A 56,700-nucleotide genomic window follows, 5' to 3' on the forward strand; every position below is an offset into this window, starting at 1 on the left:
GGGTTTAAATTCTGTGCTTTTTCAATGAGCTCAAAAACCTGTGACACCCACATCAATACCGTTAACAAAAACAATTACCCCACTGACTGGAATATTCAATACGAACAAAAAAAATGCAGTGCGATCGACCCAATACTTGCCCACTGTAATCACTCCACGCTGCCCATCATCTGGAGCGAAGATCTTTTTTACGAGACGCCGTGGCTATGGCAAGCGCTACAGAACGAAGGATTGCAGTATGGATGGTCGCAATCGATCCATGATGAGGATAACGGCCTGCGCAGCATCTTCAGCCTGGCAAGGAGTCACTGCCCGATCACACCCTATGAACTGTATGAAAACCTGGGGTTCGTCGTCTTCATCAGTCGCCATCTCCACGCGCTGGGCGCACAGACACAATCGAAAGCGCTGCCACGGTCAAGCATTCCCCACCTGTCAGCGCGCGAGCTGGAAATACTGAAACTGTCAGCCAATGGCAAAACCGCCTACGAGGCAGCCAAAATCCTTAACCTGAGCGAGCGCACGGTGAACTTCCATGTACACAGCGCCATCCAGAAGCTCGGCGTGAACAACAAAATAGCGGCGGTAATCGCCGCTGCCAGGGCCGGCGTACTCTGAAATCAATCGATCCGAAAAAAACCTGCAAGTAATCCAAAAGATAAAAACGTACCATTGCCCTTCCTCCCCTGTGGTGACGCCTTAATCGTCACGTCGCATTCCACTTGGCAGGCCCCACCCGCTACAACGCTCCAGAGCTGCGGGACCTCTTTTGATTATCCAGAGCCTCCCCGCCCCATGCCTTTGCTCGAAACGCCCTTCGCCCAACTCGACCTGATCCGCCAACCCGAACAGCAGAACGAACCCCTGCAAGCGTTCGACGCAGCCGACGAGTACCTGCTCAACTATCTGGCCGAACAACAGCCCTCGATCGACACTCGGGTTCTGGTGCTCAATGACAGTTTTGGCGCATTGGCAGCGAGTCTCGCGGGTAAGGTGCAGGTCAGTAGCAGCGGTGATTCGTTCCTGGCACTCAAAGGGCTGGAAAAAAATCTGATCCGCAATGGCATGGCGTTTGATGCGGTGCCCAGCCTACCGGCCAGCCAAGCGTTGGTCGGACCGTTTGACCGGGTACTGATCCGGGTCCCGAAAACCCTGGCACTGCTGGAAGAACAACTGATCCGCTTACACAGCCAACTGGCACCGGGTGCTCAGGTCATTGCCGCCGCCATGGTCAAGCATTTGCCACGCGCTGCGGGTGACCTGCTGGAACGCTACATCGGTCCGGTACACGCCTCGCTGGCGGTAAAAAAGGCCAGGCTGTTGATCGCTTCGCCTGAAGACAAAGCGCCTGCGGTGTCGCCCTACCCGTCCCGTTACCGTCTCGATACGCCGGCGATCGAGTTGCTCAACCACGCCAACGTGTTCTGTCGCGAAGGGCTGGATATCGGTACGCGGGCATTTTTGCCCCATTTGCCAAAGAACCTCGGCACAGCGCAAGTCGCCGATCTAGGTTGCGGTAATGGCGTACTGGCCATCGCCAGTGCCCTGCAAAACCCGCAGGCCCATTACACGCTGGTGGATGAGTCGTTCATGGCCGTGCAGTCGGCCGCCGAAAACTGGCACGCGGCGCTGGGCGAGCGAGATGTGCTCTTGCGTGCCGATGACGGGCTGGCCGACCAGGCACCTCAATCCCTCGACGTGGTGCTGTGCAACCCACCTTTCCATCAACAGCAGGTTGTTGGCGACTTTCTCGCTTGGAGGATGTTCCAGCAAGCCCGGGAAGCGCTGGTAGTTGGGGGCGCGCTGTACATCGTCGGTAACCGTCACTTGGGTTATCACAGCAAACTGGCCCGGCTGTTCCGGGGTGTCGAACAAGTGGCGGCCACGCCCAAGTTCGTGATCCTCAAGGCGCGCAAATAACCGCATGCAAAAAAAAACCCTCCGCTTAGGAGGGTTATAAAACCGTGACGCAAGGCAACGGGATGGGATCAGGTGCAACGTATCAGTGAGTGCTCAGGCCTGCGGCATTCATAAACATGCGCATCAGGCTGGCCACAATAAACAAGGCCCCTACGCTGCCAACCCAAATCAGTGCCAGCCATCCGAGCCGCTGCCACAGCGGTTTTTTCTCGGCAGCTTCGATCTCCTGCAACGTGTGTTTGCCAGCCATCATCACAATCTCCTCTGAAACGGCGCAGCTATCAGCACTGCGCCATCGTCGTGCGCTTTAGTGGTAACCATCTTCGTGGGTGACCTTGCCGCGGAACACGTAGTAGCTCCAGAAGGTGTAACCCAGGATGAACGGGATGATGAACAGCGTACCCACCAGCATGAAGCCCTGGCTTTGCGGCGGCGCGGCGGCGTCCCAGATGGAGATCGACGGCGGTACGATGTTTGGCCACAGGCTGATGCCGAGGCCACTGTAGCCGAGGAAAATCAGCACCAGCGTCAGCAGGAACGGCGTGTAGTGCGCGTTGCGGGCCACGGCGCGAATCAGACCGTACATGGTCACCAATACCAGGATCGGCACCGGCAAGAACCAGAACAGGTTTGGCAGAGTGAACCAGCGTGCCGCGATCTCTTCGTGGGCCAGAGGGGTCCAGAGGCTGACGATACCGATCACCGCCAACACCACGAACGCCAACGGCCGCGCCAGATTATGCATCTGCTCTTGCAACTTGCCTTCAGTCTTCATGATCAGCCACGTGCAGCCGAGTAGCGCATACGCCACCACCAATGCCACACCGCAGAACAGCGTGAAGGGCGTCAGCCAGTCGAGTGAGCCCCCGGCAAACTGGCGGTTGACCACCGGAATGCCGTCGATGAATGCTCCCAGTGCCACGCCCTGGAAGAACGTCGCGGTAAGCGAGCCACCGATAAACGCCTTGTCCCAGAGGTGGCGTTTGTCGTCCTTGGCCTTGAAGCGGAATTCGAACGCCACACCGCGAAAGATGAGTCCGATCAGCATCAGAATCAGCGGCAGGTACAACGCCGACAACACCACAGAATAGGCCAGCGGGAAAGCACCGAACAACGCCGCCCCCCCCAGTACCAGCCAGGTTTCGTTGCCGTCCCAGACCGGCGCCACGGTGTTCATCATCACGTCGCGGTTGCTTTTACCCTTGACGAACGGGAAGAGAATCCCGATTCCCAGGTCGAAACCGTCCATGACCACGTACATCATGATGCCGAAGATGATGATCACGGCCCAGATCAGCGGAAGATCAATACCCATGATTCAATTCCCCTTGTTCAGACTGTCACCGTGGTCGGCATCGCCCGTATCGTCGGCTGCGGACAGCGGACGTGACGGCGTGCGTTTCTGGCCAGGACCACCATCGTTGGTTTCCTTGCCCTCGTCGATCTTCGGCCCTTTACGCACCAGGCGCATCATGTAGCCAAGGCCGGCGCCGAACAGCGCGAAATACACCACCACGAACAGCACCAGGGTGATGCTCATCTGCAAGAAACTGTGGTTAGAAGATGCATCCGCCGTGCGCATCAAGCCGTAGACCACCCACGGTTGACGACCGATTTCAGTGGTGAACCAGCCTGCAAGAATGGCGATCAGGCCGGACGGGCCCATCCATAACGCCAGGTACAGGAATGGCCGCGAGGTATACAGCTTGTCGCGTTTACGCAGCCACAGGCTCCACAAACCGGTGAAAATCATCAAGAAGCCCAAGCCAACCATGACCCGGAACGACCAGAAAACGATCGTCGAATTCGGCCGATCTTCAGGCGGGAAGTCCTTGAGCGCCGGTACTTGCTTATCCAGCGAGTGCGTGAGGATCAGGCTACCCAGGTATGGGATCTCGACCGCAAATTTGGTCTTCTCGGCTTTCATGTCCGGCCAGCCGAACAAAATCAGCGGAGTCGGCTCGTTGCCGTGGTTTTCCCAGTGGCCTTCGATCGCAGCGATTTTCGCTGGCTGATGCTCAAGGGTGTTCAAACCGTGGAAGTCACCGATGACCGCTTGAATCGGCGCCACAATCAGCGCCATCCACATCGCCATCGAAAGCATGGTCCGAATCGCCGGGTTGTCCTTGCCTCGCAGCAAGTGCCAGGCCGCCGAGGAACCGACGAAAAACGCAGTGGCGACAAATGCGGCAGTGGCCATGTGCATCAGGCGATAAGGGAAAGACGGGTTGAAGATCACCGCCAGCCAATCCACCGGAATCAGTCGGCCATCAATCAGTTCATAGCCTTGCGGGGTTTGCATCCAACTGTTGGAGGCAAGAATCCAGAAGGTTGAGATCAGCGTACCGATGGCCACCATCACCGTTGAGAAGAAGTGCAGTTTGCGCCCGACCTTGTTCCAGCCGAACAGCATGACACCAAGGAATCCAGCCTCGAGGAAGAAGGCTGTAAGCACTTCGTAGGTCAGAAGCGGCCCAGTGATGGCGCCGGCGAAGTCAGAGAATCGGCTCCAGTTGGTGCCGAACTGATAGGCCATGACCAGCCCGGAAACCACACCCATACCGAAGTTGACGGCAAATATTTTCGACCAGAAGTGGTACAGATCGCGGTAGGTGTCGTTATGGGTTTTCAGCCACAGGCCTTCGAGCACCGCCAGGTAACTCGCCAGACCAATGGTGATGGCCGGGAACAGGATATGGAATGAAATGGTGAACGCGAACTGCATTCGGGCGAGATCGAGTGCCTCTAAACCGAACATAAGTGTTCCTCTTTCAGGTAATACCGGCTGCGAGGCTTGTGGCCCTGCACCTACTGCCCCCACGGATATGGAGTGCGGCGAATTCCAATTCGTTCTTTTTTAAAAGCATCACAACGTAGGGAGTCTGGCCGTTTGGCCGCCAAATCAATTCCCGGAGGGGCCTTGATCTGGATCAATCAACGTTGAAAGAGTAGTCCGATTTTTACGGTGCAGTGGTGTGGTCTATTGACGCGTGACAGGTTGCCTCAGCGCCACAGTAATAGGCCGCAATACATTGGCTGTCGGCACGCTTGCGGTGGCGTGAGGGCTTGTCCCGTCACCACAGGGATTCAGGAGAAACTCAAGATCAGTGTCTAGCTAACTAAATGTCCAGGCTCGCAACTTTTGGTTACAGCTTGGTGATAGTCTCGACCCTCCCTCGCTCAAGACCCGCCCTCAGATGCCCAGCCAAGCACCCCTGCTGTTACGTCATCATCGTCCGTTCATTGCGTTCTGGTTGGCCCGAGTGTTTACCGCCAGCGGTTTTCAAATGCTTACCGTGGCGATTGGCTGGAACCTTTATCAGCTCACCGGCAACGTACTTGATCTGGGATTGGTGGGGCTGGTGGAGTTCGCGCCGCGAGTGCTGTTCATGCTGCACACCGGGCACGTCGCAGACCGCTATGACCGACGCAAGGTCGCGGCGCTCTGCCAGTCCCTGCAAGCCTTGATCGCCCTGTCGCTGGCCATCGGGAGTGCCACTGACCATATCACCCGGGAAATGATCTTTATCCTGGCATTCCTGCTCGGTGCCGCGCGGTCCTTCGAGTTACCGACGACCCAGGCGCTGCTGCCGACGATTGTCCCCAGCGCACTATTTCCCCGCGCAGTCGCCGCCGCCCAGTCCGCGCAACAATCGGCCACCATCGTCGCACCGGCCCTTGGAGGTTTGCTCTACGCGTTCGGCAGCGTCTGGGTCTATGGGCCGACCGTGGTCCTGTACATCATCGCCTGCTCGCTGATGCTCAACCTGCCGGCTCGGCAAACACCACTGAATAAAGGCAAAGCGACGATGGACTCGTTGCTCGCGGGCATTCGCTTCATTCGCAGCCGCCCAGACATTCTTGGCGCCATTTCCCTGGATCTGTTCGCCGTGCTGTTGGGGGGCGCCACGGCGCTGCTGCCGGTCTTCGCCAAGGACATTTTGCTGACCGGCCCCTGGGGTCTGGGCCTGTTGCGCTCGGCGCCGGCGGTGGGTGCGCTGTTAATGTCGCTGTTTTTGGCGCGATTCGCTGTTGAGCGCAATGTCGGACGCGTGATGTTTACTGCCGTGGGCATCTTCGGCGTGGCGACCATTGCGTTCGGCCTGTCCACCTCGTTCTGGTTTTCCCTCGCCGTACTGGTGGTGCTGGGCGCTGCGGACATGATCAGCATGGTCATTCGCGCCTCATTCGTGCAATTGGAAACACCCGATGAAATGCGCGGCCGGGTCAGCGCCGTGAACGGTCTGTTCATCGGCGCCTCAAACCAACTCGGGGAATTCGAATCAGGCCTGACCGCGCACTGGTTTGGCACGGTACCCGCGGTGGTCATGGGCGGCATCGGCACCTTGGTGGTGACCGGGGCCTGGATCAAACTGTTCCCGACCCTGGCCAATCGCGACCGCATGCATGTGCCTGTGGAAGAAGCCAAGGTCTAGAGCAGTTTGTCCAAGGTGATGGGGAAGTCCCGCACCCGTTTGCCGGTGGCATGATAAATGGCATTTGCCACGGCTGCCGCGACGCCGACGATACCGATTTCGCCGACCCCCTTGGACCCCAGGGCGTTGACGATTTCGTCGTTCTCTTCAACGAATAGCACCTCAATGTCACCAATATCGGCGTTTACCGGCAGGTGATACTCGGCCAGACTGTGGTTCATGTGACGGCCCAGCGCATGGTCGGTTTGTGTCTCCTCGTGCAACGCCATCCCGATGCCCCATACCACGCCACCGAGGATCTGGCTGCGAGCCATCTTCGGGTTGACCACCCGTCCTGCGGCAATCGCACTCACCACGCGATTGACCTTCACTGTGCCCAGGTCCTCATCCACAAAAACCTCGACGAACACCGCCGAGTGCGTGGCGGTGGCATAAGCATCGCGCTTCTTGTCGGGCTCAGCGTCCACCTGAACCTCAAGGGTTGCTTCACCGCTGTTCCGAGCCAGTTCGGCCAACGACACCTGCGCTTCGCCGAAGGACAGTTGCCCTTCTTCGAAGATCGCCTGTTCCAAGGTAACCCCGGCGAACTCCGGACAGGTCTGACGGGCCACCGCGAGCAGTGTCTCCTTCAGCGCTTCACACGCTTGCTGCACGGCGGTGCCGACCGACGACACGGTAAACGAGCCGCCCTGCAACGGCGCGCTGGGTAACGAAGAGTCGCCCAAGACAAACGTGATGTCTTGCAGCGAAACGCCCGACGCTTGCGCGGCAATTTGCGTCATTACCGTGTAGGTGCCGGTGCCGATATCAGTGGTCGCGCTACTGACCGTCAGTTTGCCCCTGTGATCAAGCGATGCCTTGGCGCTAGCCTTCATCTGCATCGCTTCCCATACCCCACCCGCCATGCCCCACCCCACCCGTTGCCGGCCGTTGCGCATGCTGCGCGGCTCGGGATTGCGCTGGGCCCAGCCAAAACGCTTGGCACCCTGGGCGTAGCATTCGCGTAATTCTTTGCTGGAGTAAGGCTTGTCTTCGTTCTGATTGCGCTCGGCGTAGTTGATCAAGCGCAATTGCACCGGATCAATCGCGAGCGCACAGGCCAGTTCATCCATCGCGCACTCCAGACCGATCACCCCCAATGCCGCGCCAGGTGCGCGCATGTCCAAGGGTGTGAAGACATCCAGAGAGAGCACTTTGTAAGTCAGTTGGACGTTGTCGCAGTGATAGAGCATGCCGCTCCACTCCACTACATGCTCGGTGAAGTCCTCGAAACGTGAGGTCTGACCAATGGCAGTGTGGGCCAGCGCCAACAACCGACCATTAGCGGCCGCGCCCAGCTGCAGGCGTTGCAAGGTCCTTGGCCGGTAGCCGAACGTGAACATTTGCTGGCGCGTCAACGTCACCCGCACCGAACGTTTAAGCGAGAGCGCGGCCATCACCGCCAGAGGCAATTGGTACTGCGGACGCAAGCCCGAGCCGAAGGCGCCACCGACATAGGCGGCAAAAACCCTGACCTGCTCTTTCGGCAGGCCAAACACCTTTTGCACGTAGGACTGGCAGTTCTGCGGCCCTTGGGTTTTGTCATGGATGTGCAAACTGCCATCCGCTTGATACAGCACGGTACTGGCATGCGGTTCCATTGGGTTGTGGTGTTCGATGGGGGTGCTGTAATTCACCTCCAGACTGACCGCCGCACCGGCGAATTCGTCTTGAAAATTGCCACGGGGCTTGGGCAGCTCGGCGGGTGCCGGGCGGGCCTCGCCTTGCAGGGTTAGCAGGTCGGTCTGATGAGGCTCGGCGGCGTACTCAATAGCGATCAGTGAGCCGGCATACCGCGCTAACTCAAGGTTGTCGGCCACCACCAGTGCCAGCGGCTGACCGTTGTAGAGAACGCGGTCGTTATACAACGGGCGAAACGGCGAGCCTTTGGCCGAGTCCGCGTCTTCATAACCTTCGTCGTAGCTGGCGATGTTGGGGCGGTTGCGGTGATCAATCACTGCAATCACTCCGGGCAATGCCAACGCTTTGGAGGCATCAATGCTGAGTACACGGCCACAGGCAATACGGCTGGAGACGACGCTGCCGTGAAGCAGTCCATCCTCGGGAAACTCACCGGCATACCGCGCATGCCCAGTGACTTTGAGGCGACCGTCAACCCGATCCAACGGTTGGCCCACGGCTTTGGTAAACGTGTTCATCAGGCTTGCCCTCCACGCGCGGCATCGGTCAGGGCGCGGACAATGGCCCGCCGCGCAAGTTTGACTTTGAAAGCATTGTGCTCAAGGGGTTGGGCGTCCTTCAGCAAGGCGTCGGCGGCGGCGCTAAAGGTGTCATGACTGATCGTTTTGCCGATCAGTGCGTTTTCCGCCGCCGTGTCACGCCAGGGTTTGTGCGCCACACCGCCAAGCACCAGGCGCGCCTGGTGAATCACCGGGCCATCCATTTCCAGTGCTGCCGCTACCGAGATCAGCGCAAAGGCATACGACGCCCGGTCACGAATTTTCAGGTAGTGGCTGTGCGCAGCAAAACCAGCGGCAGGTAATTCAATGGCCGTGATCAGCTCATCGTCGGCCAATTGGTTATCGCGCTCGGGAGCATCCCCCGGCAAACGGTGGAAGTCGGCGAAGTCGATAATTCTTGCACCGCTGCGACCCTGAACATGCACCCGCGCCTCCAAAGCCGCCAGGGCCACACACAGGTCTGACGGATGCGTAGCGACACACTGCGCGCTGGCGCCAAAAATCGCATGAATCCGGTTCAGTCCGTCCCGCGCCGGGCAACCGCTGCCCGGTTCGCGTTTGTTGCACGGCACATTGGCGTCGTAGAAGTAATAACAACGAGTGCGTTGCAGCAGATTACCGCCGGTGCTTGCCATGTTGCGTAACTGCGCCGAGGCGCCAGCCAGAATCGCCTGGGACAAAAGTGGGTAACGCTGCTCAATCAGCGGATGCCAGGCAAGGTCGGCGTTACTCACCAGAGCGCCGATCATCAAGCCGCCCGCGTCGGTCTCGGTGACGTCGCCCAACGGCAGACCGGTAATGTCGATCAAGTGCTCGGGGCGGGTGAGATTTTCCTTCATTAAATCCAGCAGATTTGTACCGCCAGCAATGAAGCGCGACGCCGGACCCGCGAGATGCACGGCGTCCTGTATGGAATCCGGCTTGCTGTACTGAAAAGGATTCATCGGCCATCCCCTTGCGCGACGCGCTGCTGACAAGCCGGCAAGGCGTCCTCGATAGCATCGCGAATATTGCTGTAGGCCCCGCAACGGCACAGGTTACCGCTCATCAACTCCTGCACCTGTTCACGGGTCTGTGCCCGACCTTCATTGGCCAACCCCACCGCCGAGCAGATTTGCCCCGGTGTGCAATAGCCACATTGAAAGGCGTCGTGCTTGATGAAAGCCTGTTGCATCGGATGCAGCTCGTCACCGTTGGCCAGTCCTTCAATGGTGGTCAACTGCGCACCGTCGCACATCACCGCCAGCGTCAGACAGGCGTTGATCCGCTTACCGTTGAGCAACACCGTACAGGCGCCACATTGACCGTGGTCGCAGCCTTTCTTGGTGCCGGTCAGGTCCAGTTGCTCACGCAACAGATCCAGCAGCGTGGTCCACGGCAACACGTCAAGTTGCAGCGCTTGGTCGTTGAGCGTCATCCGCAGCGGATGACGGGTGAATAACGACGGCGCAGCGTCGGGAGTGGTCGCGCTCATATACACCTCACGGTTAGTCGTATGTTCGCGGCGTTTTCGCAAACCGCCGTCATAAGGGGTACGACTTCAGGGTGCTATGAGCGTTCAAGGAAATTGATCGAAGGTGCCAAGGCCGACTCATGGGCTGCTTCGCGGGCCCATGGGCGTCAGCCATCGTACCGGTTGGGAGTCAAATCAACAGCTGCGTTGCCACCCCTGCACGCGTGGATTTACCGCACAGTTGCTCCACCAGCGACAGCACAAACGCCAGTGCAGCGCCCGAACCTTGAGCGGTGATGCAGTTGCCGTCGACCACCACCGGTTGGTCGACGAAGTTGCAACCCGATAACAGATGACTGACCGTCGGCAGGCAGGTCATGCGCCGTTGACGCAAGACACCAAACGCTTGCAGCGCCAGCGCCGGGGCTTCTGCGATGCCAGCGAACAGCCGACCGGACGCTGCTTGATCCTTGATCAATTGTTGCAGGGGTTGATAAGCCGCCAGATGTTGCGCCCCCACCGCGCCACCGGGCAGGACGATCAGGTCGAACGGCTGAGCCAGCACATCCACCAACATGGCATCGGCGGTCAGGCGCGTACCTCGGGCGCAGGTCAGCATGCGGCGTGACTCGATACTGGCTACCACCACTTCAATTTTGGCGCGACGCAGCACATCGATCAGGGTCACGCACTGCAAATCATCGATGCCCTCGGCGAGGGTAATCAGGGCTCTAAAAGTCATGGGCACGGTCCACAAGGTAATCGCTAAAGCGTAGTCAGCTTTCATGAGCCGTGTTCGAGTCCCAACGTTACTTGATGTAAAGCTGCGTCGATAGCGTGTTGCCTGGGGCGTTGATCGAGGTGTTACTGAAGGTGAACGTCCCGCCCTGCCTGCCGCCCAGATCGAAGATGTACAGCGTACCGACGATTGTTCTCGAGGTGCCGGTGCATTCGGTCAGGTTGCCATTATCGTTGGCACACACCTTAGCCTGCGTGCCCTCGACCGTGAAGCCGTCGATCCCGACCGTCGGCACGCGGCCATAGCCTACTTCCAACACGTAGACCTTGATGCTCGCACCACCGTGATCGCATTTCGTCTGTTCTTGCCCCTCGGCGATATTTTCAATGCCGCAGGGCGCCGACTGAACCTTGAGGACCTGCACATGCGTCAGTGGCGGTGCGGAAGCGGCGCTGGCGACAGGCGCACCGATCAGCAACACCCCCCACAGACTCAATGACCGAACGATGTTGCGCTTGATGCATTCCATGACGACTCCCCCAAAACCAGCGCGCAGTATGGCCCACTTCGGTTTACCGCAAAACATCGACGACGATCGCAGCCATAAGCAGCCATAGCCGCACGCTGCTGGTATGATGCGCGGCTTTTTCCGACCGATAGAAAATTCCAGGGCGCCTTGTGCGGTCTGTGCTTTGCTGTTGAGGTCGATACATTCACGGCGCACTGCGCGCCACGGGGAGCAGACATGCTGGAAAGGCTGTTTCAACTCAAGGCACACAACACCAACGTGCGGACCGAGATTCTGGCGGGCGTTACGACCTTTTTGGCCATGGCCTACATCCTGTTCGTCAACCCGAGCATCCTCGGCGAGACCGGCATGGACAAGGGCGCGGTGTTTGTCGCGACCTGCCTGGCCGCCGCCATCGGCTCCACGGTAATGGGCCTGATTGCCAACTACCCCATCGCGCTGGCGCCGGGCATGGGCCTGAACGCTTTCTTTACCTACACCGTGGTCCTGCACATGGGCCATACCTGGCAAGTAGCGCTGGGGGCGGTGTTCATTTCGGCGGTGCTGTTTTTCCTGTTGTCGATCTTCCGCATTCGCGAATGGATCATCAACAGCATCCCGTTGCCGCTGCGATCAGCCATTGCGGCGGGTATCGGTCTGTTCCTGGCCCTCATCGCCTTGAATAAAGCCGGCATTGTGGTCAGCAACCAAGCAACCATGCTCGGCCTCGGCGACTTGAGCAAACCGGCCCCGATTCTCGCGACCCTGGGCTTCGCCCTGATCGTTGCACTCGAAGCCTTGAAGGTTCGCGGTGCGGTGCTGATCGGCATCCTGGTGGTGACCATCGCGTCCATCGCGCTGAAGGTCACCCCGTTCGGCGGCGTGATGTCGATGCCGCCTTCGCTGGTCCCGACCTTCCTGCAACTGGACATCAAAGGCGCTCTGGACATTGGCCTGGTCAGCGTGATTTTCGCCTTCCTGTTCGTTGATCTGTTTGACAACTCAGGCACTCTGATTGGCGTCGCCAAGCGCGCTGGCCTGATGGGCAAGGACGGCCACATGCCCAAGATGGGGCGAGCGCTGATCGCCGACAGCACCGCGGCCATGGCCGGCTCATTGTTGGGCACTTCGACCACCACCAGTTACATCGAATCCGCGGCCGGCGTAAGTGCCGGGGGCCGCACCGGCCTGACGGCTGTCGTGGTCGCGATTCTGTTCCTGTTGGCGCTGTTCTTTTCACCATTGGCCGCCAGCATTCCGGCGTTCGCCACCGCGCCTGCACTGTTGTTCGTCGCCGTACTGATGACTTCCGGCCTGGCCGAAATCGACTGGGACGACATCACCGTCGCCGCTCCGGTGGTGGTCACGGCCCTGGCCATGCCATTCACCTACTCCATCGCCAACGGCATTGCCTTCGGTTTCATTTCCTGGACCATGATCAAGCTACTGTCTGGCCGCGCCCGTGAACTGAACCCGGCGCTGGTCATTCTCTCGGTTCTGTTTGTGATCAAGTTGGGTTGGTTCAACGCATGATATTTGATACCCAGGCCTACGCCGTTCAACTCGAAGAAAAGGTCAAGCGCCTGCGTGACCTGCTGGCCCCGTTCGATGCGCCAGAGCCGGCCGTGTTCGACTCGCCGCTGAAAAATTTCCGTCTGCGGGCAGAGTTCCGCCTGTGGCGCGAAGCCGGCGAGCGTCACTACGCGATGTTTTCCCAGGAAGACAAACGCACGCCGATCCTGATCGAAGAGTTCCCCATTGCCAGCCTGCGCATCAATCAGTTGATGCCGCAGCTCAAGGCTGCGTGGAAAGCCAGCGCCGCGCTCAGCCATAAGCTGTTTCAGGTGGAGTTCCTGACCACCCTGGCCGGCGATGCAATGATCACGTTGTGCTATCACCGCCCGCTGGACGAGCACTGGCACACGGCAGCTTCAAAGCTGGCGGCCGAGCTGAACGTCAGCGTGATCGGCCGCTCAAAAGGCAAGCGCGAGGTGATTGGTCACGACTACGTGGTTGAACAACTGGACGTCGGCGCACGCACCTTCAGTTACCGTCAGCCAGAAGGCGCCTTCACTCAGCCCAACGGCACAGTGAACCAGAAGATGCTCAACTGGGCTTACGACGCAGTCGGCGACCGTACTGACGATTTGCTGGAGCTGTACTGCGGCAACGGCAACTTCACCCTGCCACTCGCCACCCGAGTGCGCAAAGTGCTGGCCACCGAAATCAGCAAGACCTCGGTCAACGCAGCGTTGAGCAACCTCAGTGAAAATGCGCTGGATAACGTAACGTTGGTGCGTCTGTCTGCCGAAGAACTGACCGAAGCCCTGAACGAAGTGCGACCGTTCCGACGCCTGCACGGTATCGACCTCAAGAGCTACGAGTTCGGCAGTGTATTCGTCGATCCTCCGCGTGCTGGCATGGACCCGGACACCTGCGAGCTGACCCGGCGCTTTGACAACATCCTGTACATTTCCTGCAACCCTGAAACCCTGGCCGCCAACATCGCCCAGTTGCACGACACTCACCGCATTAGCCAATGCGCGATGTTCGACCAGTTTCCGTGGACCCACCACATGGAATCCGGGGTACTGCTGACCCGGCGTTGAGTGCAACCTCGCCCGACAACATCAGCCGTCTCCAAGACGGCTTTTTTGTAAGTGCTTACAGGGTCATATCAACCTTTCGCCACCCCCTTCCTGCCGCATCGACCTTGGCGACACGGGCCTGGCGTCACTGTTTGAACAGTCGCACAGACGCGTTGCGATCTGTTGCGCTTGTTCGATCACCGCACACAAAAACCCAAGACCACACCTCTTCATTTGACCAAAGTAACCAGCTGGTACAATTTATCGGCACAGGCTGAAACCTCGAACCCAGCCATGCCAAAAATAAAAAGTGGAGAGACCCCATGCGTCCCATCGTTCTGGTGCTTAACGGCCCGAACCTGAACCTGCTCGGCACCCGTGAACCAGCGACCTACGGTCACGAGACGCTGGCGGACATTTCTGCGCTGTGCGGTCGTGCGGCTGTGGAGCTCGGCCTGAGGGTAGAGTTTCGCCAAACCAACCATGAGGGCGAGTTGCTCGACTGGATTCACGCCGCCCGTGGCCGCTGCGCCGGGATCGTCATCAATCCGGCGGCCTGGACGCACACCTCGGTCGCGATCCGCGATGCCCTGGTCGCCAGCGAGGCGCCGGTGATCGAAGTCCACTTGTCCAACGTCTACGCCCGCGAACCCTTCCGTCATCACTCCTTCGTGTCGGCCATCGCCCTGGCGGTGATGTGCGGTTTCGGCAGCCACGGGTATCGCCTGGCACTGGAGCATTTCAGCCAACGCCTCAAGGGATAAACACCATGACTCAGAACAAAACGGTACTGGCCGGGCTGATTGGCGCCGGTATTCAGGCCTCGCGCACTCCGGCGTTGCACGAACACGAAGGCGATGCCCAAGGGATGCGTTACTTGTATCGTTTGATTGACCTCGACGCCTTAAAACTCGACAGCAGCGCGCTGCCCGATCTGTTGATAGCCGCCGAGCGCATGAACTTCACTGGCCTGAACATCACCTTTCCGTGCAAGCAGGCAATCATCCCCCTGCTCGACGAATTGTCGCCAGAAGCGTTCAGCATTGGTGCGGTGAACACCGTGGTGTTCAAGGATGGAAAGCGCATCGGTCACAACACCGATTGCCTGGGATTTGCTGAAGGTTTTCGCCGAGGCTTGAAGGATATCGCCCGTGAACGTGTCGTCCAAATGGGCGCCGGTGGCGCTGGCGCGGCGGTAGCCCATGCACTGCTGAGCGAAGGCGTACAACAGCTGAACATTTTCGACGTGGACGACAGTCGGGCACAGGCGTTAGCCAACAACCTCAATCAGCATTTTGGCGCCGCACGCGCGGTGGCCGGTCATGACTTGCCAAGCACGCTGGCTAACGCCGACGGGCTGGTGAACACCACCCCGATGGGCATGAAAAAATTACCGGGCTCGCCGGTGCCGGTGACGCTGCTTCGCGCACAACTGTGGGTGGCAGAGATTGTTTACTTCCCACTGGAAACCGAGCTGCTACGCAACGCCCGCGCCTTGGGCTGCCGCACGCTGGATGGCGGCAACATGGCGGTGTTTCAGGCGGTGAAGGCGTTTGAATTGTTCAGTGGCGTAACGCCGGATGCGCCGCGAATGCTCGCGCACTTTCAGAGCATGAAAGGTTAAGGCTTCGAGCTTAAGGGCTGCTTCGCAGCCCAATGAAGACCCGCCCCTTCGCCACGGGTCAGGCCTGCAAGTAGCGCAAAACCGACTCGCAAATCATCTCTCGATGACGCTGTTTGATCGCTTCTTCTGGCAGGTCGATCTGAAAAATCTCACCAAAGGTATGGCGATTCGACACGCGGTAGAAGCAAAAAGAACTAATCAGCAAATGCACGTCAAGCGGTTCAAGGCCCGCACGAAACAGTCCCTCCAGGGCACCGCGACGCAGAATCTCGCCCAGTGAGTCAAGGATGGTGTTATTCATCGCCTTGATCGCATCGGAGCGCTTCACATACTCAGCGTTATGGATGTTCTCGATGCTGACAATGCGCACAAAATCGACGTTGCGATCATGGTGGTCAAAGGTGAACTCGACCAGCCGACGAATCGCTTCAACCGGTGCCAGTGCAGTCAGATGCAAGCGGCTTTCAGTGTTGCGAATATCGCCGTAGAGCTTCTCCAGGACCTCAATGTAGAGCTGTTCCTTACTGCCGAAGTAGTAATAGATCATGCGTTTCGAGGTATGGATGCGCTCAGCAATCGCATCAACCCGCGCACCGGAAAGCCCCTGCTGGACGAACTCGACAATGGCTTCTTGAAGGATGTTTTCGCGGGTCTTTTCCGGGTTGTTCTTGCGACTCTTGCGAGGCTCGACAATCGGTTCGTCGGGGGCTACGGAGAGTTCTGAAGTCATTGTCATTGGGGCTCACGGCCATCACTGCAGAGGCGGGCGATTATGAGGCGCGCCGCACAGTGAAGGAAGCTGCGCGACGGCGGTTTCGTACCCGTGCTTACGAATTTCCTACAACTTCGCCTGACGTACCGCACCACTTCGCGATTTAGCCATTGCCGCCAGACGCACTGCAACATTGGCCGCGCCATAACCGGCGTACCCACTCTTGCGCTGGATGATCTCGAAGAAAAACCGCCCCTCAAAGGGCTCGGTGTACACATGGAATAGCTCGCCGCCCTGTGCATCACGGTCGTAGAGCACGTTGAAGTAAGCCAGCTCGCTGAGAAACTCATCATCGAAATCGAAACGTGCGGCCAGATCATCGTAATAGTTGAGCGGAATATCCAGCAACGGCACCCCCGCCTCCTTGGCGCGGCTGACCTCGGCAAAGATGTCATCGCAGTCGAAGGCGATGTGATGGACCCCGGAGCCGCGATAACTCGACAGTGCGTGTGAGATTGCAGTGTTGCGGTTCTCGGAAATATTCAACGGCAAGCGAATTGAGCTGTCGCGGCTGCGCAACGCCCGGCTCTTCACAAGACCGTAAGGGTCAGGCAACACCACTTCGTCATCCGCCACGAAATCCAGCAGGCTTTTATAGAACAGCACCCAACTGTCGAGGCTGTCCGCCGGCAGCGCCATGGCCATGTGGTCGATGCGCTTGAGGCCGCCCCGAGTCGCCGCCGGTAGCAGGTTGAAATCGGTGCCGTAGACGTCGGCATGTTGATCCACCAGGTAAATCAGACTGCCGTCCGGCGCACGCACCGCTGCCAGCTCCAACTCATTGGGACCGACCAGTCCGCGATACGGCTGGCCTTTGTAGGCCACGGCCCGAGCCAGAGCACTGGCGCTGTCTTTGACTCGAACGGCGGTGGCGCATAACGATGGGCCGTGGGCTTCGAAAAAACTGTGGGCGAAGGAGTACGGTTCGGAGTTGAGGATCAGGTTGATGTCACCTTGGCGCATCAGGCTGACGCTCTTTGAACGATGCTGCCCGGCCTTGACGAATCCCAGTCGCTCCAGCCAGAGGGAGAGCTTGGCGCCGAGGCTTTCATCCACTGCGAACTCGAGAAACTCGATGCCGTTGTATTCACTGGCCTCAGGCGTCTCGAACAGGATGTCGAGCGTGGCAGGCGGTTGCGCCTCCTGCTCCAGACGCTGACGGGTTTTCTCTTCCAGGTACAGCAGCGAACGCAAGCCATCAGCAGCGTTGGCCCGAGGCGGTGCCGCACGAAAGCCGTCGTTGAAGATTTCCAGGGACAGTGGCCCGGTGTAACCGCTCTTGATAATCGGCGCCAAAAACCCCGCCAGATCGAATTCACCCTGGCCAGGGAAGCAACGAAAATGCCGGCTCCACTCCAGCACGTCCATGGCCAAAATCGGCGCATCGGCCATTTGCACAAAGAAGATCTTGTCCCCAGGAATCTGCGCGATTGCGCTGGGGTCGCCCTTGAGCGACAGCGTGTGAAAGCTGTCGAGCAACACCCCCAGACTGGGGTGATCGGCCTGACGAACGATGTTCCACACCTGTTGATAAGTGTTCACATGCCGGCCCCAGGCCAGCGCTTCATAGCCGATACGCAGTCCACGAGCACCGGCCCGTTGCGCCAGCAAGCGCAAATCGTCGATAAGGACCGGCTCATCACCGATAGCGTCCGGCGAGGCGTTGCTGCACACCAGCACCAAGTCAGTGCCTAGCTCCTGCATCAAGTCGAACTTGCGCTCGGCCCGATCCAGATTGCGCGGCAGGCGATCCCGGCGGCAACCTTCAAAGTCGCGGAAGGGTTGGAACAGCGTGATCGCGATCCCGAGGTCGGCGCACATCTGTTTAATTTCCCGAGGACTGCCGTCGTAGTAGAGAAGGTCATTCTCGAAAATCTCAACCCCGTCAAATCCGGCAGCAGCAATGGCTTCAAGTTTTTCCGGCAGGGTGCCGCTCAAGGAAACGGTGGCGATGGAACGCTGCATAATTCGACTCCCGGTGGAGGCTTCGGCTACAGGGAATTTGCGCCGCTTTTAATAGAATGAGCGAATTATTGAGCCCGTCCGTGCATTGAGCAATTCAAAGTGTACTAGGCAGTTAGTTTTATGGGCGATTATCGAACACAATGGCAGTTGGCGAATTGACGATTTTTCGTCCACTGCCCAACATCGACGGCACATTGAGTCCGGTCATGAGTGATCGGCTTCGGTTACCAAAGACCCAGAACACCACATAAAAATAATCGGTGGCCTATACATGACTCCTTCTCAAAGCTCTCCCATGGGGCGTTCCTCCATGACGCCTGCCAGCAGCGGCATCGGCGACAAAATCCGCGGCGCCATGGCCGTCGGTAAAACCCGCTGGGGCATGCTGGCGCTCGTATTTTTCGCCACCACCCTGAACTACATCGACCGCGCCGCACTGGGGGTCATGCAACCGATCCTGGCCAAGGAGATGAGCTGGACGGCGATGGACTACGCCAACATCAACTTCTGGTTTCAGGTGGGTTACGCCATCGGTTTCGTGCTGCAAGGCCGGTTGATCGACCGGATCGGCGTCAAGCGGGTGTTCTTCTGCGCGGTCCTGCTCTGGAGCCTGGCCACCGGCGCCCATGGCCTGGCCACTTCGGCCGTTGGCTTTATGGTTTGCCGGTTCATCCTCGGCCTGACCGAAGCCGCCAACTACCCGGCTTGCGTGAAAACCACACGTCTTTGGTTCCCCGCCGGCGAGCGCGCTGTGGCCACCGGCATCTTCAACGCCGGCACCAACGTCGGCGCGATGTTCACACCGATGCTGCTGCCGCTAATCCTCCAAGTGTGGGGCTGGCAAGCCGCGTTCCTGTGCATGTCGGCACTGGGTGCAATCTGGTTGCTGTTCTGGGGTTTGAAATACTTCAACCCGGAAGATCACCCGAGCGTTAAGCAATCAGAACTGGACTACATCCACCAGGAAGTCGAGCCTGAACAAACCAGCGTGCCGTTCTCGAAAATCCTGCGTATGCGCGGTACCTGGGCCTTCGCGATTGCCTACTCGCTGACCGCACCGGTGTTCTGGTTCTACCTGTACTGGCTGCCACCGTTTCTGAATCAGCAATACAACCTGGGGATCAACGTGACCCAGATGGGCATCCCACTGATCATCATCTACCTGACTGCCGACTTCGGCAGTGTCGGTGGCGGGATTCTGTCCTCGTTCCTGATCGGTCGCGGGATCAACCCAATCAAGGCGCGCCTGATGTCCATGTTGCTGTTCGCCTGCTGCATCGTTGGCGTGATCATGGCCGCCGGCTCCAGCAGCCTGTGGGTCGCGGTGTTTGCGATCTCGCTGGCGATCGGTGCCCATCAAGCCTGGACCGCCAATATTTGGAGCTTGGTGATGGACTACACACCCAAACACATGATGAGCACCGTGTTCGGCTTCGGCGGGATGTGCGCGGCCATCGGCGGGATGTTCATGACCCAATTGGTCGGGCACATCCTGACGGTCACCCACAATAACTACACCGTGCTGTTCACCCTGATTCCGGCGATGTACTTCATTGCACTGACCTGGCTGTACTTCATGGCACCGCGCAAGATCCCTGCCGTCACCGTGTAAAAGCGCATCACCGCCCACGTGGGAGCGAGCCAGCTCGCTCCCACTGGTCTTTCACCGACGACTCTGCTGCCAGGCCGCCGCCAACCCGCTGCAACAAATCACCGCGATCCCGACCACCGTGGTCAGGGTCGGTGTGTGGGAAAACAGCAGCCAGCCCAACAGCCCTGCAAAGACAATCTGGCAATAACCAAATGGCGCCAGCAACGCCGGTGCGGCATAGCGAAACGCCTGGGTCAGAAATAGATGCGCCGTCATCCCGCAACTGCCCAGCGCCACCATCAACACCCCGTGCCCCAGGCTCGGCACTTGCCAGAAGAACGGCACCAGCGCGCTCATAACCAAGGTGTTACACAACCCGGCGAAAAAGTTGCTGGTGGTCGGGCTGTCTATCTGGCTGAGCTTGCGCGTGAGCAACTGATAGAAACAGAAGAACATCGCGGAACAGAACGGCAGCAACACCGCCGGGGTAAAAAGGTCGCCGCCGGGATGAACGATGATCAGCACGCCGACAAACCCACACATCACCGCAACCCACTGCCCACGGGTCACGTGCTCGCCCAGCAGCGGCACAGACAACGCGGTGACCAGTACCGGCGCGAGGAAGTTGACGGCTGTGGCTTCGGCCAACGGAATAAACAATAACCCGGTGGTGAAGAACAGGCTGGTGCCCAACAGGCACAGCGCGCGTAGCAGTTGTAGCAACGGCCGTTTGGTACGCAGGACACGCAGCCCGGACTGCGGCAGAAAAATGCCGGCCATCAGCAAGGTATGCACCAGATAACGGGCCCAAACCACCATGATCACCGGATAGAAACCAGAGAGGTACTTCGACAACGCGTCATGACTGGAGAACAGGAACGTCGCAGCGACGATCAGCAAAATGCCTTTGAAGGGTTTGTTTACGCCAGAGAGGGGGGTACTGACAGTCATGGGTATCCCTTAAATCTTGAAATCAAAAACATCGTCGATTTGCCACCCGACCCTAGGCATGCGCCGAGCTTGTCCGCAAGAGGTGCGCAACACCGCCATGCACGGGTTTTACTCAACGCCATCTGCGCCCGGTGCAGCCCGCTCACACTCTGCACCCACAAGTGTGGGTAGGGAATTTCCAGGCTCAACGGTATATCGGCCGGCAAGCACCGCAGTAAAGCTTGCGAATCAGCATCGCCCTCTCCCGGAAAGCGTCGTTCATGGCGAGCCTGACGCAGAATTTCCGCCACGTCCTACGGTGTCAATGCCAGTACCGCCAGGCTGGCCAGAGAAATAATTAGCTCGCTCATGCTCATTCCTCGATCAGTACCGGTGCGCAGGCGCGACCCGTCTCGGCGGCTTCGCGAATCGCCAAAACCAGCGCCAGAGTGCGGGCGGCATCGGCGGCGCTGATCAGAGGTTCAACTTCGCGGCGCGCAACGCGCACGAAATGCTGCAACTGCAAACGCAAAGCGTCATCGGCACTAAAGCTTTCCTGCTCCACGAACAAAGGCTGATGCCAACCCGCGTCGAGGTCGGCGTAATACCAACGCTTGAGCTGCGCAATACCCTACACCCCACTCGTGTGCGAGGCCCGCCGCATGCGGACCGGGATCGGCCACGGCGCACAAGGTTGCTTCGGTCAGCGTTTTCAAGTGCTGGTTATGCTGCTGGCCCATGATGCCGGCGCCAATCAAGGCAATGCGAAGGGGCGAAGTCAAGGTACGGTTCTCTTGTGATTATTGTTGGCAGCGCGAATTTCAACAATTTAGAACCTAGTTCCATATTCTTAAACACTCAAGGCGCAAAAGCGTGCGAACAGCGCACGACTTTTGCGTGAGCCACGATGACCTGTGGCCGCGTAGCCGCTCGCCAATGCGGGCTTACAGTCGACATCGTCGGTGAACTCGCCGCCGCCATGGGTTGGCGTATGGGGTTTAACTGAACAACTCGGACGCTAAACTCGCCGCTGCCAGCTCTTCGGCAAACGTCAACAACATCGGCGAAAGCTCATGCAAGCGCGCCCCAGGCATCCGCGCACTCGGCCCGGCAATGCTCAGCACGCCGATCACCCGGCCATCACTGGGATGGCGCACCACCGCCGCAATCGCCGAGGTGCCCACCGCCGAACTCTCCTCTACCCAGGCGTAACCCTGCTCGCGTGCCAGCCGCAGGCGTTCGAGCAATTCAATGTTGGAGCGTGGCGCATTCGGACCCAACTCTGGCGGCCGGTCCGCCCCCTGACGCTCAACCAGCGACAAAGCCTCGGCATCGCTCATGCAGGCCAGCCACGCATGCCCAGACGCGGTGTAAAACAATGGCGCATCGCGGCCCATGTCCGGGTCATAACGCAGGCCGGAGCGGGCTCCCTGGGATTTGGCGATCCAGACCTGGCGCTCCCCTTCGATCACTCCAAGGCGCACCAGCTCGCCGGTTTCCCGGGCCAGACGATCAAGCACCGGTTGGACAATATCCGCGCCGCTGCTCGATAGATAACGAAAACCCATCGCCACCAGCTTGGTCGACAAGTGATAACGCAAGGTCTCCGGATTCTGCCGCACATAGCCCAACCGAATCAGTTCGGCGAGCAAGCGATGGGTCGCGCTTTTGGGGATATCCAGTTGCTCCGCCAGCGTCTGCATCGGCAGACCGCGAGAGTCACTGGTGAGATTTTCCAGCACGCTGAAAACACGTTCGATCTGACTGCCAGCCATGGGAGGTTCCACACAAGATTTTGCCGATTCTAGAAGACAACCATTCGAATGCAAAATATGGAACCCAACCTCCGATAAACGCCCGCTCCAAGACGTCATAGGGTGCCGCCCCTCACCGCAGTCTTATATTTTCTGGAATAAAATTCTAAAAAAAACTGATCGTCGGCGTTGTAAACGACACTTGCGTCGGCGCCAGTCAGCGAATTGCTGCGCGAGGGCAATCAGGTTCGTGGGCCGTGGCCAGCACCGCCAAGGGCAGGTCCGCCTCCTGGCGCTAGGCCGTGCTGGCTGCTGGCGGCTTCGACCATGGCATTATCGGCCCCATGGTTTTCAACGGCGTTACAGCCAGGGCATCTCTCGGCCGTGTTAACTGCCACTGTCATCCTTTATCCGCATGGCTATCTGAAAACCGGTAATACGATCGAATACAGAGCCCACGCGGACAGCAACATGGCAAGCATCATGGGCGGGAATTACCTCGCCGACAGCATTAATCTTGGCCAGGCGCGGACCTTCGGCTACATCGCAGGACGACATATCGTCGGTATAACGGCTTACGAACAGGAGATCGACCGTGCAGCACATCGTTAACGCTCAAGGTTTGAACATGCCCAAACTCGGCCTCGGCACCTGGCCGATGCTCGGCGAGGACTGCACCCGCGCCGTGGCGCAGGCCCTGACGTTGGGCTACCGGCATATCGATAGGGCGGCGGCCTACAATAATGAGGACGCGGTCGGGCAAGCCATGGCCAACAGCTCTGTGCCACGGAAACAGATCCACGTCACCACCAAGGTCTGGTGGGATCAACTGGAGCCCAATGCCATGCGCGACGCCATGGATCGCAGCCTCAAGGCCCTGCGCAGCGATTACGTCGACCTGTTCATGATCCACTGGCCGACAACCGACTGGGACTTGCCCCGAACAATCGAGACGCTGGTGTCATTCAAGGAGCAAGGGCTGGCGCGCAACATAGGTGTGGCGAACTTTCCTCTGCCATTGCTGCGCAAAGTCGTCGAGCAATTGGGCGCGCCGCTGTCAGCGATCCAGGTCGAATACCACGTACTGCTCGGACAAAACGCCCTGTTGGACTACGCCCGTCAACACGATCTCGCACTGACGGCCTACACGCCGCTGGCCCGCAACAACGTTTCGGGCATCGTGCAGATCCAGCAGATCGCCGCCAAACACGGGGTACTACCGGCGCAGGTAGCGCTCAAGTGGTTGTTGGACCAGCCCCGCGTCGCGGCCATTCCCAAGGCCAGCAGCGAGGTCAATCAACGGGCCAATCTGCAAGCACTCGACGTGGTGCTGGACGACGAAGACCGCGCATTGATTGCCGGCCTGTCAAAGCGCGAACGCCAGGTTAATCCTGACTTCGCACCTGTGTGGGATGCGTTCGACCAGTAACAGGTAAGGCGTCTTGGCAAAAAACCATCGATGGACGGAATTCGCTGGGTTGTCCGTGTTCAATACCCGTGAGCAGTGTTCACCGCCTCCAGGAGTTGCGGGCACGGCCAACGTAGGTGATAAATGCCGGACGACCGGACTGGCGCCTGTCACACACACCAGCAACACTTCTCACCACCCTTATTCCCCCATAAAAGACAGAGGACTCCCACATGCTATGGAGAAAAGGCCGACGCAGCGACAACGTGGTCGATGCCCGTGGCGATGACACCGGCGGTGGAGGGGGTGGGATGCGCTTCGGCGGTGGCAAGGGCTTGAGCCTGACTGCCATCGTGTTGATCGTTGGAATCGGCTGGCTCACGGGGCAGGATCCGATGCAAATTCTCGGACAACTGACCGGGCAAATGAGTGAGCAATCGGCGCCCGCCTCCCCTCAAACCCGCAAGGCGCCGCCGGCCAATGATGAACAGGCCGAGTTCGTGCGCTCGATCCTCGGTGACACCGAAGACACCTGGGCGCAGATTTTCCAGCAGGCCGGTCGGCAGTACAAAAATCCGACCCTGGTGCTGTTCAGCAACCGAGTGAACTCAGCCTGCGGCCAAGCCACGTCGGCGACCGGACCGTTCTATTGCCCGGCAGACCAGAAAGTCTATCTGGACATGAGTTTTTTCAAAGAAATGTCGCAACGCTTCTCGGCGGCGGGCGACTTCGCCCAGGCCTACGTGATCGCTCACGAAGTCGGACACCATGTTCAGACCTTGCTTGGCGTTTCGGCGAAAATTCAGGCCGCTCGCCAACAGGGCCAGCGCATGGAGGGCGACGGCGGCTTGCTGGTTCGTCAGGAACTCCAAGCCGACTGCCTGGCCGGCGTTTGGGCCAATAACGCGCAAAAACGACTGAACTGGCTGGAGCCGGGTGACATCGAAGAGGCCCTGAACGCCGCCAACGCCATCGGCGATGACCGCTTGCAACAGCAAAGTCAGGGCCGTGTAGTGCCCGACTCGTTTACCCACGGCACATCGGCGCAACGGGTGCGCTGGTTCAAAGCCGGGTTCGACCAAGGCAAGGTTGGCCAGTGCGACACCTTCGCCGCGAAGAACCTCTGATGCGTCAATGGTTGCTGGTCTTGCTGATCGCCTGCGCAAATACCCAGGCGGCCGAACACGGGGTCAAGGACATCAGCCCCGGACGCTTGCAATTGAAAGCTGGCGAAATGGCGGTGGGTATTGGCCCGACACCGAGCAAAATCGAACGCGTGCTGATCATCATTCACGGGCGATTGCGCAACGCTGAAACCTACCGCCAAAGCGCCGAACACGCCGCCGAACATGCGGGACAACTCGCGACCACGCTGGTGATTGCGCCGCAGTTTCTCAATGAAACTGATATTGCCCTGCATCAGGCGCCCGACACGTTACTGCGCTGGCGTGGCAACGACTGGATGGCCGGCGGCTTATCCACCGGGCCGAATGGCATGAGTTCCTACGCTGCACTCGACGAAATCATCGCCCGGCTGGCAGACCGTCTGCAATTTCCGGACGTGAAAGAAGTGATCATCGCCGGCCACTCGGGCGGCGGTCAGGTGGTTCAGCGCTACGCGCTGTTGGCTCACGATCAACCGGCGCTCACCGCCGCCGGCATCAGCGTTCGCTACGTGGTCGCCAACCCCTCCTCCTACGCGTATTTCAATGAGCAGCGGCCCGTGACGTTCGATCACACACAATGCCCTGGCTTTAACCGTTGGAAGTATGGCCTGACAGACATGCCCGTCTACGCCAGTGGGCAAACGTCTCCCCAACTCGAAAGCAGTTACATCAAGCGTGACGTGACTTATCTGCTGGGCCAGCAGGACACCGACCCCAACCATCCTGCCTTGGACAAGGGTTGTGAAGCCGAGGCGCAAGGGGCTTATCGGCTGATTCGCGGGCATAACTTCTTTGATTATTTGCTGCGGCGCCATCCACAAGGGGTGAATCAGCGATTGGTCGAAGTACATGGAGTTGGGCATAACGGGGATGGCATGTTTACTTCGCCTGAGGGGCAAAAGGTGTTGTTCAGTCGGTGAGTGCCGTAGTGCATGAAATGACGCCTTAGCGAGCCGGCCCACGATGAGGTCGTCAAGCCGAGAGCATCTGCCGCAACTCAAAACAATCGGCAGCATGCCAATCAGCCAACTCCGGCCACGGATTCTCCGGCACATTCACCAACACTGTCCGCGCCCCGGCGGCCCGACCGCAATCCAGGTCAAAACGGTAATCACCGACCATCACCAAATCGCTCGCGGGCACCTTCCAAGCCTCAGCCAACTTCAGCAAACCACCGGGATGCGGCTTCGGCGGAGCGTCGTCGCGGCCCAGTACATCCTCCGCAGCGAAGCAGTCGGCCAAGCCGATCGCCTCCAGCGTGACGTGGGCCAGTTCGCGAGCATTGCGCGTCAGAATGCCTAGGCGATAACCGCGCCCCGCCAACTCGCGCACCAACTCCACCGCCCCTGGCGCTGGCTTCGAACCTTTCGCCAAATCGCGCTCATGCTCCAGCAGCCAAGCGTGTTTGGCCGCGGCCTCATCCGCGGGTAATGCAGCGAGGTGCGTCAGAATGTCGTCTTCGGCAGGGATCGACAGTGCCACACGGATCGCCGCGAAATCATGCACAGCCACCGTCAGGGTGCCGTCCATGTCGAACACCCAGTGCCGCACCTCGGCCAGGCTCATGCCCAATCCTTGCGATGACGAATCAAACCTTCCTGGGTCACCGAAGCCACCAGTTGTCCGGCACGGTTAAACACGCTACCTCGGGAAAACCCACGAGAATTACCGGCCCACGGGCTGTCCATGGCATACAGCAACCAGTCATCGGCGCGCAGATCGGCATGGAACCACAGCGAGTGATCGAGGCTGGCGACCTGCATGTCTTTCTGCCAGACCGATTTGCCATGCGGCAGCAACGACGTGGTCAGCAAGCCAAAGTCCGAGGCATAGGCCAGCAGGTATTTGTGCAGCGCCGGGGAGTCCGCCAACGCGCCATCGGCACGAAACCAGACATATTTAAGCGGATCGCTGGGTTGCGGGTTGTAGGGATCTTTTTCGGTGACGGGGCGGAATTCGATAGGTTTCGGGCATAGCAGTTTTTCGCGCATGTGCTCCGGAATCAGGTGCGCGCGCTGCTGGGTCAGCTCCAACTCCGAAGGCAGGTTCTCCGGGCCGACCACTTTGGGCATCTCGGTCTGGTGCTGGAAACCTTCTTCGTCGTACTGGAAGGAGGCGCTACAGGTGAAAATCGGATTGCCCTTCTGGATTGCCGTCACCCGACGCGTGCTGAAACTGCCGCCATCGCGTACCCGATCAACCTGATAAACCACCGGCAACGCCGCATCCCCAGGGCGCAGGAAATAACCGTGCAGAGAATGCACATGCCGCGTTTCTTCAACAGTCTGGCTGGCCGCCGACAGCGACTGACCGAGCACCTGTCCGCCGAACAGCTGCCGAAAACCCAAGTCCTGGCTACGTCCGCGGAACAGGTTTTCTTCAATCGGTTCCAGGGTCAGCAAATCCACCAGATCTTCCAACACTTGGCTCATTCAGGCTCTCCTCACACAAAGCAATGCCATGCAGTCTTGGCTGCAACGGTCGATTCAGTTTCTGGCCCGGGCCAACGTGGCGGCTATTGTAAACCTCCATGCCAGCTTAGCCATGCAAGGTTTGCAGCCATTGCTCACGGGTGATGCGGTAGAGCAGGTGCTGACGCAGGGGATGGTCGGCGGCGAAACGCGGATGCTCGAAATCATCGGCCGGATCATGGTGCATGCCGATGGCCTGCATAACTTTCTCTGACGGCAGATTGGTTCGCGTGGTGAAGGCCACGACGTCTTGCAGCGCGAGCCGGTCAAAGGCGCAACGCAGAGCGGTCCACGCCGCTTCACTGGCGTAACCCAAACCCCAGTGTTCGCGCGCCAGGCGCCAGCCGATCTCGGTGGCGGGAACAAACGGTGCGTCGAAGGCCACGGTAGCCAGCCCGGTAAAACCGATGAATTGCCCGGTATCCTTGCGTTCCAGCGCCCATAAACCAAAGCCGTGTTCGGCAAAATGCCCACGAATCCGACCGATCAGCGAAGCGCTTTCCAGTCGGCTCAACGACGCTGGAAAATAGCGCATCACCTGCGCATCCGCACACATTGCCGCAAACGCCGGTAAATCCTCATCGCGCCACTGCCGCATGAGCAGTCGCGCACTGTCGAGTTGCAGTATCGGCTCCATGGTGTCTCTCCGTTTCCGTGCCGCAAGTCTAGATCGCTGGTAGGATCCGTCACTTATTCCTACACGCCTTCCAAGATAAATCAGCCATGCCCCTGCCCCTGATCTACCACGAAGACTACAGCCCCGAGTTTGCGGCGGAACATCGCTTCCCCATGGAAAAGTTCCGGCTGTTGCGCGATCACTTGGTGGACAGCGGCCTGACCCGGGACGTCGACCTGCTGCGCCCCGACCTGTGCCCCGCTGAGATACTCGCCCTGGCGCATGATCCTGCGTATATCGAACGCTACATGAGCGGCGAGTTGTCCCGCGAAGACCAACGGCGTCTCGGCTTGCCATGGAACGAGGCCCTGGCGCGGCGCACCGTTCGTGCGGTCGGCGGTTCGCTGTTGGCCGCCGAGCAGGCGCTGGAGCATGGACTGGCCTGTCACTTGGCCGGCGGCACTCACCACGCGCACTACGACTACCCTGCCGGGTTCTGCATTTTTAATGACCTGGCGGTGATCAGCCATTACCTGCTGGAAAGCGGTCGTGTGAACCGGGTGCTGATCTTTGATTGCGACGTCCACCAAGGCGACGGTACTGCAAGGATCCTGCACAACACGCCAGACGCAATCACCGTTTCCCTGCACTGTGAGAAGAATTTTCCCGCACGCAAGGCAGAAAGCGACTGGGACATTCCCCTGCCCAAGGGCATGGGCGATGCCGATTACTTGAAGGTGGTGGACGACGCGCTCAACTATTTGCTGCCGCTCTATCAGCCGGATCTGGTGCTGTATGACGCCGGGGTCGATGTGCATAAAGACGACGCACTCGGTTACTTGAAGCTGACCGACGAAGGCGTCGCCGCCCGCGATGAAGGTGTTATGCGTCATTGCCTGGGCCGCGATATTCCAGTAGTCGGCGTGATCGGAGGCGGCTACAGCAAGGACCGCCAGGCCTTGGCCCGACGTCACGGAATCCTCCATCACAGCGCGCAACGCGTTTGGACGTCATTAGGGTGTCATTGAGCTGTGGATACTTTACCCACAATGCCTGTGGAGCTGCCTGTGGATAACCTGAGTGAAAGCCCCTACAGCCCCTGCTACGTATAGCTTACAAAGGCCTGATTGTTTTTTGACCACCTCTTTAGGCGTGCCACCGATGCCCTGTCTGAACGGGGTTGACCGCGCTGACGGCGGTGTTATGCCGTTCACAGAGCGCTTTCGTAAGTACGCCCGCTCCCACTGTTATCGGTGCTGATAGAATGCGCGGCTTATTCCGTCAGACCGCAGCGCATTCCATGACCCAATCTTCCGCCGCCCTCCCCGCTCACGTCGCCATCATCGGCGGCGGACCCGCCGGTCTGATGGCCGCCGAAGTGCTGAGCCAGGCCGGGATCACCGTCGATTTGTACGACGGCATGCGTTCAGTGGGGCGAAAATTCCTGCTGGCTGGCGTCGGCGGCATGAACATCACCCATTCCGAAGCCTACCCGGCGTTTCTCTCACGCTACGCCGAACGGGCCCCGCAAATCGCCCCGCTGCTGCGGTCTTTCGGTGCCGAGGCGCTGTGCCAATGGATTCATGACCTGGGCATCGAAACCTTTATCGGCAGCTCCGGCCGCGTATTTCCTACCGACATGAAAGCCGCGCCCCTGTTGCGCGCCTGGCTCAAACGCCTGCGCGACAGTGGCGTCGTGATCCACACCCGCCACCGCTGGCTCGGCTGGGATGACCAGGGCGGGTTGCGCATCGACAGTCCTGAAGGCATCAACACCATTCACCCGGACGCCACTTTGCTGGCCCTCGGCGGTGGCAGTTGGTCGCGCCTCGGCTCTGACGGTGCATGGTGGCTGCCACTTGAGCAACGCGGCGTAGGACTGGCGCCGTTGCAACCGAGCAATTGTGGCTTCGAGGTGCAGGCCTGGAGCGAGTTGATGGTCAGTAAATTCGCCGGCTCGCCGCTGAAAAACATCGCCATCGGCCTCAATGATGACGTCCAGCGTCTCGGCGAATGTGTGATAACCGCCACAGGCATTGAAGGCAGTTTGATCTACGCGCTCTCGGCACAGATCCGAGAAACAATTAACCGGCACGGCTCGGCGACGGTTCATGTCGATCTGCTGCCGAGCCGGCCTGTGGATAACGTTGAGGCGGCACTGCGTAAACCGCGTGGTTCACGTTCGATGTCCAAACACCTGCACAGTCAACTGGGCCTTGACGGCGTCAAAGCAGCACTGCTGCGCGAACTGACCGGCGCCGAATGTTTTGCCGACCCGGCATTACTGGCCAAAGCGATCAAGGCGTTGCCCCTGACGCTGGTAAAAACCCGTCCACTCGACGAAGCCATCAGCAGCGCGGGTGGCGTGACGTTCGAATCGATGGATGAGCGCTTGATGCTCAGGCAACTGCCTGGCGTTTTCTGCGCGGGGGAAATGCTCGATTGGGAAGCCCCCACCGGCGGTTATCTGCTGACAGGGTGCTTTGCCAGTGGGCGCGCGGCCGGGTTGGGGATCTTAGAGTGGCTGAAGCACACAGACTGAGCGTTCCCACGCACCGCGTGGGGAACGCTCCTTAGACGATCAAGGCTTCTTCTTGCGCGGCCCAGTGTTAAACACCGGTATTTTTCGCACAGGCTTGAGCGAAGGTTCAACCGCCGAAGCGTCCCCGCTCTCAACCCATTTACCCAGGTTGCGTTTGCCACCACCGGAGGTCTTTGGCTTCTTCGGTTTTTTCGGCTTCTTCACCACCTGACCACTGGCATCGGTATCCGGCACCCGGTGCTCAGGTTCGAAATCCTGTTCCATCTGACGCGTCAGTGTCTGACGGGTCAGGGTCTCGATGGCTGACAGCTGATTCACTTCATCGGCACACACCAGGGAAATCGCCTCCCCGGTGGCACCCGCACGGCCGGTACGACCGATGCGGTGGATATAGTCTTCGGCCACGATTGGCAGGTCGAAGTTGACCACCATGGGTAAATCTTCGATATCCAGACCACGGGCCGCGACGTCGGTGGCGACCAGAATCTGTACTTCGCTGGCCTTGAAGCGGTCCAGCGCACGCTGACGCGTTGCTTGAGGTTTGTCGCCGTGGATACCGTCGGCATTGATGCCCAGGCCCTGAAGTTTTTCCACCAGCGCGTCCACGCCGTTACGCGTCTTGGCGAACACCAGCACCTGCTTCCACTTGCCTTTGCGCATCAAATGCACGAACAGCTCTGCCTTGCGCTTCTTGTCTACCGTCACCACCCACTGCTTGACGGTGTTAGCGGCCACGTTACGCGGGCTGACTTCGATGCTCAGCGGATCGTTGAGCATTTGTCCGGCGAGTGTGCGGATGGCATCGGAGAACGTCGCCGAGAACAGCAGCGTCTGACGTTGTTTTGGCAAAACCCGGTATATATTTCCAAGTTCTTCGGAAAAGCCCAGATCGAGCATGCGATCAGCTTCGTCGAGCACCAGAGTTTGAAGCTGGTTGAACTTCAGGGCCTTCTGGCGGAACAGGTCGAGCAAGCGACCGGGGGTCGCGACCAACACATCAACACCTTTGCGCAACTTCATCATCTGCGGGTTGATGCTGACGCCGCCGTACACCGCATACGTGCTCAGCGGCAGGTTTTCGGCGTATTGACGCACGCTTTCGTGAACCTGTTCCGCCAGCTCGCGGGTCGGCACCAGGATCAGCGCGCGTACCGAATTGGCGGCGACTTTCGGCCCTTCCATGGCCAGCAATTGCAGGAGCGGCACCGCAAAACCAGCGGTCTTGCCGGTGCCGGTCTGAGCCGCAGCCATCAGGTCGCGACCGGCCAGCACCGCCGGAATGGCTTGCGCCTGAACCGGCGTCGGGGTCTGGTAGCCGAGCGTCTCGAGAGAGCGCAGCAAGGGTTCGATCAGGCCAAGGGTGGCGAAAGTCATGGGATTACCGTAGGAAAAATCAGCGCGGGTGTGCAATGGCGCGCAGTTTACCCTAATTCACACGGGATTCTGTCGGCACCGCTACGGCGGGACGGTTCGCACCCCGACGCCACTGCGGCAAGCCGATCAACACCACGGCGCTGATGATGACGGCCATGGCCACCGCTTCCTCGATACCAATGGTCTCGCCGACAAACACAATCCCCAGCAACACCGCTACCGCAGGGTTGACGTAGGCATAACTGGTGGCAGCCGCCGGACGCACGTGCTTCAACAGGTACATGTAAGCGTTGAAGGCAATGATCGAACCGAAGCCGATCAAGTAGGCCAATGCCATCCAGCCTTCGAGCGGCGGCACACTCTCAAGACGCTCGCCACTCAACGCACTGCCGATCAACAGCACCACGCCGCCCACGAGCATTTCTGCGGCGCTGGCCATCGCCCCCTGAGGCAACGGCAAATGTTTGCTCCACACCGAGCCAAACGCCCAAGCTGCCGCCGCAAACACCAGCAACGCCGCGCCCAACGGGCTCGATTGCAAGTTGGAACCCAGATTGAGCAGGGCGATACCGATCAGCCCGAGCACAATTCCGGCCCATTCAAGACGGGTATTACGCGCGCCCCAGAAATACCCGCAGAGCAAGGTAAACAACGGCACCGTGGCCACCGCCAGTGCAGCAACGCCGGACGCCACGCCCGTGTGCTCGGCAACGCTCACCGCACCGTTACCGAAACTGAGCAGCAAAATGCCGATCATCCCCGCCGCTTTCCACTGCGCCCAAGTCGGCGCAGGCGCACCGCGCCAGCGCAGGAACACGTACATCAACGTTCCGGCAATGACAAAGCGAATACCGCCAAGCATCAACGGTGGCCAATACTGCACGCCAATGCGAATGACCAGGTAGGTCGAGCCCCAAATCACGTACAACGCGAAGAACGCGGCAACCAACGGTAAGGGGAAACGACGTAGGCCAGGCATAGATAGCTCGAAGGCAAGACAGGAGAGCGAACAGTCTAAGAAGGCCAGCCGCAAAAAATAAGTTACAAAACCTGTTTATAGCGCCGGTACACTTTTCAACGCACGGAGATCAGGCTGATAAGCCGTGCTTTCGAACTCAGCCGTGGCCAAAGCAAGGCAAGCCTGCGCAGGCGGGAGATCTATTGGGGCAAGGGTGATCGATCGTTCCCACGCTCCGCGTGTGAGTGCAGCCAGGCGAGCCGCGTGCTTAAAAGCCGCGGTGGCGTTTGAGATGCTCATTGACCTTCGCTGCCGGCACTTTCTGCAAGCTGCACAGAAAATCATGCGATAACTCGCGCAGCCCGTGCCTGCGCCGCAACTCTTCGGCTAAATGTGCCGTCAAGTTAGCAGCCATTTCCGCATCGGCCATGGCCCGGTGAGCCTTGCCGGTGTCAGGCAAGCAAGCGAAGGTGGTGAGGGTGCCCAGTTTGTGATTCGGTGCGGCGGGCATCAGGCGACGCGCCAGTAGCAACGAGCAGGCAAAGTTCTGCAGGCGTGTGCGCTTGATTCGCCCCAGCTCGAAATCCCAGAACTTCTGGTCGAACGCGGCGTTGTGCGCCAACAGCGGCGTGGTGCCGACGAATTCGTTAACTTCGTTCATCACCTGCTCCGCCGAAGGCGCAGTGCGCAGCATGGCGTTGCTGATGCCGGTGAGTTGCTCGATGAAGGCCGGTACGCGCACCCCGGCGTTCATCAGGCTCTGGTAACGCTCGACGATGCGTCCCTGTTCAAGGATCACCACGGCAATTTCCGTGGCCCGGCAGCTACTGCTTGGGGAGATTCCGGTGGTTTCAAAGTCGATGACTGCTATGCGTTCCAAACGTGTTTCAACTCCGTAAAAATCAATTCTTGAGCAGCAACGCGCCTTCGATCGGCACGTAGCGGCTGGCCGCGCGGATCAGCGAATTGGCGGTCAGCCCCGGCACGCCGTAAGCCACTGCCTGAACCCCGTGTTTGCTGATGATGCGCTCCAGGAGCATATCGAAATCACCGTCACCGGAGGCCAGCACCACTTCGTCGACGTGATCGGCGGCGTCCATGATATCGAGGGTGATGCCCACGTCCCAGTCGCCCTTGGCCGAGCCGTCGCTGCGCTGAATGTAGGGCTTGAGCTTCACGACAAAGCCCAGGTTGCGCAGGATCTGCTGGAACTGCTGCTGCTTACTGTCACCGCGGTCGATGGCGTAGGCGTAAGCCTCAACGATCTCGCCTTGTTTGCTGATATCAGCCCACAGCGCGGCATAGTTGAAGTGACAACCGTAAGCCTGACGCACGGTGTAGTAGAGGTTTTGGACATCGGCGAACACTGCGATTTTTTTCACCGTACATCCTCTTTCAGCGCGCAAGGCGCGGGCAGGATCAGGCTCCGGGCCCGAAAAGTTGCCCAGTATGCCAGCCTGAAGGATTGTTCCGCGAATATTCGGCCAGGGGCGCTTGAGCGCCCCGGACGAAGGGTAGGTCAGACGAAGGAGTCGTCGTCATCGCCACCGAAGGACGATGAGTTGTCATCGCTGTAGTCGCTGTCGGCATAACCGCCCTGGTCATTACCATACGAGCTGTTATCAGCGACGCGTTGATCGTCGTTCCAACCGTTGCCGTTCTGGTCGTTGACCTGGGCCGGCTCTTCCTTGATGACTTCAACGATTTGCTGGGGCTGTTGATTGCTGTGGAACAAGCTGCTGATACCTTCAGCGAGCATTACACCACCGGCCACACCGGCCGCGGTTTTCAGTGCGCCACCGAGGAAGCTGCTACCAGCGGCGGCCGGTGCCTGCTGCTGCGGGGCGTAGTTCTGCTGAGGGGCACCGAAGTTCTGTTGCGGCGCACCGAAGTTTTGCTGCGGCGGCTGTGAATTGAACGACGGCCGCGCCGGTTCACGCCAGCCGCCAGTCGCTGGCGGGGCGCTTTGCGTCGGCGCCGGCTGCGGATCACGCGAACCACCACCGAAAATGCTCGACAAGAAACCACCACTGGCTGGCGCGGGAGCCGCTGTCTGCGCCTTGGCCTGTTGCAGGTCAGCCTGCAATTGCTGGATTTGCTGGGTCAGTTGCTTGTTCTGTTCGTCGAGGCTCTTAATCGCCGCCTCTTGCACCAGAATCGCCTGGGTCATGAAATAGCCCGCAGCAGGCTGACGCGTCAGGTGTTCCTTGATCCGCGCCTCGGCCAGCGCGTCGCGCGGGGCTGAATCCGTTTCGGCCTGTTGCAGCCGGGAAAACAGTCCATCGATCAGGGTTTGTTCTTCGCTGTTCATGGCGACCTCGTAGATTGCCGGGAATTTCGTCGTCCTCATCCACGGTGGACAAGGTGCTTACTCGTAATGGGGGGTGATACGGAATGTTTCAATAGCCTTTACCTAACGTTTACGTTTGCTTCAGGCAGCGCTTCATCGGTTAAAGTGAGCCACTGCTTTCAACCTGCGATATCGACTGATGAATTCGTTCGACGTGCTGCGTGACTCTCTGTACTTCTTCAAGCGCAATCTCGGCCAGATCGTGCAGCTGTGCCTGCCGCTGGTCATCCTTGAGGCATTCCTGCAACAACTGGTAGACACCACCGCCGGTCCCGACGGTTTTCCCGGTGACAGCACAATCGTCGGGTTACTGGTGTATCCGTTGTACACCGCCGCACTGATTCTGTTTCTGGATGCCCGCAGCCGTGGCGAATCACCGCGCCTGCGCGATTTGTTGGCCATGTCCGTCACCCTGTGGCCGCGCTTCGCCCTGTTGACTGCACTCAACACCCTGTTGATCCTGATCGGCCTGTGGATGTATTACCTGCCGGGCCTGTGGTTGATGGTGATGCTGGCGTTTGCCGAGTACCTGCTGGTGCTGCGCGGCTTGACGCCGCTGGCGGCAATGAAGGAAAGCCTGCGCCTGACCCGCGGCCATTTTCTGCGCATCCTGGTGTGTATTTTGTGTGTGGCGGGGCCGTTGTGGGTACTCAAGGGCGCCAGTTACGCGATCTATCCGGCCCCACAAAATCCGGCCGTCACCCTGATGATCGACAGTGTCCACAGCTTCTTGCAACTGTTCACCAGCGTGGTGTTGTTCCGTCTGTTCATGCTGATCAGTGACGCGCCAGAAAAAACCGACGGCGGGGCCTGACCGCGCGGCCCTTGGGCGCAGGCAAAGCTCTGAGGTATGCTCGGGCATCTTTGTAACGCCATAAGCCGAGCCATGACCCGTCTACTGCGCTACACCCTGCTGGGCCTGCTGCTTGTTCTCTGCCTGATGGGCGCGCTGATCTTCAGCCTGACCTGGCGTCCCGACGACCGAGAAGTGCTACCGGTCAGCTGTAGCACCAAAGCGCCGACACTGGTGCCTGGTCAAGCGCTGAAGGTGATGATCTGGAACGTCCAGTACCTGGCCGGCAAGCGCTATGTGTTCTGGAACGACCTGGCTCAAGGCGACGACGAAAGCCCAACGCCTGAAGACATGGCGTTCAGCCTTGATGAAGTGGCGCGCGTGGTGCGCGACGAACAACCTGACATCGTGTTGCTTCAGGAACTTGACGACGGCGCCAAGGCCAGCGATTACCAAAACCAGCTCAAGCTGCTTCAAGAACGGGTTGCCGACCTTTATCCGTGCAGCACGCAAGCCTTCGACTGGAAAGCCGACTTCGTTCCGGATCCGCACATCTTGGGCAGCGTGGGGCGGCAACTGGCGACACTGAGTCGCTACCAGATCGAACACGCTGAACGGGTGCAGCTACCGGTCACGCCGGGCAACGTCATCAGCCGTCAGTTCCAACCGAAAACCGCCTTGCTGGTGGCTTATCTGCCATTGAGCGATGGCGGGCAGATCGCCATGATCAACACTCACCTCGACCGTGCCCATCAACCCGATGACACACTTCAATTGCAGGTCACCGCGGTGGCCAAGGTCCTCGACACTTACGAAAGTCGCGGTACGCCCTGGTTGATTGGCGGTGATTTTAACTTGCTGCCTCTGGGCCAATACCAACGCCTGCCCACTGAGCAACGCACGCCCTACTCCGCCGACAGCGCATTGCATGTGCTGTGGGACAAATACCCGATGATCCCCACCAATAACGAAGCCAGCGGCATTGATCGGGAACAATGGCTGACCCATTACCCCAACGATCCAGGCCTGAACGGCCCGGACCGGACCGTCGACTACCTGTTTTACAGCCCGCAAATCAAACGGCTCGAGGCGCGGGTGCGGCAGGACGATACCTTGCGTATTTCCGATCATCTGCCGGTGATTGCACGGTTTTTATTGCCGGTAGTGCCTTAGCTCGACGGGCGACACTACTTGCGAGGCTTGATTCGCGCCGTCGCCTCGGCGACCAGCGGGTCGTCCGGCCAGTAATGCTTGGGGTAACGCCCCTTCAAATCTTTCTTCACCTCGGCGTAGGTACTGCGCCAGAAATTCGCCAGGTCTTGGGTCACCTGCACCGGCCGCCTGGCCGGGGACAGCAGGTGCAGCTTGACCACTTGCCGGCCACCGGCAATGCGCGGAGTGTCGGCCAAGCCAAACAGTTCCTGTAAGCGCACCGCCAGAATCGGCGGTTGCTCGCTGTAATCCAGCCGGACCGACGAACCCGACGGCACCCTTAAATGATGCGGCGCCAGCTCATCCAAACGTTGCGGCAACGGCCACGGCAACAGGTTATGGACGATGCTCGACAGGTCCAGGTTAGCGAAGTGACTAAGCCGCGAAACCTTTCCCAGATAAGGCATCAACCAGTGTTCAAGGCTTTTGAGCAGCGCGACGTCGCTGACATCCGGCCATTCGCTTGGCCGTTTGGCGTCGAGGTCCAACTGCCTTAGCAACGCGACTCGCGCCTGCCACTGACGCAACTCCGGGGTCCACGGTAAGAGTTCCAGGCCTTTGCGCCGCACCAGATTTACCAGTGCCTGACTGCGTGCGGTTTCGTCGAGCCCGGTGAGCGGTTCACGGCTGAGGATCAATTCGCCGACCTTGCGCTGACGCTCAGCCCGCAATACGCCTTCGCGCTCGTCCCAGTCCAGTTGATCGACGCAGCGCACTTGCTCCGCCAACACGGAATCGAACAACGTCGGATCGAAATCCGTCGCCAGATAAATCCGTTCCTCGCGCTGGCCCTGACGACTGCCCAGATCGGCGATCACCAGCCAGGGTTGCTTCATCAAACTGTCCGCCTCGGCAAACAACGCCGCCCGGCCATTGGCCAGGCGATACTCCGCGCCGCCGGGACGCCGCTGCTGGGCGATGCGGTCCGGGTAGGCCAGTGCCAGCAAGGCGCCGAGCCAGCGCGGGTGATCGGGGTCGCTGACCGGTTCTGCCGCGTTACCACGCAAGTACCCGCGATACTGGCGCGCCAGTTGTCGAGCACGTTGCACCCCACCCTGCGCCCCGCGCGCAGCCCGCTCGGCGCCAGACAACAACACCAGTCGGCTGTGCAAGTCCGCCCCGGCGCCACGCAAAATATCGCGTTCACCGAGCAGCGCCGCGATATCACACGCCATGTCCGATAACCCGAGCGCCTGACCGCGCAACAACAGGTGGCCAATGCGTGGGTGCGCAGGCAGCTCAGCCATGGCCTGGCCGTGACGGGTCAACGCGTCGCCGTCCAATGCGCCGAGGCGGTCGAGCAAGTCCTGAGCCTGTGCATAAGCGGCGGCGGGGGGCACGTCGAGCCATACCAATTGCTCCGGCGTTACGCCCCAACGACCGAGTTGCAAGGCCAGCCCGGCGAGGTCCGCCGAAAGAATTTCCGCGCTGGCATAGGCCGCCAGTTGTTCGTGCTGGTCTTGCGACCACAGGCGATAGCAGACGCCTGGTTCCAGTCGCCCGGCTCGACCGGCGCGCTGGGTGGCGCTCGCGCGGGAGATGCGCTGCGTCTCCAGGCGAGTCATGCCGCTGCCGGGATCAAAGCGCGGGACGCGCGCCAGCCCCGCGTCGATGACCACCCGCACGCCGTCGATGGTCAGGCTGGTCTCGGCGATGTTGGTCGCCAATACCACCTTGCGCAGGCCGGCCGGCGCCGGATCAATCGCCGCGCGTTGGGCCGCCAGATCGAGTTCACCATGCAGCGGGCAAAGCAAAACCGGCGAGCCCTCACCCAGCGCATCGGCCAATTGCTGATGGACACGACGGATTTCCGCCTGCCCCGGCAGAAACACCAGCACGCTGCCAGTTTCATCATTCAGCGCGTCGAGAATGGTCTGCACCAGACGCGGCTCGATGAATTCACCCGACTGAAACGGCCGGCCCCAGCGCATCGCCACCGGGTACATGCGGCCTTCGCTGCGCAGGATGGGCGCGTCACCCAGCAACCCGGCCAAGCGTTCGCCTTCCAGCGTTGCCGACATCAAAAGAATTTTCAGCGGTTGCTCGTCACGAAACAGCTCCCGGCCGTTGAGGCTAAGGGCCAACGCCAGGTCGGCGTCGAGACTGCGCTCATGGAACTCGTCAAAGATTAACAACCCAACGCCCTCAAGCGCCGGATCGTCCTGCAAGCGTCGGGTAAGGATGCCTTCGGTGACCACTTGAATGCGCGTGTTGGGGCCGACCTTACTGTCGAGTCGAATGCGATAACCTACTGTTTCGCCGACTTTCTCACCCAGCTCACTGGCCAGGCGCTCTGCCGCCGCCCGTGCGGCTAAGCGCCGGGGTTCGAGCATCAAAATAGTCTGCCCCGCCAACCACGGCTCGCTGAGCAACGCCAACGGCACCCGCGTCGTCTTACCGGCACCGGGCGGAGCTTCGAGCACGGCTTCGTGGCGTGTAGCGAGGGCTTCACGCAGGGCGGGTAAAACGTCGTCAATCGGCAAAGAAATCATGCGAGCGCTCCAAGGCGTACCCGCAGGGCCGACCCGTTAGAAAATTTATCAGCCGTCATGCGTCGTCGATCTGGAAAAAACAACATCAATCCTCAATGATCCCTATAGGGGGTGAGACGCCGCCGCAGTTTACGGTGGGCACGCCCCGCCGGGCCGAGTATAACGGCGAACTGTCAGGCGTTCGTCATGGTCCTAATGCATACCGACGATGCTTCGTTTCCAGATGACCCAGGAGGTTTTCCATGCGTGTTCCCTTTCGCTTGATTGGCGGTGTTTTGGTCGCCACCCTGCTGACCCAGGTCAGCGCCTGCGGTTCGATCTTCTACCCTGATCGTCGCGGTCAGATTGACGGCAAGATCGACCCGGCCATCGCCGTCCTCGATGCCGTGGGCCTGCTGTTCTATATCATCCCCGGCCTCGTCGCCTTTGCCGTGGACTTCACCACCGGCGCGATTTATTTCGAACCGGGCAAGACCGCGCAAGTCGCGCCAGAAAAACTCAAGCAAGCCGTCGGCCCTGACGGCAAGGTCGATAACCACAAGTTGCAAGCGATTCTCGAAAGCGAGTTGGGCCGCGACTTTCCGCTCGACGACCCGCGCCTGATCCAACACAAAGGCAGCACTCAGCAACTGGCCATGTTCGGCCTGCAACCTGCCGCGTAAAGGAACCCGCGCCCCCATGACCACCAGCCCCGAACATGCCCGCCTGCTGCGACTGGCAACCCGCGCTTCCGTGGCGGTTGCCTGTACGCTGATCGTCGCCAAAGCCATCGCCTGGTGGCTGAGCGGATCGGTGAGCATGCTCGCCGGGCTGACCGACTCGGCACTCGATGGTGTTACCTCGCTGCTCAACCTGCTGGCGGTGCATTACGCATTGCGCCCGGCGGATAACGATCACCGTTACGGCCATGGCAAAGCCGAATCACTGTCGGGCATGGCCCAGGCGCTGTTTATTGGCGGCAGTGCGGTATTGATTGCCTTGCAGGCGATTGAGCGGCTCAAGCATCCAGAACCGGTAGGGGCACCGTGGCTCAGTATTGGGGTCATCATTTTCTCCCTGGCCCTGACCTTCGCGCTGCTGATGCTGCAACATCGGGTGATTCGCGAAACGGGTTCCAACGCCGTGCGCGCCGACTCGCTGCATTACCGCTCGGACATGATGCTCAACGGCAGCATTTTAGTGGCCTTGGTATTGGCCGGGTTCGGCTGGCATCAACTGGACGCGTGGTTCGGTTTGGGGATTGCCGTCTACATTCTGTGGAGCGCGATTCAGATCGCACGAGAAAGCTTTGCGGTACTGATGGATGAGGAACTGCCGCTGAATGTCAGCCAGCACATGCTGGAGTTGGCTTGCAGTGTGCCGGGTGTGCTTGGCGCCCATGACCTGCGCACACGGATTTCCGGCAGTCACTGGTTCGTCCAGCTGCATCTGGAGTTGCCGGGAGAGTTGACGCTGTCCGTGGCCCATGGCATCAGCGACCAAGTCGCCGAGGCCATCCATACCGCTTACCCGCGAGCCGAAGTGCTGGTACACGCCGACCCGAGGGATGTGGTCTTGGCCGCTCGGGCTCAGTCAGTCACCTGATAACCGCGACTGCTCAGGCAATTGCCCTCGGCCTGCCGGTAGGCTTGTACTACCGACGGGTCCGGTTGATAGGTGACGGCTCTCGGGTCAAAGCCACTTTGTTGTACCGCCCAGCGCGAGCAATCTTGACCGTCTTGACGGGACTGCTCCGGCGACTGGCCGTTGGCCGGATAGGCCACCACGTCATAACCATTGTTGGCGGGTTGTGGCTGCGGTTGCGGTGCGCCCATCGGCGGCTCAACCACTACGTAGTCCTGGGTGCTTTCTTCGTAGGCGTAATACGAGCCGGCCGCAAGAAACAGCAACGCGCCACCGACCCACACTTCACGGGCGTAGTCGGGCAGGTAACTGACTCGAATCCCGCGAGGTGGCTCAACCACCATGTACCGCGGACCTTGCGGACGATACCAGTAGCCGCCTGAGTAAAAGTAATCCTGCCCACGGTACGGCACGCGGAAGTTACGGTCCGGGAAGCGGTCAATCATGTAACCGGGACGATACTGCGGCCCTGGGCCCCAACCATTGCCATGTCCATCCGGACGACCCGCCCAGCGATGATCGTCGGGATGTGAGCCCGGACCACCCGCCTGCCAGTGCTGGTTGTAATTGTTGCGCTGTGGCACATCCTGATAGTAGCCGCGTTGAGGTTCCTGGGTCTGACGCACGGTATCGGGCTTGCCCTGGATCGGCAGATTATTGGCTGGTTGCTGCGGTGGTCGGCCTTGCCCGTTCGGTTGCTGCTGGGGCGGATGGTTTTGCCACTGGCCGCCCTGATTCTGCCCGTTGTGCTCGAACTGGCGATAGTTCTCGCCACGAATAATCTCGTTGTTCTGCGGGCGAGGTTGATTCTGCTGCGGGTTATTTTGCGGATGCGGCTGATCGCCACCGTGCCCCTGATTTTCTCCCCGGTGCTCAGACCCGCGCTGCTCACCCTCGGGCCCGCGGTTCTGTGGTTCATCGGCAAATGATTGCGCCGTGATACTTACCCATAGCAAACCAACACCGGCCAAACGCCAGATGCGCGACTTCATGCTTTTCCTCACTGCGGGTTAGGGCTTGTACGTAAGACTGAAAAAGCACAGGCCGGTTCGGCAACAGGTTATCAGTCACGCCACTTATTTCGCAGGCCTTAACCGCAATCACACGCACAAAAAAGGGAGACCTGTCGGCCTCCCTTTGAGAATTTTGTCCGTTGCTCGACGCTTTTGACGTCGGCTCACATCACGCCGTCTTCTGGACAGTGTGTCGCTCGGGGGCCGACTCAGCCCCGGTAGGGGTGGCGACCGCAGCAGGCCTGATGGGCGAGCCGCACTGGACTGTTTGTCCGAGCAGTGATTCTGGTGATAAGAATAGGCTTGAAGCGCCGGCAGCGGATTGCGAAGATTGCTCGATTAAACATCACTTGCGCAATTTTTAACCCTGGATAGATAATCCGCCGCAATAGTTATGACAAAGGCCTGATTGATGAGCAAACTCGACCGATACGACCTGAGCATTTTGGCGGAATTGCAGCGTGACGCGCGCATCTCCAATCAAGAGCTGGCCGAACGCATCGGCCTCTCCCCTTCGCCTTGCTCACGGCGGGTCAAGCAATTGGAGGATGACGGCTACATCTCGCGCCAAGTGGCCCTACTGGACCGCAAGATGCTGGGCCTGAGCCTGACAGCCTATGTGCTGATCGGCATGGACCGGCACACACCGGAGCGTTTCGAGAACTTCGAAGCCGCAATTCGCACCCTTCCTCAAGTGCTGGAATGCAGCCTTGTGACCGGTATGGACGCCGACTACCAGTTGAAGGTAGTGGTGCCAGACATGGATCACTATCAGAAACTGCTGCTGGGCCATCTGACCCGTATTGAAGGGGTGACCAGCGTGCGCTCAAGCTTCGTGCTGAACCAGGTGTTGAACAGTACCGAGTTGCCATTGACTCATCTACGCAGCTGAGCACACCTTCACCGGCACGCCCCATAGTTGCAATGCATTGCCGCAGAAGAGGTCCGCACAAGCGCCCCATAACGGTGGCACACCGACGCAGGTCAATGCGGCGTCAATCCGCCATGGCGTATACTCGCCCGGCCCTTTTAGCCCTGCCCGCGCCGGAGATGTTCAATGGATCCTGCCGTATTCGAAGAATGGATGATGACTGGCCTGGTCAGCATCCTGATCATTTTCATGGGTTTCATCGTCTGGGACCTGGCGAAGAAGTCCAAGGCCGGCAAGTTCGGCACCTTCATTTTGTTCTTCGTGCTGGGCCTGGGAATTCTCGCGTTCATCATCAAAAGCGTGGTCATTGCGTACATCGAGAACAGCTCGTCATAAACGCGCGGGCACTTCCTTCCACTGCCCCTGATCGAGCCCTTCGATCGTCCAGTCGCCAATTTTGACTCGTACCAGACGTAACGTCGGCAAGCCGACCGCCGCCGTCATGCGCCGCACTTGACGGTTGCGACCTTCGCGAATGACCAACTCCAGCCAACGGGTCGGCACGCTTTTGCGAAAACGCACCGGCGGGTTGCGTGGCCATAGCTCAGGCTCATCCAGTTGCCGCGCCTCGGCGGGCAGGGTCATGCCGTCGTTCAACTCGACTCCCTCGCGCAAGCGCTGCAATTGGTCGGCACTCGGTTCGCCTTCCACCTGCACCCAATAAGTCTTGGCCAACTTGTGTTTAGGGTCGGCAATCCGCGCCTGAAGCTGGCCGTCGTTGGTCAGCAACAACAAACCTTCGCTGTCACGGTCCAGCCGCCCGGCCGGGTAGATCCCCGCAATGTCGATAAAATCCTTGAGCGTCGCCCGGCCTTCCCCGTCGCTGAACTGCGTCAGCACATCGAACGGCTTGTTGAACAGGACAAGCTTGGGCTCGGCCGGCGGTGCTTTGGCAACACGGCGCGGGGCAGATTGCGGATTATTCACGCCAGGGCGGCGGGAAACGGGACGTGGAGGACGAGGCATAGGAAAAGGAACATCTAACGGTCAGGACCGACAATGCTAGTGGTCTGACCGTTAAATGACCACCGCGCAATCAGCGGAACGGCGGCTCGTCGAAGCTACGCAGCTTGCGCGAGTGCAGCGAGTTGAGTTCGGTGCGCAACAGATCCACCGCCTCGATGCCGATTTTCAAGTGCTGGCTGACGGCGCGCTCGTAGAAGGCGTTCGCCGAACCCGGCAGCTTGATCTCACTGTGCAGCGGCTTGTCTGAGACACAGAGCAGCGTGCCGTAAGGCACCCGCAAGCGATAACCTTGCGCGGCAATCGTGCCGCTTTCCATGTCCACCGCCACGGCGCGAGACAGGTTGATCAGCGGACGCTCCTGAGCCCAGCGCAGTTCCCAATTACGGTCGTCGTAGGTCAGCACGGTGCCGGTACGCAGGCGCTTTTTAAGCTCGTCACCTTTCTCGCCAGTGATGTTGGCAGCCGCCTGTTGCAAAGCCATCTGCACTTCGGCCAGGGCCGGGATCGGAATGTTCGGCGGCACGACCCGGTCGAGAATCCCGTCGCGACGCATGTAGGCGTGAGCCAGCACGTAGTCGCCAATGGTCTGGGACTGACGCAAGCCGCCACAGTGGCCGATCATCAACCAGCAATGCGGGCGCAACACGGCCAAGTGGTCGGTGATGTTTTTCGCATTGGACGGGCCGACACCGATGTTCACTAAGGTCACACCGTGGCCGTCGTTGGCGATCAGGTGATAAGCCGGCATCTGATAGCGGTGCCAGACCACGCCAGCGGCAATCGCCGACGCTTCGCCATGGTCCATGCTTTTTTCGATGATCACATTGCCCGGCAGCACCATGCGCACGAAACGCGGGTCGCTGCGCAACTGCTCCAGGCCATGGACGATGAACTGGTCCACGTAGCGGTGGTAGTTGGTCAGCAGAATCCACGGCTGCACATGACGCCAGTCACTGCCGGTGTAATGCACCAACCGACGCAGCGAGAAGTCCACCCGCGCCGCATCGAACAGGGCCAGCGGCAGTGGATCGGTGTTTTCCCAATCGTATAAACCGTCGGCGATGCCGTCGGTGGCCGCAGACAGGTCGGTACTGGGGAATACTCGCGCCAACACGGCAGCGGTGACGCCGGAGCCGGCCAGCTCATCGCCCTGCTCGACGATGTACGGATAAGGAATATTCTGCTGGCTGACGCCGACTTCTACCGTGACGGTGAAGTCGTGCATCAACGGCACCAGCTGTTCCAGCAAATATTTACGGAACGCGGCGGGATGGGTGACGGTGACGCTGTAGGTACCCGGCAACTGGACCTTGGCATAGGCGCGCGTGGTCTGTGGGACTTCACCCTGGCAAAGATAGGTCAGGCGCAGTTCCGGGTAACGAAACATCGCACGCTGTTCGGCGTCCGGCTCGACACGATCCTTGAGATAACGCTTGAGTGCCTGACTCAGTGCCGAGGTTGCACGCTCGTGCAGAGCGGCAAGCCTGTCTACGGCTTGTTCGGCGGTTTGAACGACAATAAACGCTTCGGTCACGATCAGCTTCCTGTGTTCTGACTTGCAGGCCTTCATCTTGCCTGCATCGTCGTCCAACGGGAACCGCGGCGTGTTGATACGAATACTCAGAACACCCACGATCCAGATATGAGTGCGTGTCGATCATAGAAGCGGGGTCGAGCGGGCGACTATCGCTTCAACCTCCAGCCCACGCGGCAACACACCGTACACCCGGCCCGCCGATCCCAGTCGACTGGCGATAAACGCATCGCTGACCGCCGCATTGCCCGCCTCCAACAGCAACTTGGCTTGAAGCCCCAGCGCGATATCCTCGGTCAACTGTCGGGCGCGGTATTGAATGTCACAGGTGTCTTTGAACGCTGCCTGCAACTGGTGGATGTGCGCAGCCAGACGTTTATCGCCATGACCATCGCCCAGCTCATTGAACAACACATCGAGCACCCCCGGCTCTTTCGACAAGGCGCGCAGCACATCGAGGCATTGCACGTTGCCAGAACCTTCCCACGTCGAGTTCACTGGAGCCTCACGGTACAAGCGCGGCAGGATGCTCTCTTCAACATAACCGGCGCCGCCCATGCATTCAGCGGCTTCGTTGATCATGGCGGGCGCGCGCTTACAAATCCAATACTTGCCCACCGCCGTCACCAGCCGAGCGAATTTCGCTTCATGAGTATCCGTCAGGTGATCCAGGGCACGGCCCATGCGCAGGCTGAGTGCCAGAGCGGCTTCGCTTTCCAGCGCCAAATCAGCCAGCACGTTCTGCATCAGCGGTTGCTCGCTGAGCAGCTTGCCGCCGACTAGGCGATGGGCGCAGTGATGGCTGGCCTGAGTCAGGGCCTGACGCATCAACGCGCTGGACCCCACCATGCAATCGAAGCGGGTCATTGCAACCATTTCAATGATGGTCGGCACGCCTCGCCCCTCCTCGCCGATCATCAAGGCCAGCGCCCCACGGAACTCCACCTCGCTGGACGCGTTGGAGCAGTTACCGAGTTTGTTTTTCAGCCGCTGAATGTAGAACTGATTGCGCGTGTCGTCCGGACGATGACGCGGCAGCAAAAAACAGCTCAAGCCCTTTTCAGTCTGGGCCAACGTCAGAAAGGCATCGCACATCGGCGCCGAGCAGAACCACTTATGCCCCACCAGCTCATAAGGCTGGCCGGGACCACGAGCGCCGACCGGATACGCTTGGGTAGTGTTGGCGCGCACGTCGGTGCCGCCCTGCTTTTCAGTCATGGCCATGCCGAGCGTGACGCCGGCCTTGTGTGCCATGCCAACGTTACGCGGGTCATAGTCGGTGGCGAGGACTTTCGGCAGCCACTGCTCGGCGACATCCGCCTGCAGGCGCAGGGCGGGAACGCTGGCGAAGGTCATGGTCAACGGACAACCACTGCCAGCCTCGGCCTGACTGTGCAGGTAACTCATGGCGGCACGGGCGACGTGGGCACCGGACTGCGGGTGCGTCCAGGGTAGCGAGGTCAAACCGTGCTCGATCGCCGTGCGCATCAGCTCGTGATAGGCCGGATGAAACTCCACCAGGTCAATGCGATGCCCGTAACGGTCATGACTGGCGAAAACCGGCTTGTTCTGATTGGCCAAAAACCCGGCTTCCATCAGCGGACCGCCGGCCAGCGCACCATACGCATCGATCCGAGACTCGGCCCAACCGCCCCCGAAACATCGCGACCACTCCTGCAACGGCACGTCGATGCGGTACAGGTTGATGCCGTCCAGCGACGGCGGTTGGTTGGTGACTTCGTGGGTTTCGGCAAACTGATGCAGGTTCATGACGGGCTCGTTTGATCAGCCTGGGGATTTTCAGTTAAGCACTGCCCCCCGACTGATCAAAGCGTCATATCTGCCTAACTATCGGCGCTTTCGCCTTGCTTTTTCGCCAGCACTCGACGATAGAGCGCGGCCTGTAAATCCTCGAATTTCACGGGTTTACTCAGGTAATCGGTCAAACCGCAGCTCGGGCAGCGCTCGCGCTCAACGCTCAGCGCCAACACAAACACCGGCAAATAGACACAGCCTGGCAGCGAGCGGATCTGACAGCAGACGGACACGCCGTTCAGTGACTGCAACTGACAATCCAGTAAAACCGCGTCAAAGACTTCACGCTGCAAGTAATCGAGCGCAGCGTTGCCGCTGTCGGCGGTCCGTACTCGGAACCCAAGCTTGAGCAACATCCCGCGCATCACCAGTTGGTTGATGCTGTTGCCATCCACCAGCAATACCGCGCACTCCTGGGGTGAGCGCAGACGGATGCCCTGCCGGGCAATCGGCGGAGCAACGGATGGCTCCACAACAGGCAGCGCAAACTCGACGTCCAATTGGAAGCGACTACCGCGCCCCGGTTCAGATCGGTGGGTCAAGTGCCCGCCCAGTAACTCGACCAGTTGCCGACAAATCGCCAGCCCGACACCAAGACCGCCATATTCACGTGTCATTGAGCTATCGAGTTGGAAGAAGCGCTGATACATCGTCGCTTCACCCAAATCGGTGAAGCCGATACCGGTGTCAATCACCGCAAAAGACAACGCCAGCCGCTCGTTGCCCAGCGGCTTGCCGGTCACTCGCAGCGCCAGCCCACCGACCCGGGTGAACTTGATGGCATTGTCCAGCAAACACTCCAGGCACTGCGCCAACTTGGCGCTGTCACCAATCAAGCGATCGGGCAAGCCTGGCGTCACGTCTACCTTGAAGTCGAGGGACTTACTCGACGCGTTACCCTCGAACTGCGCGCGCAACGCCTCGACGACACCGCGCAAACTGAATGTCGCCGGATTAGCCCTGAGCTTGCCGGCCTGCAACTCAGTCAGGGTCAGAATACCGTTGACCATGCGCATCATGTCCCGCGCCGAACCGGCGGCTGTTTGCTGGTATTGCTCAAGCTCCGGGTCCATATCGACGGTTTGCATCAGCTCCAGTGAACCGATCACACCATTCATGGGCGTGCGCAGTTCATGGGTCAGCGTGGCGAGAAACTCGTCTTTGAGCTGGTTGCTGCGGGCCAGTTGCTGGTTGAGCACTTCAAGCTTCTGACCCGCATCGAACAGCGTCTGGGCTTGCTGCTGGCGCATGGCATTGATGCGATCGGCCAGGGCCAGGGACAGCAGCGCCACTTCGATCGCAGAACCGATCTGGCTGGCGTACATCGTCAGGAAGACGTTGGGCAGGTAACCCAGCACCATCAGCGTATTAACAATGCCGCCCAGCAAGAACGTTGACCAGGCAATGATGAAATAACGCGCCACCCGCAGGCCGCGCCACCAGGCGAAAATCCCGGCGGCAAAAATCACCACGGTAAAGAGCAGGGCAAGCGTCGTCGCCAAACGCAGGGCCAAGGCATAACTGGTCATCAAGGACAACCCGACCACCACTGCGCCAAACACAATCAAACCCAGCAGCAGGCGATCAAGCCAGCGACTGTAGGTGGCGGTCTGCAAGAAACTGCGGGCGAACTGGCTGCCGAACAGCCCCGCGCAACCGATGAAGAACGGCGTCGCAGCATTAGCCCACCACGGGCTGTTCGGCCAGAAATACTCCACGCCAGCGCCGTTTACAGACAACTGATAAAAGCCGAACGAGGCGATATAGAAAATGTAATAGAGGTAGCTGGTGTCGCGCACGCTGAGAAAGATGAACAGGTTGTAAACCACCATCCCCAGCAACACACCGTAAATCAGCCCCAGCACATAGAGCCGGGTCGGCTGGTCTTCGAGGTAGGCGGTGCTCGACCATAACGTCACCGGTGCCTGAATCGAACCTTCACTTTGCAGACGCAAGTAAGCCGTTTGTGCCTGCTCGGGCTTGAAGTCCAGGCTGAACAAATAGTTGTTTTGGCGAATCTCGCGACTGTCAAACGGCAGCGTATCACCTGTACGGCGGATCAACTGATAGTGGCCATCAGCATCAGGCAAATAGAGATCGAGGTGATCAAGTGGCGGATAGGCCAGTTCCAGCAACCAAGTGCGTTGCGCCGCCGGGTTGGTCGGGCGATAACGCAAGTCGATTTTGAGCCAGAATACCGAACGAGAATAACCGGCGTTGAGCGCCGCTTTATCGTGGGGTTTGAAGTTTCCGGCGGCAGATTGCGCCAGGACGTCGGCGATGGTCGCCTGAGCACTGGCGTCTTCATACACCTGCATCGTTCGCCCCAAGGGGAGGCTTTGGGTGAACTCATCAAACTCGACGGCGCTTGCCAAAAGGGGCAAACACAGCAGCAACATCAGCAAATAGCGCATTTAAGCCCCAGCGTGACCTTTCCGGTTGTGTCAGGAAGCCCCCCCATTCCTTTTGAGTAGACGTAAAACCGGTAGTACCTGTTATTGATTTGGATCCACTCTAGCATAGCCGCTGATGGCCATTGAACACCATTGATATTTTTCCTACAAAGGCTCTAGAACGGGTGTTTCAGCGCAACATATTGAGATAGAGCTGTTGGCTTGGTCTGCGATGGAAAAGACTGCCGAGGTCCTTGAGCGCGCGCGGTAACGAAGCGGGCTCCCTCGCCACACAGTATTGGCCTGTACAGATGCCGCAACACCCGAAAAAACAGGTTTGGTGGTAAGCTCGCGCACCATGAATATCTACAGCTCTCGTCCCGTTGTCCTCTGTCTCTCCGGCCACGACCCTAGTGGTGGCGCCGGCTTGCAGGCAGATATCGAAGCCCTGCTCGCTCAGGGTTGTCATGCGGCCCCGGCCATCACCGCCCTGACCGTGCAAGACACGGTCAATGTCACTGACTTCCGCGTCCTCGACCGTGAGTGGGTCTTGGCCCAGGCCAACGCCGTGCTCAACGACTCCGAAGTCGCGGCCGTGAAACTGGGCATGCTCGGGTCCCTGGAAATGGTCGACACCGTGGTCGAACTGCTGTCGGCGCATCCGCATTTGCCGGTGGTCTGCGACCCGGTGCTGCGCGCCGGTGGTGGCGGGCGCCTGGGCAAGGACGAAGTTGGCTATGCCATGCGCGAACGTCTGCTGCCGCTGTCGATCATCGCCACCCCTAACCTCCCCGAAGCCCGCATCCTCGCCGAACTGCCTGAAGGCACCGCTGACGAGTGCGCTGAAAAACTGCTGCCCTTCGTCAAACACCTGCTGATCACTGGCGGCCATGGCGACGAACACGAAATCCACAATCGCCTGTACAGCCGCGACGGCCGCCGCGAAACCTTCACCTGCCAACGTTTGCCGGGCAGTTATCACGGCTCCGGCTGCACCCTCGCCAGCGCCCTAGCCGGTCGTCTGGCTCAAGGTGAAAACCTCGCCAGCGCCGTGCAGACCGCGCTTAACTACACGTGGCGCACCCTGCGTGATGCGGAGCAACTTGGCAAAGGCCAGTTCGTACCGCGCCGCCTGCCGCTGGATTTTTGTTCGTAACGTCATGAGGCCTGCCCGATGAAACTACGTGGCCTGTACGCCATTACCGATAGCCAGTTACTGGCCGGTAAATTTCTTTCATACGTGGAGGCGGCGCTGGAAGGCGGCGTCACCTTGCTTCAGTACCGCGACAAGAGCAGCGACGAGGCCCGACGCCTGCGTGAGGCCCAAGCCCTGCGTGATCTGTGCGAACGCTACAAGACTCAACTAATCATCAACGACGACGCTGAACTGGCCGCACGCCTCAACGTCGGCGTGCATCTGGGCCAGACCGACGGTCCGCTAACGCCTGCCCGCGCGCTGCTCGGACGCCAAGCAATCATCGGCGCGACCTGCCACGCGCAACTCGAACTCGCAGAGCACGCCGCCAAGGAGGGCGCCAGTTACGTCGCCTTCGGACGCTTTTTCAACTCCAACACCAAACCCGGCGCACCGACCGCCAGCCTGGACCTGCTGGACCAGGCCCGCAGCAAACTGCACCTGCCAATCTGCGCAATCGGCGGCATCACCCTCGACAACGCCGCGCCATTGGTAGCCCACGGAGTCGATTTGCTGGCGGTGATCCACGGTCTTTTTGGCGCCGACAGCACCGCCGAGGTGACGCGCCGTGCCCGTGCCTTTAACGAACTGTTCAAATCCTGATTTTTGAGAGCCCGATCATGTCTCGTTCCGAAACCCTGTTTGCCAATGCCCAGAAACACATCCCTGGTGGCGTGAACTCGCCCGTTCGCGCTTTCAAGAGCGTTGGCGGCACCCCGTTGTTTTTCAAACATGCCGAAGGCGCCTACGTCACTGACGAAGACGACAAGCGTTATGTGGATTACGTTGGTTCGTGGGGGCCAATGATCCTCGGTCACAGCCACCCGGACGTGCTGGACGCGGTGCGCAAACAACTGGGCCACGGCCTGTCTTACGGCGCCCCGACCGCCATGGAAACCGAGATGGCGGACCTGGTCTGCTCAATCGTGCCGTCGATGGAAATGGTGCGCATGGTCAGCTCCGGCACCGAAGCGACCATGAGCGCCATCCGCCTGGCCCGTGGTTTTACCGGCCGCGACGACATCATCAAGTTTGAAGGCTGCTACCACGGCCACTCCGACAGCCTGCTGGTCAAGGCCGGTTCCGGCCTGCTGACTCAGGGTGTACCCAGCTCGGCCGGCGTGCCGGCGGACTTCGCCAAACACACCCTGACTCTGCCGTTCAACGACATCGACGCGGTGGCAACCATGCTCGCTGAAGTCGGCCAGGACGTGGCGTGCATCATCGTCGAGCCGGTGGCCGGCAACATGAACTGCGTACCGCCTGCACCCGGCTTCCTCGAAGGCTTGCGGACGTTGTGCGACCAGCACGGCGTGGTGCTGATCTTCGACGAGGTGATGACCGGTTTCCGTGTCGCACTCGGCGGCGCCCAGGCGCACTTCGGCGTGACACCCGACCTGAGCACCTTCGGCAAGATCATTGGTGGCGGCATGCCTGTCGGCTGCTTCGGCGGCAAACGCGAAATCATGTCGCACATCGCGCCACTGGGTCCGGTCTACCAGGCGGGCACCTTGTCGGGTAACCCACTGGCCATGGCCGCCGGCCTGACCACTCTGCGCCTGATCAGCCGTCCGGGCTTCCATGCCGAACTGAGCGACTACACCCGCCGCCTGCTTGAAGGCCTGCAACAGCGCGCCGACGCCGCTGGCATTCCGTTCGTGACCACTCAAGCCGGCGGCATGTTTGGCTTGTACTTCAGCGCTGCTGACAACATCGTCACGTTCGATGACGTGATGTCCAGCGACGCCAATCTGTTCAAGCGCTTTTTCCACCTGATGCTGGAAGGTGGCGTGTACCTGGCACCCAGCGCATTCGAAGCCGGCTTCACCTCGATCGCTCATGGCGAAACCGAGTTGAAACTAACATTGGACGCCGCAGAACGAGCCTTCGCCGCACTGAAATAATGCCGCCGCGCTGACGCTGGCCATTGCCAGCGTCAGCTTTCACCTACATAGCTGTCCTTTTTCCTACCCTTGCGCTGACGATCCCCCATAAATCGGGCTATATATTCCCCGAGCAGCAGAAAAACGAGTAAAGACTTTGTAAGGTTGGCCCTGCTTATTTCATAATGCGCGCTTATTGGATCCCTCGATGGGTCCGCGCGCCCTTCAGAGGTAAGTCGATTCCCATGAACCGCATCGGCTGCACCCTTGCATTGGGCTGCCTGTTGCTCCTTCAGCCCCTGCTCGCGCACGCACAAGCAGGCGGCAACTCGTTGTTGATCCCGGCGATGGGTCGCTGCACCCTTAATACTCAGCCGCAAGACGTGACGCAGGCCCTCGCCGCCTGCCAAAAAGCGGCGACTGAAGGGGATGCGCAAGCGCAATACGAGTTGGGTGAGTTCTACTACGACGGCAAAAATGCGCCGCGCGACCTCAATCAAGCCCTCAGCTACTTCGAAAAAGCCTCGCTACAAGGGCACGCCCAGGCGCAATTCAAACTCGGCACCATGTTCTTTCACGGCGAAGGCGTACCGGCCAACAACGTCCAGGCGTATATCGTGCTGAAAATGGCGGCGGTCAATGGCGCCGAAGATGCGTTGGACACTGCCGACGAAGTCGCCGAAAAAATGCCACGCGAAGAACTGGAAGTCGCGACCCAGGTGCTGGGGCAAATATTCCGTAAATACTTGATGGAATTGCAGAGCGCCGATGGGCGCACGCCCTTCTCGCCACTGCCTTAATCACGCCGACGATCTTTCTGCCCCGCTCGCGAACAAACCCTGGCCCACACTCGACCGGCTCTCTAGGTGAGGGCGCGATTAAATACGTGGGTTTGCCCGCGAAGGGGCCACTCGACTCAAGTACTACTTCTCAGGCATCGGCATAGGCATCGGAAACGGCATGACATTGCCGACCGCGCCGCGAGCTTCGCTGATTTTCGGTGTACCCAGCCGCTCGACCTCGTCGATGCGCACAATAGAATGCATCGGCACAAAACTGCGCACCACACCCTCGAACTGAGCCTTGAGTTTCTCTTCGCTCGGGTCGACGACCACTTGCGTGCGCTCGCCAAAGACGAACTCTTCCACTTCCAGGAAGCCCCACAGATCACTTTGATAGATCTGCTTGGCATACATTTCGTATACCTGGCCTTGGTTGAGGAAAATCACCTTATAGATTGGAGCTTCACGTTTGGTCATGGTGGGCGGGTAACACATCGGCGATAAAAATGAGGGCGCGAACTATAGCATAGCCACCGGACGCACAGCGGTAGGAACCTTGGGACATGTTCCCTATAATGCGCGGTTCTTTGAATCACGTGATGACTCTTTCCATGGCCAAGAAGCTTTACATCGAAACCCACGGTTGCCAGATGAACGAGTACGACAGCTCGCGCATGGTCGATCTGCTGGGCGAACATCAGGCCCTGGAAGTCACGGCGCGCGCTGAAGACGCGGACGTGATCCTGCTCAACACCTGCTCCATTCGCGAGCGCGCCCAGGACCGGGTCTACTCCCAGCTCGGCCGCTGGCGCGAACTGAAGCTCGCCAATCCGGACATGGTCATCGCTGTCGGTGGTTGCGTGGCCAGCCAGGAAGGCGCGGCCATTCGCGATCGCGCACCGTATGTTGACGTCGTGTTCGGCCCGCAGACTCTGCACCGGCTGCCGGAAATGATCGACGCTGCGCGCGCCACCAAACTGCCGCAAGTCGACGTCTCATTTCCCGAAATCGAAAAGTTCGACCACCTGCCCGAGCCCCGTGTTGACGGTCCAAGCGCCTATGTGTCGGTGATGGAAGGCTGTAGCAAGTACTGCACGTTTTGCGTGGTGCCCTACACCCGTGGTGAAGAAGTCAGCCGACCGTTCGACGACGTGATCGCCGAGATCATTCACTTGGCCGAAAACGGCGTGCGCGAAGTGACCTTGCTGGGGCAGAACGTCAACGGTTATCGCGGCACCACTCACGACGGTCGCCTGGCAGATCTGGCCGAGCTGATCCGCGTGGTCGCTGCCGTCGATGGCATCGACCGGATTCGCTACACCACGTCACACCCGCTGGAGTTTTCCGACAGCCTGATCCAGGCACACGCCGACGTGCCGGAACTGGTCAAACACTTGCACTTGCCGGTGCAATCGGGCTCGGACCGAATCCTTTCGGCCATGAAACGCAACCACACCGCACTGGAATACAAATCCAAACTGCGCAAACTGCGGGCTGCTGTGCCGGGAATCTGCATCAGCTCGGACTTCATCGTCGGCTTCCCGGGCGAAACCGAGAAAGATTTCGAGCAGACCATGAAACTGATCGAAGACGTCGGCTTCGACTTCTCTTATTCGTTCGTTTACAGCCAGCGCCCCGGCACCCCAGCGGCAGATCTGGCAGACGAAACGCCGGAAGCGCTGAAAAAAGAACGACTGAACGCCCTGCAACATCGCCTGAACCAACAAGGTTTCGAAATCAGCCGACAAATGGTCGGCTCGACGCAGCGTATTTTGGTCACCGATTATTCGAAAAAAGACCCTGGCGAGCTGCAAGGCCGTACCGAGAATAATCGTATCGTCAACTTCCGCTGCGACAATCCAACCTTGATCGGTCAATTCGCCGACGTCCACATCGACGCCGCCCAGCCGCACTCGCTGCGGGGGTCGTTAATCCAATAACACAGACCTCAGATAAACGAGGATCAAATGCGGGGGCTGGCCGGCTTGCGAAAGCGCTGTCACGGCCGGCATCTGTTTTGGATGTGAGGCCCTCATCGCTGGTAAGCCAGCGCCCACAATGGAACTGCTTTGTTCTTGAGAGCGGACTCATCCATTTAAGAGCTTTCGCACCCAGGCCTCTGGCGTTATCCTTGATTTCATCTTAATTGCCCCAGGGCGGCTAAATACGACCTTGAACGCACCCATCGAACCACATCGTTTTATCCTCGAGCCGTTTGAAGCTCGGCGCTTCGCCAATCTGTGCGGGCAATTCGACGAGCATCTACGCTTGATCGAACAGCGCCTGACTATCGAGATCCGCAACCGCGGCAACCAGTTCGAGATGATAGGCGACCCGAAGCACACTTCCTCCGCGGAAAACCTTCTGCGCCGTCTGTACCGAGAAACCAAGGGGACAGAGCTGTCGCCGGACATGGTTCACCTGTTCCTGCAGGAATCGGCCGTCGAGGAAATGGACAACGTCTCCCCCGCTGAACCCTCCGTCGCCCTGCGCACCAAAAAAGGCATGATCCGCCCTCGCGGCTTGAATCAGTTGCGCTATGTGAAGGAAATTCTCGGTAACGACATCAATTTCGGCATCGGTCCCGCCGGTACCGGCAAGACCTATCTGGCCGTTGCCTGCGCGGTAGACGCGCTGGAACGCGAACAGATTCGACGCATCCT

General features: G+C 59.6%; 53 protein-coding genes and 2 pseudogenes (2 of these 55 running past the window's edge). 26 read left to right on the top strand and 29 right to left on the bottom strand.

Annotated features, from left to right (window positions below):
* Nucleotides 1-618 carry the 3' portion of an autoinducer binding domain-containing protein gene (locus tag RHM68_RS21700; RefSeq protein ID WP_322219021.1) on the top strand. The gene continues 96 nt to the left of window position 1, outside the view, so 618 of the gene's 714 nt are visible here — the last part of the coding sequence; its start codon lies off the left edge, out of view; it ends in the stop codon at nt 616-618.
* Nucleotides 619-795: 177 nt separating this feature from the next.
* A complete protein-coding gene (locus RHM68_RS21705) occupies nt 796-1,920 on the top strand; it encodes a class I SAM-dependent methyltransferase (RefSeq protein WP_322219023.1) in 1,125 nt (374 codons plus the stop codon).
* 82 nt (nt 1,921-2,002) lie between these two features.
* Here the strand turns inward: RHM68_RS21705 and RHM68_RS21710 are convergent, their stop codons facing one another.
* Genes RHM68_RS21710 through RHM68_RS21720 form a run of 3 tightly spaced genes read right to left on the bottom strand, consistent with a single transcriptional unit; the run spans nt 2,003 to nt 4,678 of the window.
* Nucleotides 2,003-2,170, bottom strand: coding sequence for a DUF2474 domain-containing protein (locus RHM68_RS21710; RefSeq protein WP_322219025.1), 168 nt, complete (start codon nt 2,168-2,170; stop codon nt 2,003-2,005).
* 57 nt (nt 2,171-2,227) lie between these two features.
* Nucleotides 2,228-3,235, bottom strand: a complete 1,008-nt coding sequence (cydB, locus tag RHM68_RS21715) for a cytochrome d ubiquinol oxidase subunit II (protein WP_322219027.1) — start codon at nt 3,233-3,235, stop codon at nt 2,228-2,230.
* Nucleotides 3,236-3,238: 3 nt separating this feature from the next.
* Nucleotides 3,239-4,678 (bottom strand): cytochrome ubiquinol oxidase subunit I, encoded by a 1,440-nt coding sequence (locus tag RHM68_RS21720; protein WP_322219028.1) that lies wholly within the window; start codon nt 4,676-4,678, stop codon nt 3,239-3,241.
* A 439-nt stretch (nt 4,679-5,117) separates the two neighbouring features.
* On the opposite strand from RHM68_RS21720, the gene RHM68_RS21725 reads away from it, so the two are divergent.
* On the top strand, nt 5,118-6,356 hold the full coding sequence (locus tag RHM68_RS21725; protein ID WP_322219030.1) for an MFS transporter: 1,239 nt from the start codon (nt 5,118-5,120) through the stop codon (nt 6,354-6,356).
* On the opposite strand, the gene RHM68_RS21730 is transcribed toward RHM68_RS21725, so the two are convergent.
* The 5 genes from RHM68_RS21730 to RHM68_RS21750 form a co-directional block, all read right to left on the bottom strand.
* On the bottom strand, nt 6,353-8,554 hold the full coding sequence (locus RHM68_RS21730; protein WP_322219031.1) for a xanthine dehydrogenase family protein molybdopterin-binding subunit: 2,202 nt from the start codon (nt 8,552-8,554) through the stop codon (nt 6,353-6,355). The two genes, RHM68_RS21725 and RHM68_RS21730, sit on opposite strands and share 4 nt — an antisense overlap.
* Entirely contained in the window at nt 8,554-9,540 is a 987-nt protein-coding gene (locus RHM68_RS21735; RefSeq protein WP_322219032.1) for a xanthine dehydrogenase family protein subunit M, read from the bottom strand. The genes RHM68_RS21730 and RHM68_RS21735 overlap by 1 nt, the downstream gene beginning before the upstream one ends.
* Nucleotides 9,537-10,013 carry a (2Fe-2S)-binding protein gene (locus RHM68_RS21740; RefSeq protein ID WP_416195254.1) on the bottom strand — a complete coding sequence of 159 codons (477 nt, stop codon included), beginning with the start codon at nt 10,011-10,013 and terminating at the stop codon, nt 9,537-9,539. Before RHM68_RS21740 ends, RHM68_RS21735 begins: the two co-directional genes overlap by 4 nt.
* A 226-nt stretch (nt 10,014-10,239) precedes the next feature.
* Nucleotides 10,240-10,791 (bottom strand): DJ-1 family glyoxalase III, encoded by a 552-nt coding sequence (locus RHM68_RS21745; RefSeq protein ID WP_322219034.1) that lies wholly within the window; start codon nt 10,789-10,791, stop codon nt 10,240-10,242.
* A gap of 67 nt (nt 10,792-10,858) precedes the next feature.
* Nucleotides 10,859-11,317 (bottom strand): DUF4879 domain-containing protein, encoded by a 459-nt coding sequence (locus RHM68_RS21750; RefSeq protein ID WP_322219036.1) that lies wholly within the window; start codon nt 11,315-11,317, stop codon nt 10,859-10,861.
* A 216-nt stretch (nt 11,318-11,533) separates the two neighbouring features.
* Here RHM68_RS21750 and RHM68_RS21755 point away from each other — a divergent pair, with 216 nt between their 5' ends.
* From RHM68_RS21755 to RHM68_RS21770, 4 genes are all read left to right on the top strand, one after another.
* On the top strand, nt 11,534-12,829 hold the full coding sequence (locus RHM68_RS21755; RefSeq protein WP_322219038.1) for an NCS2 family permease: 1,296 nt from the start codon (nt 11,534-11,536) through the stop codon (nt 12,827-12,829).
* Nucleotides 12,826-13,905, top strand: a complete 1,080-nt coding sequence (gene trmA, locus RHM68_RS21760) for a tRNA (uridine(54)-C5)-methyltransferase TrmA (protein WP_322219039.1) — start codon at nt 12,826-12,828, stop codon at nt 13,903-13,905. Before RHM68_RS21755 ends, trmA begins: the two co-directional genes overlap by 4 nt.
* 302 nt (nt 13,906-14,207) lie before the next feature.
* Nucleotides 14,208-14,648, top strand: coding sequence for a type II 3-dehydroquinate dehydratase (gene aroQ / locus RHM68_RS21765; protein ID WP_322219040.1), 441 nt, complete (start codon nt 14,208-14,210; stop codon nt 14,646-14,648).
* Between the two features lie 5 nt (nt 14,649-14,653).
* Nucleotides 14,654-15,508, top strand: coding sequence for a shikimate dehydrogenase (locus tag RHM68_RS21770; protein WP_322219042.1), 855 nt, complete (start codon nt 14,654-14,656; stop codon nt 15,506-15,508).
* Nucleotides 15,509-15,566: 58 nt separating this feature from the next.
* On the opposite strand, the gene RHM68_RS21775 is transcribed toward RHM68_RS21770, so the two are convergent.
* Nucleotides 15,567-16,244, bottom strand: a complete 678-nt coding sequence (locus RHM68_RS21775; protein ID WP_322219044.1) for a TetR/AcrR family transcriptional regulator — start codon at nt 16,242-16,244, stop codon at nt 15,567-15,569.
* A gap of 102 nt (nt 16,245-16,346) precedes the next feature.
* The gene (gene quiC / locus RHM68_RS21780) at nt 16,347-18,245 is read right to left on the bottom strand and encodes a 3-dehydroshikimate dehydratase QuiC (protein ID WP_322219046.1); all 1,899 of its coding nucleotides are present in this window, start codon (nt 18,243-18,245) and stop codon (nt 16,347-16,349) included.
* A 295-nt stretch (nt 18,246-18,540) separates the two neighbouring features.
* Here quiC and RHM68_RS21785 point away from each other — a divergent pair, with 295 nt between their 5' ends.
* Nucleotides 18,541-19,857, top strand: a complete 1,317-nt coding sequence (locus RHM68_RS21785; protein WP_322219048.1) for an MFS transporter — start codon at nt 18,541-18,543, stop codon at nt 19,855-19,857.
* Nucleotides 19,858-19,908: 51 nt separating this feature from the next.
* Here the strand turns inward: RHM68_RS21785 and RHM68_RS21790 are convergent, their stop codons facing one another.
* The 4 genes and pseudogenes from RHM68_RS21790 to RHM68_RS21805 form a co-directional block, all read right to left on the bottom strand.
* A complete protein-coding gene (locus RHM68_RS21790) occupies nt 19,909-20,787 on the bottom strand; it encodes a DMT family transporter (protein ID WP_322219050.1) in 879 nt (292 codons plus the stop codon).
* Nucleotides 20,788-20,888: 101 nt separating this feature from the next.
* Nucleotides 20,889-21,080: pseudogene (locus RHM68_RS21795) on the bottom strand (sugar phosphate isomerase/epimerase); the annotation flags it as partial.
* 59 nt (nt 21,081-21,139) lie between these two features.
* Nucleotides 21,140-21,394 (bottom strand): annotated as a pseudogene (locus RHM68_RS21800) (gfo/Idh/MocA family oxidoreductase); the annotation flags it as partial.
* Between the two features lie 370 nt (nt 21,395-21,764).
* Nucleotides 21,765-22,541 (bottom strand): IclR family transcriptional regulator, encoded by a 777-nt coding sequence (locus RHM68_RS21805; RefSeq protein ID WP_322219052.1) that lies wholly within the window; start codon nt 22,539-22,541, stop codon nt 21,765-21,767.
* A gap of 306 nt (nt 22,542-22,847) precedes the next feature.
* Here RHM68_RS21805 and RHM68_RS21810 point away from each other — a divergent pair, with 306 nt between their 5' ends.
* The 4 genes from RHM68_RS21810 to RHM68_RS21825 all read left to right on the top strand — a co-directional run bounded on the left by RHM68_RS21810 (nt 22,848) and on the right by RHM68_RS21825 (nt 26,014).
* Nucleotides 22,848-23,132 (top strand): hypothetical protein, encoded by a 285-nt coding sequence (locus RHM68_RS21810; RefSeq protein ID WP_322223959.1) that lies wholly within the window; start codon nt 22,848-22,850, stop codon nt 23,130-23,132.
* Nucleotides 23,116-23,949: an aldo/keto reductase gene (locus tag RHM68_RS21815; protein ID WP_322219054.1), complete on the top strand. Its 834-nt coding sequence runs from the start codon at nt 23,116-23,118 to the stop codon at nt 23,947-23,949. The genes RHM68_RS21810 and RHM68_RS21815 overlap by 17 nt, the downstream gene beginning before the upstream one ends.
* A 212-nt stretch (nt 23,950-24,161) precedes the next feature.
* The gene (locus tag RHM68_RS21820; RefSeq protein WP_322219056.1) at nt 24,162-25,055 is read left to right on the top strand and encodes a neutral zinc metallopeptidase; all 894 of its coding nucleotides are present in this window, start codon (nt 24,162-24,164) and stop codon (nt 25,053-25,055) included.
* Nucleotides 25,055-26,014, top strand: coding sequence for an alpha/beta fold hydrolase (locus tag RHM68_RS21825; protein WP_322219058.1), 960 nt, complete (start codon nt 25,055-25,057; stop codon nt 26,012-26,014). Before RHM68_RS21820 ends, RHM68_RS21825 begins: the two co-directional genes overlap by 1 nt.
* A 52-nt stretch (nt 26,015-26,066) precedes the next feature.
* On the opposite strand, the gene RHM68_RS21830 is transcribed toward RHM68_RS21825, so the two are convergent.
* The 3 genes from RHM68_RS21830 to RHM68_RS21840 all read right to left on the bottom strand — a co-directional run bounded on the left by RHM68_RS21830 (nt 26,067) and on the right by RHM68_RS21840 (nt 28,202).
* Nucleotides 26,067-26,660 carry an HAD family hydrolase gene (locus RHM68_RS21830; RefSeq protein ID WP_322219060.1) on the bottom strand — a complete coding sequence of 198 codons (594 nt, stop codon included), beginning with the start codon at nt 26,658-26,660 and terminating at the stop codon, nt 26,067-26,069.
* Nucleotides 26,657-27,526: an acyl-CoA thioesterase II gene (gene tesB / locus RHM68_RS21835; protein ID WP_322219062.1), complete on the bottom strand. Its 870-nt coding sequence runs from the start codon at nt 27,524-27,526 to the stop codon at nt 26,657-26,659. Before tesB ends, RHM68_RS21830 begins: the two co-directional genes overlap by 4 nt.
* Before the next feature lie 106 nt (nt 27,527-27,632).
* Nucleotides 27,633-28,202 (bottom strand): GNAT family N-acetyltransferase, encoded by a 570-nt coding sequence (locus tag RHM68_RS21840; protein ID WP_322219064.1) that lies wholly within the window; start codon nt 28,200-28,202, stop codon nt 27,633-27,635.
* An 86-nt stretch (nt 28,203-28,288) separates the two neighbouring features.
* On the opposite strand from RHM68_RS21840, the gene RHM68_RS21845 reads away from it, so the two are divergent.
* Nucleotides 28,289-29,209, top strand: a complete 921-nt coding sequence (locus RHM68_RS21845) for a histone deacetylase (RefSeq protein ID WP_322219066.1) — start codon at nt 28,289-28,291, stop codon at nt 29,207-29,209.
* 272 nt (nt 29,210-29,481) lie between these two features.
* Complete coding sequence (locus RHM68_RS21850; RefSeq protein ID WP_322219068.1) at nt 29,482-30,723, top strand: TIGR03862 family flavoprotein; 1,242 nt, start codon at nt 29,482-29,484, stop codon at nt 30,721-30,723.
* A gap of 39 nt (nt 30,724-30,762) precedes the next feature.
* Here RHM68_RS21850 and RHM68_RS21855 read toward each other — a convergent pair whose 3' ends face one another.
* The 5 genes from RHM68_RS21855 to RHM68_RS21875 form a co-directional block, all read right to left on the bottom strand.
* The gene (locus tag RHM68_RS21855) at nt 30,763-32,097 is read right to left on the bottom strand and encodes a DEAD/DEAH box helicase (protein ID WP_322219070.1); all 1,335 of its coding nucleotides are present in this window, start codon (nt 32,095-32,097) and stop codon (nt 30,763-30,765) included.
* A gap of 52 nt (nt 32,098-32,149) precedes the next feature.
* Entirely contained in the window at nt 32,150-33,076 is a 927-nt protein-coding gene (gene yedA / locus RHM68_RS21860) for a drug/metabolite exporter YedA (protein ID WP_322219072.1), read from the bottom strand.
* A gap of 247 nt (nt 33,077-33,323) precedes the next feature.
* Entirely contained in the window at nt 33,324-33,935 is a 612-nt protein-coding gene (locus RHM68_RS21865) for a 3'-5' exonuclease (protein WP_322219074.1), read from the bottom strand.
* Nucleotides 33,936-33,957: 22 nt separating this feature from the next.
* Nucleotides 33,958-34,437 carry an NYN domain-containing protein gene (locus RHM68_RS21870; protein ID WP_054616703.1) on the bottom strand — a complete coding sequence of 160 codons (480 nt, stop codon included), beginning with the start codon at nt 34,435-34,437 and terminating at the stop codon, nt 33,958-33,960.
* 137 nt (nt 34,438-34,574) lie between these two features.
* Nucleotides 34,575-35,366, bottom strand: coding sequence for a DUF2076 domain-containing protein (locus RHM68_RS21875; RefSeq protein WP_322219077.1), 792 nt, complete (start codon nt 35,364-35,366; stop codon nt 34,575-34,577).
* Nucleotides 35,367-35,544: 178 nt separating this feature from the next.
* Here RHM68_RS21875 and RHM68_RS21880 point away from each other — a divergent pair, with 178 nt between their 5' ends.
* Together RHM68_RS21880 and RHM68_RS21885 are read left to right on the top strand one after the other, a co-directional pair.
* Nucleotides 35,545-36,219: a YciC family protein gene (locus RHM68_RS21880; protein WP_322219078.1), complete on the top strand. Its 675-nt coding sequence runs from the start codon at nt 35,545-35,547 to the stop codon at nt 36,217-36,219.
* 72 nt (nt 36,220-36,291) lie between these two features.
* Nucleotides 36,292-37,371, top strand: a complete 1,080-nt coding sequence (locus tag RHM68_RS21885) for an endonuclease/exonuclease/phosphatase family protein (protein ID WP_322219080.1) — start codon at nt 36,292-36,294, stop codon at nt 37,369-37,371.
* 14 nt (nt 37,372-37,385) lie between these two features.
* Here RHM68_RS21885 and hrpB read toward each other — a convergent pair whose 3' ends face one another.
* Complete coding sequence (hrpB, locus tag RHM68_RS21890) at nt 37,386-39,902, bottom strand: ATP-dependent helicase HrpB (RefSeq protein WP_322219081.1); 2,517 nt, start codon at nt 39,900-39,902, stop codon at nt 37,386-37,388.
* 242 nt (nt 39,903-40,144) lie between these two features.
* Between hrpB and RHM68_RS21895 the strand changes: the two genes are divergently transcribed.
* On the top strand, nt 40,145-40,564 hold the full coding sequence (locus RHM68_RS21895; protein WP_322219082.1) for a polyribonucleotide nucleotidyltransferase: 420 nt from the start codon (nt 40,145-40,147) through the stop codon (nt 40,562-40,564).
* A gap of 16 nt (nt 40,565-40,580) precedes the next feature.
* On the top strand, nt 40,581-41,486 hold the full coding sequence (locus tag RHM68_RS21900) for a cation diffusion facilitator family transporter (protein ID WP_322219083.1): 906 nt from the start codon (nt 40,581-40,583) through the stop codon (nt 41,484-41,486).
* On the opposite strand, the gene RHM68_RS21905 is transcribed toward RHM68_RS21900, so the two are convergent.
* Nucleotides 41,471-42,517 (bottom strand): DUF6515 family protein, encoded by a 1,047-nt coding sequence (locus RHM68_RS21905; RefSeq protein ID WP_322219085.1) that lies wholly within the window; start codon nt 42,515-42,517, stop codon nt 41,471-41,473. The genes RHM68_RS21900 and RHM68_RS21905 overlap by 16 nt on opposite strands.
* Before the next feature lie 433 nt (nt 42,518-42,950).
* Here RHM68_RS21905 and RHM68_RS21910 point away from each other — a divergent pair, with 433 nt between their 5' ends.
* Nucleotides 42,951-43,430, top strand: coding sequence for an Lrp/AsnC family transcriptional regulator (locus tag RHM68_RS21910; protein WP_007937367.1), 480 nt, complete (start codon nt 42,951-42,953; stop codon nt 43,428-43,430).
* A gap of 165 nt (nt 43,431-43,595) precedes the next feature.
* The gene (locus RHM68_RS21915; protein ID WP_259496837.1) at nt 43,596-43,805 is read left to right on the top strand and encodes a DUF2788 domain-containing protein; all 210 of its coding nucleotides are present in this window, start codon (nt 43,596-43,598) and stop codon (nt 43,803-43,805) included.
* Here RHM68_RS21915 and RHM68_RS21920 read toward each other — a convergent pair.
* The 4 genes from RHM68_RS21920 to RHM68_RS21935 all read right to left on the bottom strand — a co-directional run bounded on the left by RHM68_RS21920 (nt 43,800) and on the right by RHM68_RS21935 (nt 50,198).
* Nucleotides 43,800-44,435 carry a pseudouridine synthase gene (locus RHM68_RS21920; RefSeq protein ID WP_322219092.1) on the bottom strand — a complete coding sequence of 212 codons (636 nt, stop codon included), beginning with the start codon at nt 44,433-44,435 and terminating at the stop codon, nt 43,800-43,802. The genes RHM68_RS21915 and RHM68_RS21920 overlap by 6 nt on opposite strands.
* A gap of 70 nt (nt 44,436-44,505) precedes the next feature.
* On the bottom strand, nt 44,506-46,005 hold the full coding sequence (amn, locus tag RHM68_RS21925; RefSeq protein WP_322219094.1) for an AMP nucleosidase: 1,500 nt from the start codon (nt 46,003-46,005) through the stop codon (nt 44,506-44,508).
* A gap of 87 nt (nt 46,006-46,092) precedes the next feature.
* The gene (locus RHM68_RS21930) at nt 46,093-47,739 is read right to left on the bottom strand and encodes an acyl-CoA dehydrogenase family protein (protein ID WP_322219096.1); all 1,647 of its coding nucleotides are present in this window, start codon (nt 47,737-47,739) and stop codon (nt 46,093-46,095) included.
* 74 nt (nt 47,740-47,813) lie between these two features.
* A complete protein-coding gene (locus RHM68_RS21935) occupies nt 47,814-50,198 on the bottom strand; it encodes a 7TM diverse intracellular signaling domain-containing protein (protein WP_322219098.1) in 2,385 nt (794 codons plus the stop codon).
* A gap of 337 nt (nt 50,199-50,535) precedes the next feature.
* Between RHM68_RS21935 and RHM68_RS21940 the strand changes: the two genes are divergently transcribed.
* The 4 genes from RHM68_RS21940 (at nt 50,536) to RHM68_RS21955 (ending at nt 54,055) form a co-directional block, all read left to right on the top strand.
* Nucleotides 50,536-51,333, top strand: coding sequence for a hydroxymethylpyrimidine/phosphomethylpyrimidine kinase (locus RHM68_RS21940; protein WP_322219100.1), 798 nt, complete (start codon nt 50,536-50,538; stop codon nt 51,331-51,333).
* Between the two features lie 18 nt (nt 51,334-51,351).
* On the top strand, nt 51,352-51,975 hold the full coding sequence (thiE, locus tag RHM68_RS21945; RefSeq protein WP_322219102.1) for a thiamine phosphate synthase: 624 nt from the start codon (nt 51,352-51,354) through the stop codon (nt 51,973-51,975).
* A 17-nt stretch (nt 51,976-51,992) separates the two neighbouring features.
* A complete protein-coding gene (gene hemL, locus RHM68_RS21950; protein WP_322219104.1) occupies nt 51,993-53,276 on the top strand; it encodes a glutamate-1-semialdehyde 2,1-aminomutase in 1,284 nt (427 codons plus the stop codon).
* A 224-nt stretch (nt 53,277-53,500) separates the two neighbouring features.
* The gene (locus RHM68_RS21955) at nt 53,501-54,055 is read left to right on the top strand and encodes a tetratricopeptide repeat protein (protein ID WP_322219106.1); all 555 of its coding nucleotides are present in this window, start codon (nt 53,501-53,503) and stop codon (nt 54,053-54,055) included.
* A 123-nt stretch (nt 54,056-54,178) separates the two neighbouring features.
* Here the strand turns inward: RHM68_RS21955 and RHM68_RS21960 are convergent, their stop codons facing one another.
* A complete protein-coding gene (locus RHM68_RS21960) occupies nt 54,179-54,514 on the bottom strand; it encodes a DUF1820 family protein (protein ID WP_322219107.1) in 336 nt (111 codons plus the stop codon).
* A gap of 134 nt (nt 54,515-54,648) precedes the next feature.
* Here RHM68_RS21960 and miaB point away from each other — a divergent pair, with 134 nt between their 5' ends.
* Nucleotides 54,649-55,977, top strand: coding sequence for a tRNA (N6-isopentenyl adenosine(37)-C2)-methylthiotransferase MiaB (gene miaB, locus RHM68_RS21965; RefSeq protein WP_322219108.1), 1,329 nt, complete (start codon nt 54,649-54,651; stop codon nt 55,975-55,977).
* Between the two features lie 232 nt (nt 55,978-56,209).
* Nucleotides 56,210-56,700 carry the 5' end (the start) of a PhoH family protein gene (locus tag RHM68_RS21970; protein ID WP_322219109.1) on the top strand. Its footprint extends 514 nt past the window's final position, so the window shows 491 of its 1,005 coding nt (coding positions 1-491); its start codon is at nt 56,210-56,212; the stop codon falls past the right edge of the window.

Source organism: Pseudomonas sp. DC1.2 (genome assembly GCF_034351645.1).
In the GTDB taxonomy this organism is placed as follows: domain Bacteria; phylum Pseudomonadota; class Gammaproteobacteria; order Pseudomonadales; family Pseudomonadaceae; genus Aquipseudomonas.

Coding starts and splice junctions, on each gene's coding strand:
- RHM68_RS21725 (WP_322219030.1), top strand. CDS start 5,118: ATGCCCAGCCAAGCACCCCTGCTGTTACGTCATCATCGTCCGTTCATT.
- RHM68_RS21885 (WP_322219080.1), top strand. CDS start 36,292: ATGACCCGTCTACTGCGCTACACCCTGCTGGGCCTGCTGCTTGTTCTC.
- RHM68_RS21940 (WP_322219100.1), top strand. CDS start 50,536: ATGAATATCTACAGCTCTCGTCCCGTTGTCCTCTGTCTCTCCGGCCAC.
- miaB (WP_322219108.1), top strand. CDS start 54,649: ATGGCCAAGAAGCTTTACATCGAAACCCACGGTTGCCAGATGAACGAG.
- RHM68_RS21740 (WP_416195254.1), bottom strand. CDS start 10,013: ATGACGCTCAACGACCAAGCGCTGCAACTTGACGTGTTGCCGTGGACC.
- hrpB (WP_322219081.1), bottom strand. CDS start 39,902: ATGATTTCTTTGCCGATTGACGACGTTTTACCCGCCCTGCGTGAAGCC.
- RHM68_RS21720 (WP_322219028.1), bottom strand. CDS start 4,678: ATGTTCGGTTTAGAGGCACTCGATCTCGCCCGAATGCAGTTCGCGTTC.
- yedA (WP_322219072.1), bottom strand. CDS start 33,076: ATGCCTGGCCTACGTCGTTTCCCCTTACCGTTGGTTGCCGCGTTCTTC.
- RHM68_RS21845 (WP_322219066.1), top strand. CDS start 28,289: ATGCCCCTGCCCCTGATCTACCACGAAGACTACAGCCCCGAGTTTGCG.
- RHM68_RS21770 (WP_322219042.1), top strand. CDS start 14,654: ATGACTCAGAACAAAACGGTACTGGCCGGGCTGATTGGCGCCGGTATT.
- RHM68_RS21735 (WP_322219032.1), bottom strand. CDS start 9,540: ATGAATCCTTTTCAGTACAGCAAGCCGGATTCCATACAGGACGCCGTG.
- RHM68_RS21730 (WP_322219031.1), bottom strand. CDS start 8,554: ATGAACACGTTTACCAAAGCCGTGGGCCAACCGTTGGATCGGGTTGAC.
- RHM68_RS21810 (WP_322223959.1), top strand. CDS start 22,848: ATGGCATTATCGGCCCCATGGTTTTCAACGGCGTTACAGCCAGGGCAT.
- RHM68_RS21900 (WP_322219083.1), top strand. CDS start 40,581: ATGACCACCAGCCCCGAACATGCCCGCCTGCTGCGACTGGCAACCCGC.
- RHM68_RS21850 (WP_322219068.1), top strand. CDS start 29,482: ATGACCCAATCTTCCGCCGCCCTCCCCGCTCACGTCGCCATCATCGGC.
- cydB (WP_322219027.1), bottom strand. CDS start 3,235: ATGGGTATTGATCTTCCGCTGATCTGGGCCGTGATCATCATCTTCGGC.
- RHM68_RS21745 (WP_322219034.1), bottom strand. CDS start 10,791: ATGACTTTTAGAGCCCTGATTACCCTCGCCGAGGGCATCGATGATTTG.
- quiC (WP_322219046.1), bottom strand. CDS start 18,245: ATGCAGCGTTCCATCGCCACCGTTTCCTTGAGCGGCACCCTGCCGGAA.
- RHM68_RS21855 (WP_322219070.1), bottom strand. CDS start 32,097: ATGACTTTCGCCACCCTTGGCCTGATCGAACCCTTGCTGCGCTCTCTC.
- RHM68_RS21935 (WP_322219098.1), bottom strand. CDS start 50,198: ATGCGCTATTTGCTGATGTTGCTGCTGTGTTTGCCCCTTTTGGCAAGC.
- RHM68_RS21750 (WP_322219036.1), bottom strand. CDS start 11,317: ATGGAATGCATCAAGCGCAACATCGTTCGGTCATTGAGTCTGTGGGGG.
- RHM68_RS21880 (WP_322219078.1), top strand. CDS start 35,545: ATGAATTCGTTCGACGTGCTGCGTGACTCTCTGTACTTCTTCAAGCGC.
- RHM68_RS21825 (WP_322219058.1), top strand. CDS start 25,055: ATGCGTCAATGGTTGCTGGTCTTGCTGATCGCCTGCGCAAATACCCAG.
- aroQ (WP_322219040.1), top strand. CDS start 14,208: ATGCGTCCCATCGTTCTGGTGCTTAACGGCCCGAACCTGAACCTGCTC.
- RHM68_RS21705 (WP_322219023.1), top strand. CDS start 796: ATGCCTTTGCTCGAAACGCCCTTCGCCCAACTCGACCTGATCCGCCAA.
- RHM68_RS21960 (WP_322219107.1), bottom strand. CDS start 54,514: ATGACCAAACGTGAAGCTCCAATCTATAAGGTGATTTTCCTCAACCAA.
- RHM68_RS21790 (WP_322219050.1), bottom strand. CDS start 20,787: ATGACTGTCAGTACCCCCCTCTCTGGCGTAAACAAACCCTTCAAAGGC.
- RHM68_RS21710 (WP_322219025.1), bottom strand. CDS start 2,170: ATGGCTGGCAAACACACGTTGCAGGAGATCGAAGCTGCCGAGAAAAAA.
- RHM68_RS21895 (WP_322219082.1), top strand. CDS start 40,145: ATGCGTGTTCCCTTTCGCTTGATTGGCGGTGTTTTGGTCGCCACCCTG.
- RHM68_RS21805 (WP_322219052.1), bottom strand. CDS start 22,541: ATGGCTGGCAGTCAGATCGAACGTGTTTTCAGCGTGCTGGAAAATCTC.
- RHM68_RS21875 (WP_322219077.1), bottom strand. CDS start 35,366: ATGAACAGCGAAGAACAAACCCTGATCGATGGACTGTTTTCCCGGCTG.
- tesB (WP_322219062.1), bottom strand. CDS start 27,526: ATGAGCCAAGTGTTGGAAGATCTGGTGGATTTGCTGACCCTGGAACCG.
- RHM68_RS21920 (WP_322219092.1), bottom strand. CDS start 44,435: ATGCCTCGTCCTCCACGTCCCGTTTCCCGCCGCCCTGGCGTGAATAAT.
- hemL (WP_322219104.1), top strand. CDS start 51,993: ATGTCTCGTTCCGAAACCCTGTTTGCCAATGCCCAGAAACACATCCCT.
- thiE (WP_322219102.1), top strand. CDS start 51,352: ATGAAACTACGTGGCCTGTACGCCATTACCGATAGCCAGTTACTGGCC.
- RHM68_RS21955 (WP_322219106.1), top strand. CDS start 53,501: ATGAACCGCATCGGCTGCACCCTTGCATTGGGCTGCCTGTTGCTCCTT.
- RHM68_RS21775 (WP_322219044.1), bottom strand. CDS start 16,244: ATGACAATGACTTCAGAACTCTCCGTAGCCCCCGACGAACCGATTGTC.
- RHM68_RS21930 (WP_322219096.1), bottom strand. CDS start 47,739: ATGAACCTGCATCAGTTTGCCGAAACCCACGAAGTCACCAACCAACCG.
- RHM68_RS21755 (WP_322219038.1), top strand. CDS start 11,534: ATGCTGGAAAGGCTGTTTCAACTCAAGGCACACAACACCAACGTGCGG.
- RHM68_RS21905 (WP_322219085.1), bottom strand. CDS start 42,517: ATGAAGTCGCGCATCTGGCGTTTGGCCGGTGTTGGTTTGCTATGGGTA.
- RHM68_RS21830 (WP_322219060.1), bottom strand. CDS start 26,660: ATGAGCCTGGCCGAGGTGCGGCACTGGGTGTTCGACATGGACGGCACC.
- RHM68_RS21915 (WP_259496837.1), top strand. CDS start 43,596: ATGGATCCTGCCGTATTCGAAGAATGGATGATGACTGGCCTGGTCAGC.
- RHM68_RS21820 (WP_322219056.1), top strand. CDS start 24,162: ATGCTATGGAGAAAAGGCCGACGCAGCGACAACGTGGTCGATGCCCGT.
- trmA (WP_322219039.1), top strand. CDS start 12,826: ATGATATTTGATACCCAGGCCTACGCCGTTCAACTCGAAGAAAAGGTC.
- RHM68_RS21785 (WP_322219048.1), top strand. CDS start 18,541: ATGGGGCGTTCCTCCATGACGCCTGCCAGCAGCGGCATCGGCGACAAA.
- RHM68_RS21910 (WP_007937367.1), top strand. CDS start 42,951: ATGAGCAAACTCGACCGATACGACCTGAGCATTTTGGCGGAATTGCAG.
- RHM68_RS21840 (WP_322219064.1), bottom strand. CDS start 28,202: ATGGAGCCGATACTGCAACTCGACAGTGCGCGACTGCTCATGCGGCAG.
- amn (WP_322219094.1), bottom strand. CDS start 46,005: ATGAAGGCCTGCAAGTCAGAACACAGGAAGCTGATCGTGACCGAAGCG.